Origin of the sequence: Flavobacterium sp., from assembly GCF_043760115.1 — a bacterium.
In the GTDB taxonomy this organism is placed as follows: domain Bacteria; phylum Bacteroidota; class Bacteroidia; order Flavobacteriales; family Flavobacteriaceae; genus Flavobacterium.
In genome coordinates, this window is sequence record NZ_JAYUPK010000088.1 from 1 (window position 1) to 49,538 (window position 49,538).

The following is a 49,538-nucleotide window of genomic DNA, read 5'->3' on the forward strand; positions in this document are numbered from 1 at the left end:
GATACATGGAATACAGAATTCGTTGCTGCATTGTCAAATGAAAATTTTGCTTTTACTAATTTCAATTTTTATCCAAATCCTGTAAAAGATAATTTAAAAATTTCTAATAATTCTGTTATTGATTCAGTAGAAATTTTGTCGTTATTAGGACAAAAAATGATTGCTAAAAATGTAAATTCTTTAGAAACAGAAATTAGTTTATCGGAACTTTCTAGTGGAATTTATTTTGTGAAGGTTTCTTCTTTAGGGTTGGAGAAAGTTTTAAAAATTGTTAAAGAATAAACATTTTCTTCTAAAATATAACTTCCAAGTTTCAAGTTTTTTGAGATTTGGAAGTTTTTTAATTTTAAAATCTATTGTTTTCTTAACGAATAAAAAGAAATTACAGTTGCAACAAACATTAATATTCCACCCAAAATAAATGGTGCTCCAGGAAATTGAAAAGGTGCTTCTTTATGAGTAAAATAATAAAAAATCATAGACATTAATGGTGGACCAATTATGGATGATGCACTCATTAAACTAGTTAAAGTACCCTGAATTTCTCCTTGTTCTGATGGCGAAACTTCTTGGGAAACTACTGCTTGCAACGCCGGACCAGCAATTCCGCCAAGACAATACGGAATTAAAAACACAAACATCATCCAACTTTGCGAGGCAAAAGCAAACAGAAACATTCCTAAAGTGTATAAAGCCATTCCTATATAAATACTTTTTTCGTTGCCTAGTTTTGGATTTATGTATCGAATTAAAACACCTTGTACCAATCCAACTAAAAGTCCAACAATTCCAAGTGAAATTCCCACCATTTTTTCATCCCAATTAAATCTGTAAATAGTATAAAAACTCCAATTGCTTTGCACTGCATGTGATGCAACATAAAGAATGAAAATTGCAATTATTAATCCGATAAGGTTTGGATATTTTTTTAAATTTAATAATGCTCCAACAGGATTGGCTCTTTTCCAACTAAATTCTCTTCTATTTTCTTTAGATAATGATTCTGGTAAAACAAAATATCCGTATAAAAAGTTAACCATACACAAAATTGCTGCTGCATAAAACGGAACTCTAGCACCATATTGACCCAATAATCCTCCAATTACTGGTCCGATTATAAATCCTAATCCAAAAGCTGCGCCAATTAATCCAAAATTTTTAGTTCTGTTTTCGTTTGTACTAACATCGGCAATGTAAGCAGAAGCTGTTGTAATACTTGCTCCTGTTACTCCTGCAATAATTCTTCCCACAAAAAGCCAAGTAATTGTTGGTGCTAACGATAGAAATAAATAATCTAATGAAAAGCCAAAAAGCGAAATTAAAATTATTGGTCTACGACCATATTTATCACTTAAACTTCCTATTAATGGCGCAAAAATAAACTGAGTTATAGCATAAGCAAAAGTTAACCAACCACCATATTTGGCAGCTTCGCTAATATCGCCGTTAATTAATTCTTTAATTAAGGTTGGAATAACAGGAATAATTATTCCCAAACCAGTAATATCAATTAACATGGTAATAAATATGAAACCTATTGCTGCTTGTTTTTTGCTTGTTGCCATACTGATTTTAAATGTTTAAAAAACAAATCCCAAATTCCAAGAGTAGAATTTGGAATTTGGGATAAGATTCTTCCTTTGTCAGAATGACAAATTAGATTTATAATTCTAATGCTTTTTTAGCATCGTTATTCAGCAATAATTCTAACGGATTTTCTAAAGCTTCTTTTACAGCGACTAAAAACCCAACCGACTCACGACCATCAATAATTCTATGATCATACGAAAGTGCTACATACATCATTGGGTGAATTTCCACTTTACCATTTACAGCAATTGGGCGTTCAATTATATTGTGCATTCCAAGAATTCCTGATTGTGGCGGATTGATGATTGGTGTAGATAACATACTTCCAAAAACACCACCATTGGTAATTGTAAAAGTTCCGCCAGTCATATCATCAACGGTAATTTGTCCGTCGCGAGATTTAATTGCCAATCTTTTAATTTCAGATTCTATTCCTCTAAACGATAAATTCTCTGCATTTCTAACTACTGGAACCATTAAACCTTTTGGTCCAGAAACTGCAATTGATATATCACAGAAGTTGTAAGCGGTTTTAAAATCGCCATCAATCATAGAATTTACATCTGGAAATAATGCTAATGCACGAGTTACAGCTTTGGTAAAAAACGACATATAGCCAAGACCTAATCCACCATGTTTGGCTTTAAAGTCTTCTTTATATTGATTTCTAATTACATTTATTGGAGTCATATTAACTTCATTAAACGTTGTTAACATTGCAGTTTCATTTTTTGCAGCAACCAATCTTTCGGCAACTTTACGACGTAACATTGATAATTTAGAACGTTCAGAACCACGATTTCCACCAGTTGGCGTTCCCATTGATGGTGTTGCATTTACTGCATCATCTTTAGTAATTCTTCCTTCTTTTCCTGTTCCAACAACATCACTTGGTTGAATGTTTTTTTCGTCTAATATTTTTCTTGCTGCTGGCGATGGTGTACTTTCTGCATACGATTTTTCAGTAACTGGAGCAACTTTTACCGCTTCTACTTTAACTTCAGCTTTTGGAGTTTCTGCTTTTTTCTCTTCAACTTTAGGAGTTTCTGCTGCAACTGAACCAGATGGTTTTGCTGCGCTTGTGTCTATTAAACAAACTACAGCTCCAACTGCAACTGCATCTCCTTCTTCTGCTTTTAACGTAATTATTCCGCTAGCTTCTGCTGGTAATTCTAAAGTTGCTTTGTCAGAATCTACCTCAGCAATGGCTTGGTCTTTTTCTACATAATCGCCATCTTTTACAAGCCAAGTTGCAATTTCTACTTCTTTTATCGATTCGCCTGGTGAAGGCACTTTCATTTCTAAAATCATAATTCTTTGTTTAAAGTTTCAGGTTTAAAAGTTTAAAAGTTTAAAAGTTTAATCTGAAAAATATATAATTATTTGTTATTGTCTTCGTTTATTATTTGTTCTATTTGGAATTTTAATTCTGGAATTTCTTCTTTCGCAGTTTTAAATACTAACTTGTAATCAACTCCCATATATTCATGAATTAATTTATCTCGCATTCCTGCCATAAATTTCCATGGAATATTAGGATATTTATTTCTAAATTCAAAATCTAAATTTTTTGTTGCTTCGCCAATAATTTCAAATGCTCTAGTAACGGCTCTTTTCAATAATTCATCTTTATAAAAACTATCAGCATCAATACTTTGAGTAGTTTTTAAAATGAATTTAACTTCATCATAGATATGTCCAATAAATTCTAGTTCGTCAGATTGAGACATAATTTACACTTTTTAAAATATGTGGGCCAATAAATTCACTTAATCCATTTTTTGTAACTATCTCAACTTTATAGTTTTGAAATAAATTTTCTAAATATTCGCAAAACAAAAAATATTTTTTAAAATTAATTTCTTCTAGATTATAATCAACCAATATATCAATATCACTAGTTGAAGTTTGTTCATCACGAGAATAAGAACCAAACAAACCTATTTGGGTAACACCGAAACTTTTTATTGTTTCTTTGTTATCTTGAATGGTTTTAAAAATATCTTGTTTATTTAACATTTAGTTTTTATTTTCAAATTTACTTTTTTTAGCCCTGATAGAAGTGAAAATCCTTTTTAAATTTAAATGGAGCTTTTGCGGAATTTAAATTTAAAAAGATTGTAACGTATAGCAGGATTAGCTTCTAAAAAAATTACCTAAACAATTCTTTATCAAACACCATTCTTATTGCATCTGCATGACGTCTTCTATCTCTTGTACTGCTTCCTGCTGCTGGTGCTGCATATGCTTTTAATGATGCTAATCTCCATTTTACTAAATCGAAATTCATTAACATAAAACTATAAGCGCCCATATTTTTTGGCTCTTCTTGCGCCCAAACATAATCATCCGCATTAGGATATTTAGCAATAATTTCTTTTAATTGATCTACTGGTAACGGAAATAATTGCTCAATTCTAACCAAAGCTACATCATTTCTTCCATTATTTTCTCTTTCTGCAAGTAAATCATAATAGAATTTTCCCGTACAAAAAACCAATGATTTTACTTTAGATTTATCAACTTTTACATCATCAATTGTTTCTTGAAAGCTTCCATTTGCCAATTCGTCTTGCGTAGATACACAAAGTGGATGACGCAACAAACTTTTTGGCGAAAATACAACCAATGGTTTGCGGAATTTAGTTTTCATTTGACGACGCAACAAGTGATAGAAATTCGCAGGTGTTGTACAATCGGCAACGTACATATTATGTCGCGCACAAAGTTGTAAATAACGTTCCATTCTTGCCGATGAATGTTCTGCACCTTGACCTTCATAACCGTGAGGTAACAAAAGAACTATTCCGTTTTGGTTGTTCCATTTGTCTTCTCCACACGAAATATATTGGTCAATCATTATCTGACAACCATTAGAAAAATCTCCAAATTGTGCTTCCCATATGGTTAACGAATTCGGATTTGTAAGTGCATAACCATAATCAAAACCAAGAACTGCATATTCTGAGAGCAATGAATTGTATATTTGAAAAGTACCTTTTGCATCTTTTAAAGTATCTAAAAGAATTACTTCTTCTTCGCTATCTTCTACTTTAACCACTGCGTGACGGTGAGAAAATGTTCCTCTTTCTACGTCTTGTCCAGAAACTCTAACGTTGTAACCTTCTGTTAAAAGTGTTGCGTAGGCAAGTGTTTCTGCTGTTCCCCAATCGATAACATTGTTGTCATACATTGTTTTTCTATCGGTAACAATTTTAGAAATTTTATTTATAAATTTTTTATCTGATGGCAAGGTTGAAACTACTTTTATAATTTCGTCAAGGTATTTTTTATCAAATGTTGTGTCTACTTTTTTAAGCATTTCGTCATCAGAAACTTGCTCAAAACCATTCCATTCGTCTTGTAAAAATGGCTTGATAATAGTTAACGTTTTTTTGCGAGATTCTTCTAAATCTTTATCTAAATTACCTTTATAATCACTTTCTAATTTATTAATGTAGTCTTGATTTACAATGCCATCAATAATTAATTTTTCTGCATAAATATCTCTTGGATTTCTATGTTTAGCAATAATTTTATACAAAACTGGTTGTGTAAATCGTGGCTCATCACCTTCGTTATGACCGTATTTTCTATAACCCAAAAGGTCAATAAATACATCGCTTCCAAAAGTCATTCTAAAATCTAAAGCAAAAAGCATTGCATGAACAACTGCTTCTGCATCATCAGCATTTACGTGAAGTACTGGCGATAAAGTAACTTTAGCTACATCGGTACAATAAGTTGACGAACGTGCGTCTTGATAATTGGTAGTAAAACCAACTTGATTATTTATAACTAAATGTATTGTTCCGCCAGTTTTATAGCCATCAAGTTGTGCCATTTGAATAATTTCATACACAATTCCTTGTCCGGCAACCGCAGCATCACCGTGAACAGCAATTGGCAATACTTTAGAAAAATCGTTTGGAAAATATTTATCTTGTTTGGCACGAGCAATTCCTTCAATTACTGCTCCAACGGTTTCAAGATGCGAAGGATTGGGCGCCAAATTAATATTTATTTTTTTTCCAGTACGAGTTGTTTTTTCTGATGTTAATCCTAAATGGTATTTTACATCGCCATCAAAATATTCTTTATCGTAATCTTTTCCGTCAAATTCTGAGAAAATATCTTGAACTGGTTTGTGAAAAATATTGGCTAAAATATTTAATCTTCCTCTGTGAGCCATTCCCATTACAAAATGCTCTACTCCTTTTTCTGCTGCAGCTTCAATTAATGCATCAAGTGCTGGAATTATTGATTCTCCACCTTCAAGTGAGAAACGTTTTTGACCAACATATTTAGTATGTAAAAAGTTTTCAAACGAAACAGCTTCGTTTAGTTTACTTAAAATATTTTTCTTCTGATCAACATTAAAGTTGGGCAAATTATCATTTATATTAAGCTTATTTTGAATCCATTGCACCACTTCTGGTTTTCTAATGTACATATATTCTACACCAATAGATTGGCAATATACGTTATCAAGATGTGTAATAATTTCTTTTAAAGTAGATGGTTTGTGACCAATAATTTTAGCCGCATCGAAAACAGTTTCTAAATCTGAAAATGTTAATCCAAAATTTTCTATGGCTAACGTTGGTGTATAAATTCTTCTATCGCGAACCGGATTGGTTTTTGTAAACAAATGACCACGAGTTCTATACCCATCAATAAGTTTTAAAACATTAAATTCTTTTTGTAATTTTGTTGATGCTTGACCATTATCTATTGTTTGCGAAGCATAATTGGCAAGTTGTTGGCCAGCATTTTCTTCATTGTATGTTGCCATTCCAAAATCGAAACCTTGAAAAAAAGCTCTCCAAGAAGGTTCAACAGCGTCTGGATTTAAAAGATATTGATCGTATGTTTGGGCAAAAAATTCAGTGTGTGCAGCGTTTAAAAAGGAAAACCTATCCATATAATGTATTGAAAAATCGTTGTGTTAAAAAAATTTATACAAAAGTAAAATATTTACAACAATGTTATGCTGTTTTTTATACTTTTATCGCATAAAAATATTAAACCAACCAATATGAAAATTAATACTTTTAAGAATTTAAGAAATTTAATAGCATTATTTATATTTTTGATAAATAGTAATAGCATTAATGCACAAGACACAACTACTCCAAAACCAGAAAATAATTTTTGGAATAAAGTTCAATTTGGTGGCGGTTTAGGATTAGGAATAGGAAGTGGTTACACAGATATTACTGTTGCTCCAAGTGCAATTTACAATTTTAATGAACTTTTTTCTCTTGGAACAGGATTGCAAGGAAGCTTTATTTCTCAGAAAGATTTTTTTAAATCTACAGTTGTCGGAGTCAATGTTATTGGACTTTTTAATCCAATAGAAGAAATACAACTTTCTCTAGAAGTTGAAGAAGTAAATGTGAGTACCAAATTTCAATCTGTTGGAAATACAACTGTTAAAAACAATTTTTGGAATACAGGATTGTTTATTGGCGCAGGTTATAGAACAAACAATGTTACTATTGGCGCTAGATATAATTTACTTTTTGACAAGGACAAAAGCGTTTACAGCGATGCTTTAATGCCATTTGTTAGAGTTTACTTTTAATTATTATAAAACCATTTTATGAAAAACACTTATACATACACACTATTATTTCTTTTATTTACTCAATTGTTATCGTCTCAAATTGTTAAAGATTCTGTTGCATCAAAAAATACAGATTCTATTTTTAAATCTAATAACTTAGTTGTAATTGATACTTTAAAAAAGCAAAGTAAAATTAAATTTGGATGCGGATTTGGACTTAACTTTGTTGGTGGAACAAGTATTAACGTTGCTCCCAATTTAACATACAAAGTATCTAATAAAATTTCTTTTGGTGCTGGTCTTCAAGGAAGTTATAATTCTATTAAAAATTTACAAAACACAACAACATTTGGAGCAAACTTGTTAGGATTTTACAATCCAAGTAAAACAATACAAACTATATTAGAATTTGTAGAACTAAATGTAAATAGTGAAACTGAAATTAACAACGTAAAAACATCTAAAAGTTTTTGGGATACAGCTTTATTTATTGGAGCAGGAATTAATGTTACCAAGAAAATTATTATTGGCGCAAAATATAACTTATTGTACAAGGAAGAAAAAAGTGCTTACACAAGTGCAATTGTTCCTTTTGTAAATATTGGTTTTTAATTAAAAAATGAAACCTATAAAGTTTCTTTATTTTATTCTATTTTTTATTTTTTTTACCATTGTAGGAACCATTTCTCACGAATATGGACACATTTTAGTTGCTAAATATTATGGTTTTGAAACGCAACTTCATTATGGAAGTATGAATTATAAAAATAAAGATGAAGATAAACAAATTGAAATATACAATAGAAATAAAGAAGCAATAAAAGAAAGTGGAAATTATTCTGAAAAAGAAATTTATGAAAATTTGTCTAGCAATATTGCTTTAAAAGACTTGTATGTATTTATTGGCGGACCTTTTCAAACTATTTTAACTGGAACTCTAGGTTTTATAATTTTGCTTTACAGAAGAAACAAAATTAAAAAGTTTGGTTTTAAAAATCTTGATTGGTTCTTTGTTTTTTTAACTTTATTCTGGTTAAGAGAAGTTTTTAATTTAGTTATGTCTGTTTTTAGAGCTATTGTAAATAATTCAAATAAATATTTTAGCGGTGATGAAAAAAATATTGCATTGCTTTTAGAAATTCATAAAGGTTCAATTGCAATTCCATTAGCAATAATTGGTTTAATTGTTTCCATTTATGTTATTTTTAAAATTATTCCAAAAACAGAAAGATTACATTTCATAACATCTGGATTTCTTGGAGGAATTGCAGGATTTATAATATGGATGAATGTTTTAGGTCCAAAAATCTTACCTTAAAATTAACATTTATTACACTAAAAGTGTAATCTCAAAAGAAAATTAACATTTGATACACTAAAAGTGTAATTTTATAATTGTAACATTCTTTACACTAAAAGTGTAACCTCAAAAGAAAATTAACATTTGTTACACTAAAAGTGTAATTTTAAAGTTTTAACATTCTTTACACTAAAAGTGTAATATCAAAAGAAAATTAACATTTATTACACTAAAAGTGTAATTTTATAGTTTTAACATTCTTTACACTAAAAGTGTAACCTAAAAAGAAAATTAACATTTGATACACTAAAAGGGTAATTTTATAATTTTAACATTCTTTACACTAAAAGTGTAATCTTAAAAGAAAATTAACATTTGATACACTTAAAGGGTAATTTTATAATTTTAACATTCTTTACACTAAAAGTGTAATCTTAAAAGAAAATTAACATTTGATACACTAAAAGTGTAATTCTATAATTTTAACATTCTTTACACCAAAAGTGTAATCTTAAAAGAAAATTAACATTTGATACACTAAAAGTGTAATTCTATAATTTTAACATTCTTTACACTAAAAGTGTAATTCTATAATTTTAACATTCTTTACACTAAAAGTGTAACCTCAAAAGAAAATTAACATTTAATACACTAAAAGTGTAATTACAAAATACTTTTAACATTTATTACACTTAAAGTGTAATTAATATCTGTTTCTAAACCACACTTTCATCCATTCTCGTTTTAAAATTAAGAAAGCTACTTGACCAGAAAGTTCTGAAATATCTGAACCATCAAGTTTTTTTATTTGATCTTCTGGAACATCAATTATGTATAGCAAGTTTAAATATTCGGCAAATTTATATTGAATTAACCTATAAATTTTTTCGTGCAATTGAATTTTTAATTCTGCTGGTTTTGTGCTTATGTGAAAATCTATTGCTTCGTTTGCCAAATTAAAATCTTTATTAATTTGCTCTATAAGTTTTAGGTATAAGTTTTCCTTTTCTGCTTGAGAAAGTAAATTATCAATAGAAATGGGCGCTATGAAATTCATTTTTGAAATTTAATTTATGATTGAAGGTTAATAAATTTTGATTGAAGATTGAAGATTAACGATTTTTGATTGCAGATTTAAAATAGACGATTTTAAAATAAACATTAATTGAAGACTAACGATTTTTGATTGCTGATTTAAAGTAGACTATTTTGAAAATATATTTTATTTGAAAATCAAAAATCGTTAATCAAAAATCTGAAATCTGAAATCTACACTTTTCGTCCCATTAAATTCTCGCCAAACGAACGTAAAATATCTTTTCTTTCGTTATCAATACTCACATTTCTAAGTGTTTCAAATGCTTTAAAAGTGTAGTCTTGAATGGCTTTTTGAGTAGCATTAGATGCTCCAGAAGTATTGAAAATATTTTTTACAGATTCAATTTTATCCGAACTATCTTCTGGTTGAATAGAAAATAAATGCATCAATTGTTTTTTATCTTCATCAGATGAAAATTCTATCGCTTTAAGATACAAATAGGTTTTTTTATTTTCAATAATGTCGCCACCAACTTGTTTTCCAAACGTTTCTGGATTTCCAAAAGCATCAAGATAATCATCTTGCAATTGAAATGCTAAACCTAAATTCAGTCCAAAATCATAAATTAATTCCGCATTTTCTTTAGAAGTTTCAGCAACAATTGCTCCCATTTTCATCGCAGCAGCAACCAAAACTGCTGTTTTATATTCAATCATTTTTAAATATTCTGGAATAGTAACGTCTTCACGAGTTTCAAAATCTACATCCCATTGTTGACCTTCGCAAACTTCTAAAGCTGTTTTACTAAACAATTTTGCCAATTCTCTAAAAACTTCGGTGTTGTATTTTTCAAAATATTGATACGCCAATATCAACATGGCATCGCCAGAAAGAATTGCTGTGTTTATATTCCATTTTTCGTGAACTGTTTCGTTTCCTCTTCTAAGTGGCGCATCATCCATAATATCATCGTGAACTAACGAAAAATTATGAAAAACCTCAACTGCCAATGCTGCTGGAAGTGCTAATTTATAATCGGCATCAAACAATTCTGCACTCATTAAAGTCAATACTGGTCGCATTCTTTTTCCGCCAAGACCTAATATATAATGAATTGGTTCATATAAATTACGTGGTTCTTTGGTTTCGTATTGCGATTGTAAATAGTCTGAAATAAATTCTTGATATTGATAAATGGAATGCATAGATTTTTTGTTGTGGGTTTTGAGTTATGGGTTTTGAGTAACATTATGCCATAATTTCATAATAATATACAAATGTAGAATAAAAAATTTTACAGTTATCAGTTGTAAGTTATGTGTTTTAATTTTATCTAAAAAATCTATCAACATAAACAGTTACAATTAACTCAAAACCCATAACTCAAAACTCACAACCAAAGTTAATGTTAAATTTATGTAAATACTTTGGAAACTATTTTGGTGTTAAAAGTTTCCGACTTACATTTGCATTTAATTTAATAGAAATCTTAAATAATAGATTTTAAAAATAAACAAATGATAAATCCAACTGCTTTAATATCTGGTGCTTCTAACGGAATTGGATTAGAATTGGCATATGAGCACGCAAATTGTGGTGGAAATTTAATTTTGGTTGCTAGAAATACTAAAAAACTTGAAGAAATCAAATTAGAAATTGAAACTAAATTTAAAGTTAAAGTTAACATAATTTCTAAAGATTTATCACTTAAAGATGCGGCTCAAGACATTTATAACGAAGTAAAAAAACATAATCTACAGGTAGATTACTTAATAAATAATGCAGGTTTTGGCGATTTCGGAATGTTTGTTTCTACAGATTGGAACAAAGAAGAAGAAATGATTAACTTAAATATAACAGCTTTATCTCAGTTTACAAAATTGTTTATTAAAGATATGGTTGCCAGAAAAAATGGTAAAATTTTAAATTTAGCATCAACAGCATCTTTTCAACCTGGACCAACAATGGCAGTATATTTTGCTACAAAAGCTTATGTTTTAAGTTTTTCTGAAGCTGTTGCAAATGAAGTAAAAGAATTTGGAGTTACCGTTACAGCATTGTGTCCTGGACCAACAGAAAGCGGATTTCAAACTGCTGCTTCAATGGATAATGCAAAATTATTTAAAGATAAAAAATTACCATCTTCAAGTGAAGTTGCAAAATACGGTTATGATGCTATGTTGAAAGGAAAAACTGTAGCAATTCACGGAACATTAAACTACATTTTGGCAAATTCTATTAGATTATTACCTAGAAATTTAGTAACTAAAATTATAAGAAGCGTTCAAGAATAATGAAAGATAAAATTATAAAAAAAGCTACTGATATGTTCTTGAAATTAGGTTTCAAGAGTGTAACTATGGACGACATTGCTTGTGAAATGTGTATTTCTAAAAAAACAATTTATAAATATTTTGTAAACAAAGAAATACTTATTGAAGAAGGCACAAGAGAAGTTCATAAAGAAATTCACGATACAATAAATTTAATTATTGCCAAAAAACACAACGCAATTACTGAGAATTTCGAGATTAGAAAAATGTTTAAAGAAATGTTTAAATCTACAGATACTTCGCCTGCATATCAATTAAAAAAACATTATCCTCAAATTTATGAATCGGTATTGGTTAGAGAAATTGACGAATGTAAATCGGTTTTTAAACAAAATATTGAAAAAGGAATTGCCGAAGGATTTTATAGAGAAAGTATAAATGTAGAAGCGTTTGTTAGATTTTATTATACATTAATTTTTAATATAAACGAAACGATAAAATCTGAAAAAGAAGCATTTGAACTTGAATTATTTGCATTGGAATACCACACAAGAGCAATTGCTACAACAAAAGGAATTTTAGAATTAGAAAAACATCTCTCACAAACAAATATATAATTCATGAAAAAAACAACAATACTTGCACTTTTTCTTTTTGCATTATTTTCAAATGCTCAAGAAAATACTAAAAAAAGTTATTCTTTTAGTTTGCAACAAGCCATAGATCACGCTATTCAAAACAATTATCAAGCAATAAATGCTGGAAGAGATATTGAAATTGCTCAACAAAAAAAATGGGAAACTACTTCAATGGGTTTGCCACAGGTTAATGGAAACATTAGTTATCAAAATAATTTTAAAATACAAACTTCTTTAATTCCTGCAGAGATTTTTGGTGGAACACCAGGTGAATTTGCCGAAGTAACCTTTGGAACTAAACACAATGCCAATGCAAGTTTAGCATTAACACAATTGTTATTTGATGGTTCTTATATTGTTGCACTTCAAGCATCTAAAACGTATCTAGAATTCTATAAAAATTATAAAAGAAAAACAGATACTGAAGTTAAAGAAATGATTATCAACTCTTATGGAAGTGTTCTTTTAGCAAATGAAAATGCTCAAATTCTTGTAAAAAATAAAACAATTCTAGAAAAAACACTTTTTGACACTAATGAAACTTATAAAAATGGTTTAATTGAAGAAGAAAATGTAGAGCAATTAAAGATTACATTATCTAGTGTAAATAGTAATTTAAATTACATAAATAGACTGAAAGAAATTAGTTTAAAAATGTTAAAAATTAATTTAGGAATCAATCTTGACGATGAATTAATTATAACTGATAAACTAGATAATTTAGCTGTTAGCAATATGGATATGTCATTTTCAAGTTCAGATTTTGACGTAAAAAACAACATCAATTATATTATTTCTGAAAATTTTGTTTCTCAAAGAAATTTAGAATTAAAACTTCAAAAAAGTAAAGCATTGCCTACTCTTGCTGCTGGTGTAAATTTTGGATATAATGCATTTGGCGATACTTTTACACTGTTAAATACTGACAATAAATGGTTTAATTATTCCAACTTAGGATTGAATTTAAATGTTCCAATATTTAGTAGTTTTGGAAGAAGTGCTAAAACGCAACAAGCTAAAATTGAATTAGATAAAGCTAAAACACAACTAACACAATCTGAACAACAACTTAAATTACAATATCAAAATGCTAAAAGCGATTACGAGTTTAGTGTAGAACAATACAACAGTTCTAAAGAAAGTTTAAAACTAGCAGAACGCATTGAAAACAAGCAACAAATAAAATTTAAAGAAGGACTTTCTAGTAGTTTCGATTTTACCGAAGCACAACGACAATTGTATACTTCGCAACAAAATTTCTTGCAAACAATGGTTGATGTAATCAATAAAAAAGCATCATTAGAAAAAATAACTTCAAAATAAAATTAACACAATCTATATAATATGAAAAAAATAATAACACTTTTAACCGTATCTATTTTACTTTTTTCTTGTGGTAAAAAAGAAAATAATCAATCTATAGATTCTTTAATATCTGCCAAAAATATAAAAGAATTACAAGCCAAAAAAGCACTTTTACAAGCTGATATTACCAAAATTGATGGCGCTTTGGCAACATTGGATGTAAAAAAAGAAGAAGCATTAGTAGAAGTTACCAATGTAAAAGATACCATTTTTAATCATTATTTAGAAATTCAAGGAAATGTTGATACTAAAGAAAATATTTTAATACAACCAGAAATTCCTGGAACATTAACTTCATTAAATGTAAAAGCTGGACAACGCGTATCTAAAGGTCAAGTTCTTGGTAGAGTTGATGATGGTGGAATGAGTCAGCAATTGGCAGGAATTGAAAGTCAATATGCATTAGCAAAAACTACATTTGAACGTCAAAAAAATCTTTGGAATCAAAAAATTGGATCTGAAATTCAATATTTACAAGCCCAAACGCAAATGATTTCTGCTCAAAAACAAGTATCACAAATGAGAGCACAATTATCTAAAACTTTAATTCGTGCACCATTTACAGGAACAATTGACGAAGTTTTTGTAGAAAGAGGACAAGTTGTAGCTGCAAGTCAAGAAGGATTGATGCGAATTGTAAATTTAAATAATATGTATGTTTCTACAAATGTTCCTGAAACTTATATTGGAAAATTAAAAGTTGGAACCGAAGTTGAAGTTTTCTTAGCATCGTTAGGAAAAACTTATAAAGGTAGAGTGCGTCAAGTTGGAAATTTTATAAATCCTAATAATAGAAGTTTTGGTATAGAAGTTTCTGTTCCTAATCCTGATAATTTATTGCGTCCAAACCAAGTTGCCAAACTTAAAATTATAGATTACGTTAATAAAGAAGCAGTTGTTGTTCCTTCTAATGTTATTCAAACTGATGGAGAAGGAAATAAATTTGTATTTGTAGCAAATAATGTAGTTGGAAAAACTGGAATTGCACAAAAAACAATTGTACAAACTGGTCAATCATCTGATAGTGTTACCGAAATTTTAAGCGGATTATCATCTGACGATATTATAATTACCGAAGGTGTAAATGTAATTTCTGATGGAATGAAAATTAATTTTTAAAAATAGTTTTGGGTTTATTGTTTCTAGTTTTTAGTTAACAATAAACCCTAAACAAAAAACTATAAACAGAAGAATATGGAACATAAAAACCACGAATTCGGCATATCGAGTTGGGCTGTAGATAATAGAATTACCGTTTACATCTTAACCTTAATTATAATTGTAATGGGAACAATGGCATACATAAATATGCCAAGAGAAGATTTTCCAGAAATTTTAGAAAATAAAATATTTGTATCATCAATATTTCCAGGAAATTCATCAGAAGATGTTGAAAAATTGGTTGTAAAACCACTTGAAGATCAGTTTAAAAATATTTCTGGTGTAGAAAAAGTAACATCTAGTTCGTTTCAAGATTATGGAATGATTGTAATAGAATTTGATCAAAAAATTACTATTGAAGAAGCCAAAGTTAAAATAAAAGACAAAGTAGATCAAACTAAAGCCAAAACCGATTGGCCAAATTTAGATAATGGTAGCAAGGTTGAACCTAATGTTTTCAACATCAATATATCTGAAGAAGTTCCTATTTTAAACATCAATCTTAAAGGAAATTATACCACGCAACAACTTAAAAAATATGGCGAATATTTAAAAGATGAAATAGAAAATGTTCCAGAAGTAAAAATTGTAGACATTCTAGGTGTTGATGATAAAGAAGTAGAAATTGCAGTTGACGTTTTTAAAATGAATGCAGCGCAAGTAAGCTTTGACGACATTCAAAATGCCGTGAAATATGAAAATATGACACTTTCTGGCGGAAATTTAGTGTCTCAAGGTTCTAGAAATAATATTAGAATTGTTGGAGAAATATCCAATCCAGAGCAATTAAATAATGTAATTGTAAAATCCTTTAACGGTACAGTTTACCTTAAAGACATTGCAGCTGTAAGTTTTAAAGAAAAAGAAAAAACAACTTATGCTCGTGAAAGCGGAAAAGAAGTTGTAATGCTAAATGTAAAAAAACGATCGGGTCAAAATATGATTTCTGCAATTGATCAAATAAAAGAAATTATAAAAAAAGCACAAGAAACTGTTCTTCCTAAAAACTTGAGTTTAGAACTTACTAACGACCAATCATCTAGTGTAGAACATCAAGTTAACGAACTTTCTAACCATATTATTTTCGGAATTATTCTAGTAATGATTGTGTTAATGTTTACAATGGGATTACGAAATTCGTTGTTTGTTGGTGCGGCAATACCGCTTTCAATGTTAATGGCATTTGCAATATTATCAGCATTTGGATTTACATTAAATACAATGGTTCTGTTTGGTTTAGTTATGGGATTAGGACTTCTTGTAGATGACGGAATTGTAGTTGTAGACAACGTTTTTGCAAATATGCGAAAAGGAATGAGTAGAATTGATGCGTCTAAAATTGGTATTGGCGAAATTGCTTGGCCAGTAATTTCATCAACAGCAACAACACTTGCAGCATTTATTCCATTAGCATTATGGCCAGGAACAGTTGGAAAATTTATGGTTTATTTTCCAATTACATTATCGTGTGTACTTGGCGCATCATTATTTGTTGCAATGGTTATAAACGCAGCAATGACTGGCGGATTTATGGATATTGAAGATAAAAATATTTCTAAGAAAGCATTAAAAAAATATTCTATAATTTTTATTGCATCTGGTTTATTATTTCTTGTTCCTGGATATGTATCTGATACAACTTGGATGCGAGCAATTGGACACTTATTACTAATTTCATTAGGATTAATGTGGTTGTATTATATTAAATTATACCAATGGACACAAGATTTTCAACACAGTTTTTTCCCAAAGCTAGAATCTAAATACCAAGTTTTCTTGGGTAAAATTCTAACAGGAAAACGTGCTGTAATTGCATTAGTTTCAATCATAGTTCTTTTATTTTTCTCTTTTGTTTTACTTGGAATTTTTCCTAGAAACGTATTGTTTTTTCCTAATAATGTTCCTAAACAAAACATTGTTTACATTGAATATCCACAAGGAACAGATATTTCTAAAACCAATAAAGCAACTTTATTTGTAGAAAAACAAGTTATAGAAGTTTTAAAGAAATATGTTGATGAAAACACTAAAGAAAATTATTTGGCAGAAAGTATTGTTTCTCAAGTTGGAATGGGCGCAGGAAATCCAAATGTAGATTCTGGAAATCAATCGGAAACTCCATACAAAGGAAAAGTAACTGTAAACTTTTCGGAATTTAATTTACGAAGAGATGTAGATACTAATAAAATTCTTGAAGAAATTCGTGATAAAGTAAAAGGTATTGCTGGCGCAAAAATTACTGTAGAAAAAGATGCTGCTGGTCCACCTTCTGGTTATCCAATTTCTTTACAATTATCTGGAACAAATTATGATGAAATGCTTATTGAAGCCAATAAAGTAATCGAATTTATAAATTCTAAAAATATTACAGGTATTGAAAAATTAAATATTGATGTAAATAAAGAATCGCCAGAACTAGAAATGAAAATTGATAGAGTTGGTGTAGGAAGTCTTGGTGCAACTACAGGACAAGTAGGTTTTACAATGCGTAGAGCAATTTATGGTCAAGAAATTTCTAAATATAAAGAAGGAAAAGACGATTATGATATTACAATGCGATTGCAAGAAGACCAACGTAAAAATGAAAGTGTATTGTTCAATCAACCAGTAACTTTTAGAAATCAAAATAACGGACAAATTATTCAAGTTCCTATTTCTTCTATATCTACAACAGAGAAAAAATTTACTTTTAATCAAATAAAACGTAAAAATTCTAAACGTGTAATGACCATTTATTCTAATGTTTTAACAGGCGCCAATGGTGACGGAATTACTAAAGAAATAGAATCAGCATTAGTTACTGCCAATTATAAAATGGCTGGCGATATTACTTATTCGTTTTCTGGCGAACAAGAACAACAGAAAAAAGATTCCAGTTTCTTGTTTGGCGCACTACTTTTAGCATTAGCAAGTATTACCATAATTATTGTGTTGCAGTTTAATTCTATTTCTAAAACACTAGTAATAATGTTTACCGTTTTACTAAGTTTTTCTGGCGTATTTTATGGCTATGTTATTGCAGGAATGGACTTTGTAATTCTTATGACAATGATGGGAATTATAGCATTATCTGGAATTGTAGTTAAAAACGGAATAGTACTTATGGATTTCTTTGTCTTATTACTTGACGAAAAAGTACGAGTTAACAAACTAGAATCACACGATGATTTATCAATTGAAGAAATAAAAGAAGTAATTATAGTTTCTGGAAAATCTAGATTAAGACCAGTTTTATTAACTGCATTAACTGCAATTTTAGGATTAATTCCGTTAGCAATAGGTTTAAATTTTGACTTTTTTGGATTAATAACCGATTTAAATCCACATTTATATATGGGTGGAGATAATGTAATATTTTGGGCACCACTTGCTTGGACAATTATTTTCGGATTAACCTATGCTACTGTTTTAACACTAGTTATGGTTCCAGTTATGTTTTATTTAGTAAAAAGAATAAAATATTGGTTAAGAAACAGACGTGAAAAAAGACAAAAATTTGCTTTAGAGAATTAAAATTTTAAATTAATTTACAAAAAGTTCCTCAAGATTCGTTTTGAGGAACTTTTTTGGTTATATTTTGTAGAAAGAAACCTACTTAAAGTACTATTTGTAAAGATTTTAACGCATTTTTGCAAAATATATAAATGAAATTAAAATGTTTACTTACTTATTTCAAAAATGGGAAGATGGTTTAAAGATAGGAAGATCTAAAGAGCATCATTATCTTGACTCACAACGAATTCAATTATTAAACGCATTTGCAATTATTTCTATAATTACAGGTTTATTAATATTTACACTTTATTCTATTTTAGAATTCAGTAATAAATACATGTCGTTGCTTTTAATTCCTATAAGTATTTTAATTTTATTTTTAAATAAAAATTTTAAATCTAAAATTTCTAAAGATGTAGCGTTTTATGGATTTTACTTTTTAATATTATTTTGGAGTTTACACACTAGAAGAACAGGTACAATTCTTTTACTAATGATAATTTGTTGTAGTGCTGCATTTATATATAAGAAAAAAAGCACTATCTATTTTCGAATTATTCTTTGTGCATTAGGATTTGTATTTTACGTTTTATATGATTTAAATACTCCTTTTTATTTAGATTCTACAATTAATTACACTGTTATTACAACTCTAATTACAATAATAACATGTGGTGTATTGTTGTTTATAATAATGTTGAGTGTAGATTTAATTAAACACAGTTCTAATTCATTATCCAATTCTATTGAGGAGTTAAATTTTGTAAATGAGAATCTAAAAAATAAAGAAAATCTATTAGTTACTAAAAATGAGGAACTCGTAATTTTTAATACAATGTTAGATACAATGGTTAAAAATTCTACTAAAGAATTACAATCTTATCAAAAAGCAATTGATGATAATTTATATTCTGTTGTAACTGACTTAGAAGGAAGAATTTTAAAAATTAACGAACCTTATTTAAAAATAATAAAATACACTGAACAAGAATTAATTGGAGAAAAATTTTCTGTTTTAAATTCAGATTTTCATCCTAAAAGTTATTATGAAGAAATTAAAGATACTATTTTTTCAGGAAAAGTTTGGCGTGGCGAAACTAAAAACAAAGCCAAAGATGGAACTCATTTTTGGATAGTATCATCAATACTTCCAATAATAGATGAAAATGGAGAAATTAGTAAGTTCTTTACGTTATCTACAAATATAAGCGACAAAAAAAAGGCAGAAGAAGAACAAAAAACGGCTTTCGAAAATTCATTAAAAACCAATAAAAGATTAAATTTAGTTTTAGACAATCAATCAGATCTTGTTGTAATTACTAATAAATTCGCTGTAAGAAAGTATGTAAACATTGCTTATTGCAATTTTTACGGAAAAGAAAAACAACATTTTATAGGTACAAGTTATAAAACTTTAGATCCAGAAAAAACTTCGCCATCTTACACTGCTTTATTTGAATCTTTAAGTCGTACTAATCCAAAAATTACCTATTTAGATGTTCAAGAAAATTCTTTGGGTAAAAAAAGATGGATTGTTTGGAACGAATTAGCTGTATTTAATTCTAAAGATGAAATAACCGAAGTTTTTTCGTTTGGTCACGACATTACAGAATTAAAAGAAATTGAATTTCAAAACGCCAATTATATTGCACAATTTGAAGAAATGGCATTTAAAACCTCTCACATATTTCGTGGTCCATTAACCAATATTATTGGATTAATGACATTATTAGAAGAAGATGCAATTCAAGAAGACGAAGTAAAACAAGTTGGTGTGTTTATGAAAAGTGCAGTAAGTAAACTAGATTTTGCATCTAGAGATTTGGTTTCTTTTATAGACAAATACAATACCGAAAAAACTAATAATATAAAAAAACATTATATGGTTGATTTTACTTTGGCTAAAACAAAACATCTAAAATGGAAATATAAAATTAGAAATTTTCTTGATGGTGATGGTAGTTTAACTTTGCAACAAGCAGTTTCTCACTTAGATTGTGACTTGGGTAAATGGTATTACAGTGAAGGAAAAACTAAATATGGTCATATAGAATCCATGCAAAATTTTGAAATTGAACACATACAACTTCATAAATTAGTAAAAGAAATTTTAGACTTAAAAACCAATAATGAAATTGAAAAATCAGAATTAAAATATATTGAACTCATTGATGCATCAGATAAAATAATACTATTGTTAGATGAGTCTGAAAGTATAATAAATAAAAACTAAAGAACATAAAAAAAGGTTTTTCATTATTATGAAAAACCTTTTTAAGTTAGTTTTGTTTAGTTTAATATTTTAATTTTTGTCAGCAATTGTTTCTTTATTCCATACTTTAACTGATGCAACAGCACTGTTAGAATAATCTACTTCAGATAAAGATTGCTCATTCCAAAAAAACCATTTTCCAGTTTTTTCTCCATTAGTGTATTCTGCAATAGCAACTTTGTTTCCACTTTCATTATAAGAAATCCATTTTCCGTCAAGTTTTCCTTCTTTAAAGAAACCTTCTTGTTGAATTTGTCCATTATCAAAATAATAAGTAGCTTTTACTAAACCATTTACTTCTTCTAGTTTTGGAGATTTATCTTGTGCAAATGTTAGTGTAGATACTAAAAAAAGCGCTATAATTGTTATATTTTTCATGTTTTTAGATTTTAGGAGTTCATAATAACATAACAAAAGTAACAATTAATTTACAATACACAAACTTTTACTTAACAATTTGGTAACATTGAATGAAAATTTAACATTAGAACAAAAAAAATCCAGCTTTCTTAAACATAGAAAGCTGGATTTTAAATTATTTGTCTTGTTTTCTAATTCAATAACTTGTCCAATTGTGCAACAAGCTTTGCATCAGATGGTCTATCAGCGTCAGCACTAACCACTTTTCCTTCTGGATCTAAAAGTATAAATCTTGGAATAGAATTTATTCCATACGATTTAATAAAATCTGACAACCAGTTTTTATCTGCAAACAATTGAATGCCTCCAAGTTGTTTCTCTGTAACAAATTTTACCCATTTAGCATGATCTTTATCTTCGTCTACAGAAATACTTACAAATTCTATTTTCTTACCTTCATATTTGGCTTCAACTTTTTTCAAAAATGGAATTTCTGCTCTGCATGGTCCACACCAAGTTGCCCAAACATCAATATAAACATATTTTCCACGTAAATCTTCAAGCTTAGTTTTTCCTCCAGCATGATTTTCATACTCAAATCCGTTAGAAACCTTACCAGTAATTTCTTTTTTTATTTGATTTTCTTTGTAAGCCATTTGTAAACCATAGAAATCTTGAGTTAAATTTCTTCTAACTTTAGTTTTAAAAGCTTCATCAAAATTTCCTTTTTCTAATTTTTCTATATCAGATTTCTTTTTTGATTCAAAAGCTATCGCAAAATCTTCTTTGTTTTTATCAAAATTTGCTGCTTCAAATGTTTCTAAACCAATTGTATTTTGCGCCAGTAAATTATTTTCAACTTCACCTTTTCCTTTAAAAACTATTGATTCGTCAAACATTTTTGCATCCATAGTTAATTGTAAATCAAAACCATCTTTTAAATATAAAGAAGCAAATTCTACACCATCATACATTTGATAAAAACCGTCTTTAACTTCAAATGAATCTTTAAAAAATCCTAACGGATTAATTTTAATCTCTTTAACAATTTTATTCATATTGTCTTTAATATAAATAACATCTCCATTTTTATTAGTAATATTTGCCTGAAAAGTTACTTTTCCTTGAGCAAAACCAAATGATGAGATAAAAATTAATGATAAAAAATAAACTAGTTTTTTCATAAAATAATGTTTTAAATTTTTTTGAAATCAAATATACCTAATTTATTTATTGACTTTATAAGATTAACAAAAAATTTGATGTTTATTATCAACTTAAGTTTTTTACTTTTGCAAAAAATAAATTACAATGTACAGAAGTCATTCTTGTGGCGAATTAAACGCTACACATATTAATACAGAAGTTACTCTTGCTGGTTGGGTTCAAAAAAGTCGCGATAAAGGTTTTATGAATTGGGTAGATTTACGCGATCGTTATGGAATTACACAATTAATATTTGACGAAAGTCGTACCAATAAAACTGTTTTTGAACTAGCAAAAACACTTGGAAGAGAGTTTGTAATTCAAATAAAAGGTACAGTTATAGAACGTGAATCTAAAAACAAAAATATTCCAACAGGTGAAATTGAAATTTTAGTTACTCAAATGACAATTTTAAATTCGTCGTTAACGCCACCTTTTACAATTGAAGATGAAACCGATGGTGGTGAAGACATTAGAATGAAATACAGATATCTTGATATTCGAAGAAATCCTGTAAAAAACTCGTTACTTTTTCGTCATAAAGTGGCAATGGAAGTACGTAAATATTTATCAGATTTAGATTTTTGCGAAGTAGAAACGCCTTATTTAATTAAGTCAACTCCAGAAGGCGCAAGAGATTTTGTAGTGCCAAGTAGAATGAATGCAGGTCAATTTTATGCGTTGCCACAATCACCACAAACATTCAAACAATTATTGATGGTTGGTGGAATGGATAAGTATTTTCAAATAGTAAAATGTTTTCGTGATGAAGATTTGCGTGCAGACAGGCAACCAGAGTTTACTCAGATTGATTGCGAAATGGCATTTGTAGAACAAGAAGATATTTTAAATGTTTTTGAAGGATTGACTCGTCATTTATTAAAAGAAATTAAAGGAATTGATGTAGCTGAATTTCCAAGAATTACTTATGATTATGCGATGAAAACGTATGGAAATGACAAGCCAGACATTCGTTTCGATATGAAATTTGGTGAGTTAAATGAAGTTGCGCAACACAAAGATTTTCCAGTTTTTAACTCCGCAGAATTGGTTGTTGGAATTGCAGTTCCAAATTGCGCAACCTACACAAGAAAAGAAATTGATAATTTAATAGATTGGGTAAAACGTCCTCAAGTTGGCGCCAATGGAATGGTTTATGTAAAATATGAATTGGACGGAAGTTTAAAATCATCTGTAGATAAATTTTACGACCAAGAAGATTTAAAAAAATGGGCGGCAATTACTAATGCAAAACCTGGTGATTTAATTCTTGTTTTATCAGGAAATGCTAACAAAACTAGAACGCAACTTTCAGCTTTAAGAATGGAATTGGCAACACGATTGGGTTTAAGAAATCCAGAAGTTTTTGCACCATTATGGGTTGTAGATTTTCCTTTATTAGAATGGGATGAAGAAACGTCTCGTTACCACGCAATGCATCATCCGTTTACATCGCCAAAGCCAGAAGACATGAAACTTATTGAAACAGAACCAGGAAAAGTTCGTGCCAATGCCTATGATATGGTATTAAACGGAAACGAAATTGGTGGTGGTTCTATTAGAATTCACAATAAAGAATTACAAAGTAGAATGTTTTCTTTATTAGGATTTTCAGCAGAACAAGCCCAAGATCAATTTGGATTTTTAATGAATGCTTTTCAATTTGGTGCGCCACCACACGGTGGATTGGCTTTTGGATTAGACAGATTGGTAGCAATTCTTGGCGGACAAGAAACTATTAGAGATTTTATTGCCTTCCCAAAAAACAATTCTGGTCGTGATGTTATGATTGATGCGCCATCAACTATTGATGAAGCGCAATTGAATGAATTGTTTATAAAAGTAAATTTAAAGTAAAATTATAAAAATAAAAATTATGAAAACAAAATTATTTTTAACGATGATGTTACTATTCATCATCAATTTAACAAATGCTCAAGTTTCTGGAGATTTAGATACTACTTTTGGTACAAATGGAAAAGTAAATACCAATTTTGGTCAAGCCGATTTTATCATAAATAGCCAAGTAATTCAATCTGATGGTAAAATAATTTTATGTGGATCAATTCAAAATTATAGTGTTTCATACGGATTTGTTATTCGCTTAAACGCAGATGGAAGTTTAGATTCAAGTTTTAATACTAATGGAAAAACAATAAATGAAACTATTGACAGCTTTGATAAAATTTTAATTCAAACTGATGGTAAAATTATAGTTGGAGGAAGTAAAAGTGAAGATGTAGCTTTAGCTAGATACAATTCTAACGGTACATTAGATACCAGCTTTGATATAGATGGTATGATTTTTAATATAAACAATGCATTCAATAACAGGAGATTCGTTGATTTAGATTTACAAACAGATGGAAAAATTGTAGTTTTATCAGAATTCAACAGCGGAAGTCAAGATTTTAGAATTTTAAGATATTTAACAAACGGTTCTATAGATACCACTTTTGGCAACAATGGAAGTGTAACTACAGATATTGGAAATGTTGAATTTCCAAAGTCTATAATTGTTCAATCTGATTCTAAAATTTTAGTTGGTGGTACTACTTACAATTCGTCTGCTTCAACAGATAACCCTTTTATAGCTAGGTATACTTCTACAGGATTGTTAGATAACACCTTTAACTCTAATGGAAAAAGAATTTACAGTTTTACAGGCGCATCATACAATAAAATTTCTAATTTGGTAGTTCAAACCGATGGAAAAATAGTATTTTACAGTAAAACATTTATAAGTTCTTCACCAAAAATTCTTTTAGTTCGTTTAAATTCTAATAGTAGTTATGATACCACTTTTGATACTGATGGAATTGCCATTGCAACTTCACCTAATAATTTTGAAGGAGAAAACGCAAAGCTAAGAATACAATCCAACGGAAAGTATACTTTATTTACAACAATACAACCAATTGTAAACAACGTTTCTAATAATGATATTTTAGGGTTGCGTTTCAATACCAATGGAACATTAGATTCAACATTTGATAGTGATGGAATTTTAATAATATCCTATTTTTCTTTAAATGATAATTTTGGAGATTTTAGTTGTGTTGGCAATTCTATAATTATTTCAGGAAATACAGAAGAATCATTAATTACAGGTAAAATTGCTGTTGCGAAATTAACTCAAACAGCTAGTTTTGATACCACTTTTGATACCGATGGAAAACTATTTTTTACATTTCCATATGGTAGTTCAGATGAAACTTTTGCATCTGAAATTCAACCAGATGGAAAAATACTAGTTGCTGGTTTTAGCTATTTTAATAACAAAGACTTCTACACTATTACAAGATATAATTCTAATGGTTCAATTGATACCAATTTTGGCACTAATGGATTAGTAGTCATAAATAATACTCGTTTTGGAACTCCAAACGATATAGCAATTGATACTAATGGTAAAATAATTATTGTTGGTAGAAATTATAAAGCATTAATAGTAAGACTCAATAGCAATGGAAGTTTAGATACCACTTTTGGAACTAATGGTTTTGCTAATTTTTCGACATCTGATTATTCAAGTGTAAATGATTTAAAAATTTTAAGTAATGGTAAAATTTTAATTGCTGGTTATGAAGCTTATACAATTGGCACAACATTTTCGGGTAATTTTATGTTGGCAAGATTAAATGCTAATGGCACAACAGACACAACTTTTGGCACAAACGGAATTTCAAATCTAGGTTCAACATTTGCTGATCAAGAAGTTTTAGATAAAATTGAAGTTCAATCGGATGGTAAAATTGTAGCTGCTGGAACAATTAATAATGGTTCAGATCTTGATATAGTAATTTTTAGATACAACTCAAACGGAACTTTTGACACTACTTTTAATGGAAACGGAAGTACAACATTTGCAAGTAGTGGTTCTGACAGACCAAATGGTTTAGCAATACAAAATGATGGTAAAATTATTATTCTAGGTCAATTAAATAGTCTTGTTAAAATTGCACGTTTTACTTCGAGCGGAGCAATTGATTTGAGTTTTGATTCAGATGGAATTATTGATGTAAATTCTAATGATATGGACTATAGTAACGCATTAAGATTAACTCAAGATCAAAAAATATTTATAATTGGATCAACTACATTAAGTGAAATTAACGTTGATTTTTCTACATTAAAATTCAATTCTAATGGTAGTTTAGATACCACTTTTGCAAACTCTGGAAAACTTACAACCGATTTCTTTTCAGATTATGATGAAGCAACATCAATTTTAATTACTAATGATAATAAATTAATTTTATGTGGTATTGTATTTGCTCCAAACAATAATTCTATAGATTTTGGACTTGCAAAATATTATTTAGATTCTAATTTGTCAAATAATGAAACTCAAATTTCTAAATCGAATTTATTTTATCCAAATCCAGCAGAAAATACTATTTATCTAAATGAAACTGTAAAAACTGTAAAACTATTTACAATACAAGGAAAAGAAATTGTAATTGATATAAAAAACAACTCTGTTGATACATCTAATTTAAATGCTGGAATTTATTTACTACAATTAGAATTAGAAAATAATAAAGTAATAAATACCAAATTAATTAAGAATTAATAGTTAGAAAATACTGAAAATCAATATTTTTCAACAAATTTTTAACAAAAATAATTTTCGTATCGTATTAAAGTTTACATTTGCCATTATTAATTATTTTATATTACACACAATGCGCACAGGAACAGTTAAATTTTTCAATGAATCTAAAGGTTACGGATTTATTACAGACGATGAAAACGGAAAAGACATTTTCGTTCACGCTACAGGTTTAAGAGCTGAATCACTAAACGAAGGTGATAAAGTTTCTTACGAAGAAGAAGAAGGAAGAAAAGGTAAAGTAGCTGCACAAGTAGCAGTTATCGAAGACTAATATATATTATTTTTTGATTACCTCTTACAGCTTAAACGTCTCAATTTATACTTGAGACGTTTTTTTATGATTACTATTTAAATTATTTAGAATTGGTTTAAATAGTCGTTTTTTCATAATAATAACTAAACGTTTAACATCTGTATATTGTGAATTAAATATTGCAATGTATATTTGTAACTATTTTAGTTTAAATTAAAATTTTACAAAATGCAATCAACACAAATGGACTATTTTCCAATACTAATGCAAGCACTTCTTGCCGTTGGATTTGTAGTTGGAATGATATTTATATCTAGTAAACTTGGACCTAAAAGAAGTTCTGTAAATAAAGATAAAAATTTTGAGTGCGGAATAGAATCTCAAGGAAATGCGCGTATCCCTTTTTCTGTAAAATATTTTCTAGTTGCAATACTTTTTGTACTGTTCGATGTTGAAGTAATTTTCTTATATCCTTGGGCAATCAATTTTAAAGAATTAGGCATAGAGGGAATGATAAAAATGGTAATTTTTATGATGTTGCTTTTAGTTGGTTTCTTTTACATTATCAAGAAAAAAGCATTAGACTGGGAATAAATAATTTAAAATTTTAGATTTCAAATAGTAAATAAATTTGACTTTTATTATCATATAAAAAATGAGCGATTCAAAAACAACAATGGTTGCGCCACCAGAAGGCGTTACAGGCGAAGGATTTTTTGCAACCAAACTTAACGATGTTGTTGGTATGGCAAGAGCAAATTCCCTTTGGCCATTACCATTTGCAACTTCTTGTTGCGGAATAGAATTTATGGCAACAATGGCATCTCATTACGATTTGGCTCGTTTTGGATCTGAAAGAGTTAGTTTTTCACCAAGACAAGCAGATATGTTAATGGTTATGGGAACAATTTCTAAAAAAATGGCGCCAATTTTACGTCAAGTTTACGAACAAATGAGCGAACCACGTTGGGTAATTGCAGTTGGTGCTTGTGCAAGTTCAGGAGGAATTTTCGATACCTATTCTGTTCTTCAAGGAATTGACAAAGTTATTCCTGTAGACGTTTACGTTCCAGGTTGTCCGCCAAGACCAGAACAAATTGTTGATGGCGTAATGCAATTGCAAGAATTGGTAAGAAATGAATCTGTAAGAAGAAGAAGTTCGCCAGAATATATAGAATTATTAGCTTCCTACAACCTATAATATGGCTTTAGAAACTACAAACATACAAGAAAAAGTTACACAAGAATTTGGTGATAAAGCATTTGCTTTTACAATGCAAAAAGACATTTTTACATTTGAAGTTTATCCAAATTCTATTCGAGAAGTAATTACATTTATTAAAGAAAATCAAGATTTAAATTTTCATTTTTTAACCGATTTATGTGGAATTCATTATCCAGACAACGATGATAATCATCAGTTTGCAGTAGTGTATCATTTACATAATTGGATAGAAAACACTCGAATTAGAGTAAAAGCGTATTTAAACGGAACACCAGAAATTGATACTATATCTGATATTTTTCTTTCTTCCAATTGGATGGAAAGAGAGGCTTGGGATTTTTATGGAATTAATTTTAAAAATCATCCACAATTGAAACGTATTTTAAATATGGATGAAATGATTTCCTTTCCTATGCGAAAAGAATTTCCAATGGAAGATTCTGGAAGAACAGATAAGGACGATAGATTCTTTGGAAGAACAACGACAAATAATTAAATGAAAATAATAGATGAAAATAAAGCAGAAATAAATCAACTTTGCATTAATCATAATGTAAAGCAACTATTTTTGTTTGGATCTATTTTAACAGAACGATTTAACGAAAAAAGTGATATTGACATGTTAATTCAATTTTCAACTATAGATTTAAAAGATTATTTTGATAATTATATGGATTTAAAAGAAAAGCTAGAATTACTTTTTAATAGACAAATTGATCTGGTAGAAAATCAAGCAATTAAAAATCCAATATTTAGAAAAGTTGTAGACCGAGAAAAGAAATTAATTTATGGATGAAAAAATTTTAAAATCTTTATACGATATAAAATTAGCCATAGAAGAAATAGATAGTTTTTTTATTAAAGAAGACAAAATGTTTTCAAATTATGAGAAAAATATTTTACTAAAAAGAGCAATTGAAAGAAATTTAGAAATTATTGGCGAAGCAGTGAATAGAATTCTAAAAGTAAATTCCGAATTTAGTATTACAAATGCAAGAAGAATTAGTGGTTTGAGAAACCAAATCATTCACGCCTACGACAGCGTTTCTGATGAAAATATTTGGAGTATTGTTATAAATAAACTTCCAAGTCTCAAAATAGAAATTGAAGAAAAAATACATAATTCAACATTATAAATGTCAGACTTATTATTAACACCAGAGCATCGATATGCTAAAAGAATAGAAGAGCAACTAAACGACGATGGAAGCGAACTTTCTATTTTAAATTTAGGACCAACACATCCAGCAACTCACGGTATTTTTCAAAACATTCTGTTGATGGATGGTGAACGTATTATTGAAGCCGAACCAACAATTGGCTACATACATCGTGCCTTTGAAAAAATTGCAGAAAATCGTCCATTTTACCAAATTACACCATTAACAGACAGAATGAATTATTGCTCATCGCCAATAAATAATATGGCTTGGTGGATGACAATGGAAAAATTATTAGACATTGAAGTTCCTAAACGTGCTCAATATCTTAGAGTAATTGTAATGGAATTGGCACGAATTACAGATCATATTATTTGTAATTCCATTCTTGGTGTAGATACAGGCGCATACACTGGTTTCTTGTATGTATTTCAATTTAGAGAAAAAATATACGAAATCTACGAAGAAATTTGTGGTGCTCGTTTAACAACAAATATGGGAAGAATTGGTGGTTTCGAAAGAGATTGGTCACCAGAAGCTTTCCGCAAATTAGATGTGTTTTTAGAAGAATTTCCAGTTTGTTGGAAAGAATTTGAAAACCTTTTTGAAAGAAACAGAATTTTTATAGATAGAACAGTAAATGTTGGGCCAATAACCGCCGAAAAAGCTATGGCTTATGGATTTACAGGTCCAAATCTTCGTGCAGCAGGAGTTGATTATGATGTTAGAGTTTCTGAACCGTATTCTTCTTATGAAGATTTTGATTTTATAGTTCCAGTTGGAAAATCTGGCGATACTTACGATAGATTTTGTGTTCGTAATGCCGAAGTTTGGGAAAGTTTGAGCATAATCCGCCAAGCATTAGACAAAATGCCAGCAGGAAATGAATACCACGCACAAGTTCCAGATTATTATTTGCCACCAAAAGAAGATGTCTATAATAATATGGAATCGCTAATTTATCATTTCAAAATTATAATGGGAGAAGTTCCTGTTCCAGTTGCCGAAATTTATCACGCTGTAGAAGGTGGAAACGGAGAATTAGGATTTTATCTCGTAACCGATGGAAGTAGAACACCATATCGTTTAAAATTTAGAAGACCTTGTTTTATTTATTATCAAGCGTATCCAGAAATGATTAAAGGTGCATTATTATCAGATGCAATCGTAATATTATCAAGTTTAAATGTAATTGCAGGAGAACTTGATGCATAAAAAAAGTATAATGTATATTGAAAAAAATGTATAATGACAAAAGTATAATGTAAGTACTGTATACAATTTACATTATACAATATACAGTTAAAAAAAATGGAAAGAACACAATACAAACAAGAGATAAACATAACAGAAGCATTAATGACTCGCATTAATGAGTTAATCAGTCACTATCCAGCAGATAAAAGTAAATCAGCACTACTACCAATTTTGCACGAAGTTCAAGATGCACATAACGATTGGTTAAGTTTTGAATTACAAGACAAAGTTGCCGAAATATTAAATTTAAAACCAATTGAAGTTTACGAAGTTGTATCCTTTTACACAATGTATAACCAACGACCAATTGGTAAATATATGTTTGAATTTTGCCAAACTGGACCATGTTGTCTAAATGGAGTAGAAAATTTAATGGATTACACCTGCAATAAATTAGGTGTAAAAGTTGGTGAACCAACACCAGACGGACTATTTGAAGTTCGTGGAGTAGAATGTCTTGGCGCTTGCGGTTACGCACCAATGATGCAACTTGGAGATTTTTATCAAGAGCATTTAAACGAAGAAAAAATAGATCAGTTAATTGCTGATTGTAGAGATGATAAAATCAACTTATTAGAAAAATAAGAAAATGTTTAAAAATTTCCCAAATATAATTGAAGCAAAACCATTAGATAATTTTAAATTATTTTTAAAATTTGATGATGGTATTAAGGGTGAAATTGAATTGGCAAATTTAAAAGATAAAGGAGTTTTTAAATATTGGAATGATGAAGATAATTTTAAAAATTTTAAAGTTTTAGATAATATTATTGTTTGGAATGATACATTAGATATGGATACAAATGCTTTTTATCTGAAAATTATTAATAAAACTTTTGAAGAATATGCCAGAGATTAGTAGATTTTATGGAATAATAATATATATGTATTTACAAGATCATAATCCACCACATTTTCACGCAAAGTATAATGATTTTCAAATTATGATTTCTATCGATAATTTCGCAGTTTTAAATGGTAAATTTCCGTCAAAAGCATTAGCATTAACAATAGAATGGGCTTCATTACATCAAGAAGAACTAATAGAAAATTGGAAGAATTTATCAAATTCTGAAAATGGAACATTTAATAAAATAGAACCTTTGAATTAGATCAAAATAAGATGTCAAAAAAAATATTATTAGACAAAATTAACGTTCCAGGAATTAAATCTTACGAAGTATATCGTCGAGAAGGCGGATATGCATCTGTAGAAAAAGCGTTAAAAACTTTAACCCCAGATGAAGTTGTAGAAGAAGTAAAAACTTCTGGACTTCGTGGTCGTGGTGGCGCAGGATTTCCAGCCGGAATGAAATGGAGTTTTATCGATAAAAAATCAGGTAAACCTCGTCATTTAGTTTGCAATGCAGACGAATCTGAACCAGGAACTTTCAAAGACAGGTATATAATGGAATTTATTCCTCACCTATTAATTGAAGGAATGATAACCTCAAGTTACGCACTTGGAGCAAATCTTTCATATATCTACATTCGTGGAGAATATATGTGGATTTACAAAATTCTAGAACGCGCCATTGCCGAAGCTAAAGCCGCAGGTTTCCTAGGAAAAAACATTTTAGGATCTGGTTTCGATTTAGAACTTTATGTACAAATTGGTGCTGGAGCATATATTTGTGGCGAAGAAACAGCACTTATAGAAAGCTTAGAAGGCAATCGAGGAAACCCAAGAATAAAACCACCATTTCCAGCAGTATCTGGACTTTGGGCAAATCCAACCGTAGTAAATAATGTAGAAACAATTGCTGCTGTACCTTGGATTGTAAATAATTCTGGTGCCGATTATGCTGCAATAGGAATTGGTCGTTCTACTGGAACCAAATTAATTTCTGCCTCAGGACACATTAAAAATCCTGGCGTTTACGAAATTGAGATGGGAATGACAGTTTACGAATTTATGAATTCCGACGAATATCTTGGCGGAATGTCATCAGACAGACCTTTAAAAGCATTTGTCCCTGGAGGAAGTTCTGTACCCATTTTACCAGCCAATTTAATATATAAAACTGCAGCTGGCGAAGATAGATTAATGTCATACGAATCACTATCAGATGGCGGTTTTGCAACAGGATCAATGTTAGGTTCTGGCGGATTTATAGTTTATAATGATACCGCTTGCATCGTTAGAAATACTTGGAATTTTTCAAGATTTTACCACCACGAAAGCTGCGGACAATGCTCGCCTTGCCGTGAAGGAACTGGTTGGTTAGAAAAAGTATTACACAGAATAGAAAACGGTTACGGTCGTGAAGAAGATATAGATTTACTTTGGAGCATTCAAAGTAAAATTGAAGGAAACACAATTTGTCCGCTTGGCGATGCTGCGGCATGGCCAGTTGCAGCTGCAATTCGTCATTTTAAAGACGAGTTTGAGTACCACATTCGTTTTCCAGAAAAAGTGAAAAATAGAGATCATTTTGTAGCAGAACCATTTGAAAAAGTGAAACATTTAGTTGGAAATCAATTAGTATAAAGTGTCTTTCTGAGCTTGTCGAAGGATGAAGCAAATGGCTTGGGCATTTTTAACGAACCATTATCCAGCTTTCATTACATAAAAATTGTAAAAAAAACAATTTGTTATTCCATTCAATCTGGGCTAGTTAATAAAGGTGATTACATAAAATAAAGAATAAAAAATCATAATTGGAAAAAATTAAAAACATAGAGATTACTAACTTTAAATCCATCAAACATTTAAAAATTGATGGTTGTAATAAAATCAATGTTTTTATTGGTCAACCAAATGCTGGCAAAAGTAATATTTTGGAGGCTTTGGGATTGTTTGGCTCACTAAATGAAGGATTATCTCCATTTATAAGATATAATAAAAATGATGAATTATTCTTTGAAGGAGATATTTTAACAGATATAAAAATTAAATTAGATAATGTAGTTTTAAATATAATTGATAAAAACAATAAAACTGATAATAGTAATTTTAATCAATATAAAGATATAATGATTCCGACATTGGGTTTTGATGAAAATTTATTTTTTGGTTATTATGTCATTAAAAATGATAAAAAATCAATTTTTGACGAGGAACAATTATCAATTCGATATGATAAAAAAGATTGTAGAGATATTAAGTATTATAATTTTAATAAACAATTTGAGTTAAAAGAAACTTTTAATCAAATAGATGAGAAACATGTTTCTGGTTATGATAAACTAGGATATTTATTAAGTAGAGAATCCAAATTAAGAGAAGAAATTAAAAAAATATTTGATAAAAATAATTTAAAATTTCTTGTAGAAAAAAATACAGAAGAAATAAAAATTTTTAAAGAATATCAGGATGGAACCGTTTTTATACTTCCATATAATATGATTGCAGACACATTACAACGTCTAATCTTTTATAAAGCCGCAATTATGAGTAATAGTAATTCTACTTTATTATTTGAAGAACCAGAAGCACATTGTTTTGAGCCTTACATTTTAGAATTTACAAATAGCGTGAAATATGATGAAAATGACAATCAATTTTTTATAGTTACACATAGCGAATTTATAATTCAAGAATTTTTAAGAGATGAAGAAAGTAAGGAGAATACCAATATTTATTTAGTTAATAATGTTGATGGAGAAACAAAGGTTAAATTATTAGATAAAAAAAATAATGATGATGTTTATGAATTTGGGATGAATCCTTTTTTTAATTTCGAAAATCTTTGGGATAATAACTAGATGAAAAATATTGTATGCGTAGAATGTTGGGCGGATAGGTATTTTTTTGGAAGATTACTTAATGATTTTGATTTAATCAGAAAAGAAAAAAATAAAAATCAAGTAATAAAAGCTTTTGGAAATTTAAAAATAAAAGATAAATTTTTAATTGGGATTGTAGATGAAGATAAAGAAGATATTTTGATTAATCCAAATCTTAAAGAATTTGAAATATTAAAAACTAACATAAACATTAAAATATACAAGCATAAAATTAATTTTCATTTTATCTTTGCACTTTCGCCAATAGCATTTGAAAGTTGGCTTTTAGAATATATAAATTTACAAAATCAAACATTAGAAGATTTCGATTATAGTGATTTTGATAGTTTTTTACAAGAAACTAAAAATGAATCAATACATAAAGTTGATAGGTTTAAAAATGTTATAAATTATGTTATGCAAAATTATAATATGACTGATAATCATATTAATTACACTAAAATACATTTAGATTATTTAATCGAAAAAAAATATCAATTTAATATTGATGAATTTTTAGAAATTTAAAAAAATAAATTCCGCAGGAATTATATATTGGTATTATGAAAGTAACAATAGACGGACAGTCAATAGAAGTAGAACCAGGAACAACCATTTTGCAAGCCGCAAGAATGATTGGTGGCGAAGTTGTTCCACCAGCAATGTGTTATTATTCTAAGTTAAAAGGTAGCGGCGGAAAATGCCGTTGTTGTTTAGTAGAAGTTGCCAAAGGTAGTGAAGCAGATCCAAGACCAATGCCAAAGTTAATGGCATCTTGCGTAACTGGTTGTATGGACGGAATGGAAGTAAACAGCAAATCGTCTGACAGAGTTCAAGAAGCTAGAAAATCGGTAACCGAATTTTTATTAATAAATCATCCTTTAGATTGCCCAGTTTGTGATCAAGCTGGCGAATGTGATTTACAAAATTTAAGTTTTGAACACGGAAAATCTGAAACTAGATTTATAGAAGAAAAACGTACTTTTGAGCCAGAAAATATTGGCGAGAATATTCAGTTGCACATGAACCGTTGTATCTTGTGTTACCGTTGTGTAATGGTTGCAGATCAACTTACAGACAATAGAGTTCACGGAGTAATGGATAGAGGAGATCATTCTAACATTTCAACTTGTATTTCTAAAGCGGTAGATAATGAATTTTCTGGAAATATGATAGACGTTTGTCCTGTTGGTGCACTAACAGACAAAACATTTAGATTTAAACAACGTGTTTGGTTCAATAAACCATTCAACGCACACAGAAATTGCGATAAATGTTGTGGAAAAACAACTGTTTGGATGTTTGGAAACGAAATTCAAAGAGTTACAGGAAGAAAAGACGAATACCATGAAGTAGAAGAATTTATATGTAATACTTGTCGTTTTGACAAAAAAGAGGTTACCGATTGGACAATTGAAGGTCCAAGAAGATTTGAAAAAGACTCGGTAATTAATCAAAATAATTACACACGAAAATTAGAAAAAGTTGAAATTGATACCGAAAATGGAATTCTAAACGGTAGAAATCAAGACAGAAAAAAAATAAGTATGGCCGATTTTCCATTAAATAATAATTCTAAATCTTAAAAATGGATAGTGCATTTATTATAGAAAAAAGTGTTGTTATTGTCGCAGTTTTTGCATTAACTATGCTAATGGCAATGTACTCTACTTGGGCAGAACGTAAAGTTGCTGCTTTCTTACAAGACAGAGTTGGTCCAAATCGTGCAGGTTGGGGTGGATTATTGCAACCACTTGCCGACGGAATGAAATTGTTCTCTAAAGAAGAATTTGAACCCAACACACCCAACAAATTTTTATTTATGGTTGGTCCAGCAATTGCAATGAGTACTGCATTAATGACTAGCGCTGTAATTCCTTGGGGCGATAAAGTACATTTTTTTGGTAGAGATATACAATTACAAGCAACAGATATTGATGTTTCACTACTATATATTTTTGGAGTTGTTTCTGTTGGAGTTTACGGAATTATGATTGGTGGTTGGGCTTCTAACAATAAGTTTTCGTTAATTGGTGCTGTTCGTGCTGCTTCGCAAATGGTTTCTTATGAAGTTGCAATGGGATTATCAATGATTGCATTATTGATGATGACAGGAACAATGAGTTTAAAAGAAATTTCAGTGCAACAAGCCGGAATGAATTGGAATGTTTTTTACCAACCTTTATCGTTTTTAATATTTTTAATTTGCGCTTTTGCAGAAACCAATAGAACACCATTTGACTTAGCAGAATGTGAAACCGAATTAATTGGTGGTTATCACACAGAATATTCGTCAATGAAAATGGGATTTTATTTATTTGCAGAATATGCTAATATGTTCATTTCTTCTACTATTTTAGCCGTTTTATTTTTTGGTGGTTACAACTATCCTGGAATGAGTTGGGTTGTAGAAAATTGGAGTTTAAATATTGCTAATCTTATTGGGTTTTTAGCATTGTTTATTAAAATATGTGGATTTATATTTTTCTACATGTGGGTAAGATGGACAATTCCAAGATTTAGATACGATCAATTAATGCATTTGGGATGGAAAATTTTAATTCCGCTTTCTATTATAAATATTATTGTTACCGGAATTGTTTTATTGAGAAGTGAAATTGCTGTGTTTTTGGGAATATAAATTATATAAAAATCTAAAATACAGATAATTAATTAAGCTTATATAAACAAAAATTAAAGGTATCGCAAAATGCGACACCATTGAAAATCAATAAGATGGAAAAAAGATTACTGATTATTTCAGAGAACATTGATCTTTGTTGCAGATGAAACTGATTTGAGATTGGAATTATAAATAGAATTCTAAGGAGCCAATTTGGCACCATAAGTTTAAAAAATAAGCAAGTCGCAATTTGTGACAACCTAATATAAATGTAATATATGAGTGACGAATTACTTATTACTGAACATATTATAATGAGTAAAATTTTACTTATTAGAGATCAAAAAGTAATAATTGATTCCGATTTATCGCTTTTATATGGTGTTGAAAATAAACAATTAAAAAGACAAGTTCGTAGAAATTTAGAAAGATTTCCAGAAGATTTTATGTTTGAATTGACTGAAGTTGAAAGTGAAATCTTGAGGAGCCAAATTGGCACCTCAAGTTGGGGTGGAAACAGATATAAACCATTAGCATTCACAGAACAAGGAGTTGCAATGTTATCGAGTGTTTTAAATAGTTCAACTGCCATTAAAGTCAACATTGAAATTATTCGAGTTTTTACAAAAATACGTCAAGCGATTTCTGAAAACTTAAATGTAAGGTTAGAAATTGAAAAAATAAAAAAGAAATTAATTAATCAAGATAAAAATATAGAATTGGTTTTTAGTTATTTGGATGAGTTAATTGACAAACAAGACAATAAAGAAGAACGAACCAAAATAGGTTACAAACACTAAAGACTACAAGTAGGTTTAGCCATGATAGTAGTGAATCCCGATGTAAAATCGGGAGAAACGGATAGCAGGATTAGCTTCAGAAAAAAATAAAGAATGAACATAGAAACAATATCGTTATCGGGTAGAAAAAAACAGGTTTCTCATAAAGAAATGACTTTTTGGGAAAGATTATACCTTGTTGCTATCGTGAAAGGTTTGATTATTACTATCAAACATTTATTTACTAGAAAAGTTACTATTCAATATCCTGAGCAGGTTAGAGAATTTAGTCCTGTTTATCGTGGTCAACACATGTTAATGCGCGATGATCAAGGTAGAGAAAACTGTACTGCTTGCGGATTGTGCGCACTTTCGTGTCCGGCAGAAGCCATTACAATGAAAGCTGCCGAGAGAAAACCAAACGAAATGCACTTGTATCGTGAGGAAAAATATGCAGAAATTTATGAAATAAATATGTTGCGTTGTATTTTTTGTGGCTTGTGCGAAGAAGCATGTCCAAAAGATGCAATTTACTTAACAACTTCTAAAAAATTGGTTCCATCGAGCTATGAAAGAGAAGATTTTATTTTTGGAAAAGATAAATTAGTAATGCCTTTGGATGTTGCTATGAAAAATGCTCAAATCAAAAACGCTAACTAGGATGTCGCCAATTTTAATTTTATTTTACATTTTATCAGCAATTACATTAGCAACTGCTTTTTTAACTATTTTTAGTAGAAATCCTATTCACTCTGCCATTTATTTGGTTATTTGTTTTTTCTCTATTGCTGGTCATTACTTATTATTTAATGCGCAGTTTCTTGCTGTGGTTCATATTATTGTATATTCTGGAGCCATTATGGTTTTATTTTTATTTACCATAATGTTGATGAATTTAAACAAAGAAAACGAGGTACACAAACCAAGAATTACCAGACTTGGTGCTGTTGTAGTAATATGTTTAATGTGTTTAACTTTTATTGCAATTTTTACAAATTCTAAAACTATTGTGGCTTATGATACTGATGTAAAAGATTTTCAATCTATAAAAACATTGGGTAAAGTATTGCTAAACGAATTTATGGTTCCGTTTGAATTTGCATCAGTTTTATTATTAGTAGCAATGATTGGAGCAGTTTTATTGTCTAAAAAAGAAAAATTAGAAAAGTAATATGAATAGTATTTTAACCGAAATAGGAATAGAAAACTACCTTTTTTTATCTGCAATATTATTTAGTATTGGAGTATTTGGAGTTTTATACAGACGAAATGCTATAATTGTATTTATGTCTATCGAAATTATGTTGAATGCGGTAAACCTATTATTTGTAGCATTTTCATCGTATCATAATGATGCCGAAGGACAAGTATTTGTATTTTTCTCAATGGCTGTTGCTGCAGCAGAAGTTGCTGTAGGTTTGGCCATCTTGGTTTCTGTATTTAGAAACTTAGGTTCTATTGATATTGCTAATTTAAAAAACCTAAAAGGATAATCTCGAATGGAGAAGAATTTAGTTTTACTATTGTTGTTAACCCCATTTGTAGGGTTTTTATTTAATGTTTTCTTCGGAAAAAAAGCAGGAAAAACAATTTCTGGCGCTATTGGAACACTTACTGTAGTGGTTTCATTTATTGCTAGTGTTTATTTTTTCATTCAAATAAATCAAACGAAACAACCTATTCAAGTTTCGCTTTTTGATTGGATTGAAGTAAGTAATTTCAAACTTAAATTCGGATTTTTATTGGATCAATTGTCAATACTTTGGTTATTATTTGTAACAGGTATTGGTTCGTTAATACATTTATATTCTATAAGTTATATGCACGATGATGAAAATATGCACAAGTTTTTTGCCTATTTAAATCTGTTCATCTTCTTTATGATTACACTTGTAATTGGAAGTAATTTATTAATAATGTTTATAGGTTGGGAAGGCGTTGGTCTTTGTTCTTATTTACTTATTGGATTTTGGTATAAAAATCAATCGTATAATGATGCTGCAAAAAAAGCATTTATTATGAATAGAATTGGCGATTTAGGATATTTAATTGGGATATTTATAATTGGTGGATTATTTTCTACATTAGATTTTATGGAATTGAAAGAAGCCATTCTTGGCGGAACGCAAAACGGAAATGTGTTTTGGCTTGGTGCTGCAACTTTATGTCTATTTATTGGCGCAACAGGAAAATCGGCACAATTACCACTTTACACTTGGTTGCCAGATGCAATGGCTGGACCAACACCTGTTTCGGCATTAATTCACGCTGCAACAATGGTAACTGCAGGAATTTTTATGATTACTCGTATGAATTTCTTATTTGATTCAACACCACAAATTTTAAATATAATTGCAATTATTGGCGCAGTTACAGCTTTGGTTGCAGCATCAATTGGATTGGTTCAAAACGATATTAAAAAGGTTCTTGCCTACTCTACTGTTTCTCAATTGGGTTTAATGTTTTTGGCAATTGGTCTTGGCGCTTACAATATTGCAGTTTTTCACGTAATAACGCACGCTTTCTTTAAAGCTTGTTTATTTTTAGGTTCAGGTTCTGTAATTCACGCAATGCATGGCGAACAAGACATGCGCAACATGGGAAGTTTAAAGAAATTTATGCCAATTACTTTTGCAACAATGTTAATTGCAACACTAGCAATTTCTGGAATTCCACCATTTTCTGGATTCTTTTCTAAAGATGAAATATTAATGACGGCTTACCATAATAATATTCCACTTTGGATTTTAGCTTCTGTAGCATCAATTATGACTGCCTTTTATATGTTTAGATTGATGTATTTAACCTTCTTTAAAAGTTTTAGAGGAACACAAGAACAAAAATATCATTTACACGAAAGTCCAAGTTTAATTACTATTCCGCTTATAGTTTTAGGGATTTTATCTCTAGTTGGAGGATTAATCAGTTTGCCTGGAAACAGTTGGTTAAATCATTATTTAGAACCCATTTTTAATAATGCATCTCATGCAGAACACGCTTTTGGTAACACCGAATATATCCTAATGGCAATTGCCGTTGCTGGTGGATTAATTGGTATTGGATTGGCTTATGCAAAATATATTAAACAAAATTCAGTTCCTGCACAAGACAGTGAAATAACTGGATTTTCTAAAGTACTATATAATAAATATTATGTTGATGAATTTTATACTTTCATAATTATAAAACCATTAAATTCTCTTTCTAATTTCTTTAGAACAACAGTTGAACCAGCAGCTTCTAATTTAGTTTTTGGATTTGGAAAAGTTGCAAATGGTTTATCAATGCAAGGAAAAAAATTACAAACTGGTAGCGTTGGATTGTATCTATTTGCTTTTGTAATTGGCGTTTGCGCACTATTAATTTATTTATTTATAGCTCAATAATTTTTACATAATGGATGTAACTACCATATTATTATTACTTTTAGTTGGCGCAATTGCAACTTATATTTCTGGAGATAAACTTGCTTCCAAAGTTGCTTTATTGTTTAGTTTAGCAGCTCTTGGTGTTTCAATTTATCTTTTATCACTTTTAAATAAAGGCGAACAAATATCTTTTTTAGCAGATTGGATTTCAATTCCTAAAGTATATTTATCATTTCAAGGCGATGGTTTATCAATGGCAATGGTTTTATTAACAACAGCTCTAACACCATTAATTATTTTTTCATCGTTTGGAAATCAATTTTCTAATAGTAAAAGTTTTTACACTTTAGTATTATTTATGTCTTTCGCGATGGTTGGAACTTTTCTTGCTGCAGATGGACTTTTATATTACATTTTTTGGGAATTAGCGTTAATTCCTATTTACTTTATAGCTTTACTTTGGGGAAATGGCGATGCAGACGAAAGAAGAAAAGCAGTAGTGAAATTCTTTATTTACACTTTGGGTGGATCTTTATTTATGTTAATTGCTTTTGCCTATTTATATCAAAAAGCAGGATCGTTTTTAATTGGAGATTTATATAATTTAAAATTAAATTCAACGGAACAGTTCTGGATATTTTTAGCGTTTTTTGCAGCTTATGCTATTAAAATTCCATTAATCCCTTTTCATACTTGGCAAGCTAAAGTGTATCAAAAAGCACCAACAGTTGGTACAATGTTACTTTCTGGAATTATGTTAAAAATGGGATTGTACAGCGTAATTCGTTGGCAATTACCAATTGCGCCAATGGCAGCAAGACAATATATGTATTTGTTTATAGGACTTGGAATTGCTGGTGTAATTTATGGTTCAATAGTAGCTTTACGTCAAAAAGATTTAAAAAAATTACTCGCATATTCTTCACTTGCTCACGTTGGATTAATTGCTGCAGGTTGTTACACACTAACACTTGACGGATTAAGTGGCGCAGTTTCTCAAATGATTGCTCACGGATTTGTAATTGTTGGATTGTTCTTTGCCGCAGAAATTATATACAGAAGATTTGAAACGAGAAAAATATCTGAAATGGGTGGAATTCGTTCGCAAGCACCAAAATTTACATCCATGTTTATGATTTTGGTTTTAGCATCGGTTGCTTTGCCTGGAACATTTAATTTTGTTGGTGAATTTACAGTTTTATACAGTTTGGCTCAAACGAATATTTGGTTTGTAATTCTAGGAGGAACAACAATTATTCTTGGCGCTTATTATATGTTAAAGATGTTTCAAAATGTAATGTTGGGAGAAACAAATGAAAAAGTTTTTGCAGATATCACATTAAACGAAGGAATAGTTATGGTAGTAATTCTTGGATTTTTATTGTTCTTTGGGTTGTATCCAAAACCAATAGTAGATTTTGTTACACCAAGTTTAAAGGAAATTTTACTCGTAATAAATAAATCCTAAATCCTAATTAAAAAAATCCTAATTAAGAAATGAATACATTATTAGCAATAGTAGGTTTAGGCATATTTACATTGATAGCCGAAATTTTTAATTTTAGAAAAGCAATTGTTCCAATTATTATTATTGGACTTTTAGCCATTCTTGGACTTACGATATCAGAATTTAATTCGCCAGCAAGTTTCTACAATAATATGATTGTTGTAGACAAATTTTCTGTTGCATTTTCTAGTCTATTTATCATCTTAACTATATTTTTAGTAGTTTTAAGTCACGATGTTTATAAAAATCATCAAACAAAAATATCAGATTATATCGCCATTAAAATTTTCTTGCTTTCTGGTGCAGTTGCAATGGTTTCGTTTGGAAATTTATCAATGTTTTTCTTAGGAATTGAAGTGTTATCCATTTCATTGTACATCTTAGCGGCAAGCAACAGATTGAATATTAAAAGTAACGAAGCTGGAATGAAATATTTTTTAATGGGTTCGTTTGCTTCTGGAATTTTGCTTTTTGGAATCTGTTTAATTTATGGAGCAATTGGTAGTTTTGATGTTATAGAAATTAAAGAATTATCACAAGGAATGACTTTACCAGTTTGGTATGGAATAGGAATTGCAATGTTATTAATAGGAATGTTATTTAAAATTGCTGCAGCACCATTTCATTTTTGGGCACCAGATGTTTATGAAGGTTCGCCAGCAATAACAACTGCAACAATGAGTACTTTGGCTAAAGTTGTAGCAATGGCAACACTTTACAAATTGTTAAGTTCACTAAATTTTGGACTATCCTATAAATTTGAAATTGTAATTTTAGTAGTTTCTATATTGTCTATGACGGTTGGAAATATAATGGCATTACGTCAAAATAACGTAAAACGTATGCTAGCGTTTTCTGGAATTTCTCACGCCGGATTTATGTTAATGGCACTTTTAAGTTTATCAACGGCTGCAAATACTTTACTTTATTACACTGCAGCTTATGCTTTGGCAGGAATTGCATCATTTGCAGTAATTATATTTGTTTGCAAAGACAAAGACAACGAAGACATTATAAACTTTAACGGATTAGGAAAAAGCAATCCTTTATTGGCAGCGGTTTTAACAGCATCGTTATTATCAATGGCTGGAATTCCTATTTTTTCTGGATTTTTTGCTAAGTTTATGTTGTTCACACAAACCATTCAATCTGGTTATTTAGTATTAGTAATTGTTGGTGTAATAAATTCTATTATAAGTGTTGGCTATTATTTTAAATTAATTCTAGCAATGTACACCAAAGAACCAACTGAAAAAAAACAACCAACACCATTTGTATATTATGCAGTTGCAGTCGTTGCCATACTTTTAAATCTTATCATCGGAATTTATCCTTCTTTACTTACTAATGTGTTGAGTTAAGTGATTATATTTTAATAAAATACCAAACCATCTAAAGCGATTTTGGTGGTTTTTTTATTGGTATTAAAATAATTTGTAAATTTGTATAATAAAGAAGATAAAAATGTATACAACTTATCATTTAGCATCGGCAAATGAAATTTCATCTGATATAATTGATGCTATTAAATTAGCTTTTAAAGACAAATCAATTGTGCTTACAATTGAAGAAGAAATTGATACTACAAGTTATTTATTGTCAAGCAAAAAAAATAAAGATTCCATACAAAAATCTTTATTACAAGATAAAAACAATGATCATATAAAAGTAAAATTACAAGATTTGTAATGAGAGATTTACTTTTTACTCCTGTAGCGTTTGAACAATATAATGATTGGCAATTAGAGAATAAACAAGTTTTTAATAAATTAAAAAAGTTAATTAAAGAAACTGCTAAAACTCCATTTGAAGGAACAGGAAAACCAGAAGCATTGAAATATGATTTTAAAGGTTATTGGTCAAGACGAATAACTGATGAACATAGATTAGTCTATAAAGTTGAAACCGATTTTTTAAGAATTATTTCCTGTAAATTTCATTACGATTAATAAAACATAGAACCATCAAAAGCGATTTTGGTGGTTTTTTAGTTATCAACAATTGCAAACTTTAACTTTCGTGTAATTGACTATTGAGTAACTTTACAAGATGTATGCTTTAGTTGATTGTAATAATTTTTATGCTTCGTGCGAACGTGTTTTTCAACCTCAATATATTGGAAAACCAGTTGTTATTTTGTCTAATAACGACGGTTGCATCATTTCTAGAAGTGACGAAGCCAAGAAATTGGGCATAGCAATGGGAGCACCAGAATTTAAAGTTAGACAAGAATTATTTGATAAAAATGTAAAAGTTTTTTCTTCTAATTATGCACTTTATGGCGATTTAAGCAATCGTGTGATGAAAATTCTAGAACAGTTTTCACCCAATACAGAAATTTATAGCATAGACGAAAGTTTTCTAAATTTTGACGGAATGAATATTGCAGATTATCACAGTTATGGTTTGCAAATGAAAAAACGCGTGCAAAAATGGGTTGGAATTCCAGTATGTGTTGGCTTTGCTCCTACCAAAGCATTGTCTAAAGTTGCCAACAGAATTGCCAAAAAATATCAAGAGAGAACACAAGGAATTTATGTAATTGATGATGATGAAAAACGAATTAAAGCATTAAAATGGACTAAAATAGAAGACGTTTGGGGAATTGGTTCACGATTGAAAAAGAAAATGCAAGCACAAAATATTCTAACAGCTTTTGATTTTACATTGCCGCAAAACGAAAATTTCATCAAGAAAGAAATGGGAGTTGTTGGCATCAGATTAAAATATGAACTTGAAGGAAAATCGGTTTTAGAACTTGAAGAACCAACAGATAAGAAAAATATTGCAACCACAAGAAGCTTTGAAGGAAACATTACAACTTTTAACGAAATGAAAGAACGCGTTTCAACCTTTGCAACCGTTTGTGCAGAGAAATTACGCAAACAAAATTCGTGTTGCTATGGTGTAATTTTATACGTTCGAAAAGACAAATACAAAGTAGATTTACAAAAGTATAATTTCTACAAAATGGAAACCTTGCCTTATGCTTCCAATTCTAGTTTAACCATAAGTAACTTAGCTGTAAAAATGCTAAAAGAACTATTTGAAGAAGGTGAAATTTATAAAAAAGCAGGAATAATAGTTACACAGATTATTCCGCAAGATCAAAAGCAATTTCATTTATTTGAAGAAGAAAATCCAAAACATTTAAAGTTAATGCAAGTTATAGATGCACATCAAAAGAAAACTGGCGAACGCAAAATACGCTTTGGAAATCAAGATTTGCAACGCACTTGGAAAATGAAACAAAACAATTTATCGCCAAAATATACTACCGATTTTAAAGATATTATGAAGGTAAAATGTATATAATTTAAACCAATATATATAACTACTTTTTAATCTACTATTTTTTATAAATAGTTACGATTAGTTTATTAAAATGTTTATTTTAAAGGTCTTCGACAAGCTCAGACTGACATTATGCATTTAATTATATTTAATATTTAGTTTAAAAAAGAGAATATTAACACATTTTGATTAATTACACCCAACGATAATTAATCTAAAAAATATATGAAAAAAAACAACCTAACTTTCTTCTTACCAGATTTAGAAAATCCTATAGAATTACCATTTATTGAAGCTGGAATAAAAGCAGGATTTCCTTCGCCAGCAGCCGATTTTGACGAAGCTAAAATATCATTAGACAATGTTCTAGTAAAAAATAGAGAAGCCACATTTTATGCCAAAGCAAGCGGAACATCTATGATTGGCGCAGGAATTGACGATGGAGATATTCTAGTAATTGATAGAAGTGTAGAACCACAAAATAATAAAATTGCAATATGTTTTATTGATGGCGAATTTACTGTAAAACGAATTCTTGTAGAAAAAGATTGTGTGTATTTAATGCCCGAAAATAAAGCATTTCAACCCATTAAAGTAACAGATGAAAACGAACTAATCATATGGGGAATTGTTACTTATGTTATTAAAAATGTATAAAATATGAAACCGCAATCTTATAATAATCACATACGTTTTTACACGCCACACCATTTTGTATATTATCCAATTTTGATTGCTTTTTTAACAGCAAGTATTTATTTCTGTTTTACTAAGCCAGAAAAATTAGTTTGGATATTTATTAGTGTAGTGTTTGTATTTTTATTTTGTTTGGCGTTTATGTTGCGCCAACATTATGCATTGGTATTACAAAACCGAATTATACGACTAGAAATAAGATACAATTATTTCACACTAACAGGAAATAGATTTGAAGAAATAGAATATCAATTTAATGACAGTCAATTGTATGCTTTACGATTTGCATCGGATGATGAACTTGTTTCGCTAGTAGAAAAAAGTATTAAAGAAAAATTATCTAGCGATGAAATAAAAAAAGCAATTAAAAATTGGAAACCAGACCACGAAAGGGTTTAGAAAAAAATAATACACGCTTTTATATTTATGTTTCTATAATTATAAAATGAAAAAAGGAAGTTCTCAAATGAGAACTTCCTTTTTATGTACCCGAAGCCGGAGTCGAACCGGCACGGTTTCCCACAGGTGTTTGAGACCAGCGCGTCTACCAATTCCGCCATTCGGGCATTAGCAGACAGAAATGACAACAGTCACTTCATCACATTAAAAACATTTGAATAAACATCTGTCTTTTTAACACGATGCAAATGTAAATAAATTTTAATCACATTTTAAAGAAATAAGTTAAAAATATCCTTTCAGAGTCCGATTTTATTTCTAAATTTGCACCTCGTTAAAACGACACACAACTAAGTAACTACAAAACAACACAATACAATGCCGCATCAAGAACCAGAAGCAAAGATATTTGCGTGTTCGCAAAGCGTCTATTTAGCTGAAAAGATTGCTGAAAAGTATGGAATTCCGCTAGGTAAAGTTACGTTCTCTAAATATAGTGATGGTGAATTTCAGCCTTCTTACGAAGAGTCAATTCGAGGTTTACGCGTTTTTATTGTATGTTCTACATTTCCAAGTGCCGATAACTTGATGGAATTATTACTTATGATTGACGCTGCAAAAAGAGCTTCGGCAAGACACGTAACCGCTGTAATTCCGTATTTTGGTTGGGCAAGACAAGATAGAAAAGACAAGCCAAGAGTTCCAATTGGAGCAAAACTGGTAGCCAATCTTCTGGATGCTGCTGGCGCAACAAGAGTAATGACGATGGATTTACACGCAGATCAAATACAAGGTTTTTTTGAAAAACCAGTAGATCATTTGTTTGCATCAACAATCTTTTTGCCTTATGTAAAGAGTTTAAATTTAGACAATTTAACAATTGCATCGCCAGATATGGGAGGAAGTAAAAGAGCTTACGCCTACTCTAAATTTTTAGAATCTGACGTAGTAATATGTTACAAACAACGAAAAGCAGCCAATGAAATTAGTTCAATGGAATTAATTGGAGAAGTAAAAGGAAGAAACGTAATTCTTGTAGACGATATGATTGATACAGGAGGAACATTAGCCAAAGCTGCCGATCTAATGATAGAAAAAGGTGCATTAAGTGTTAGAGCAATTTGCACACATCCAATTTTATCAGGAGAAGCATACGAAAAAATAGAGAATTCTAAATTATTAGAATTAATTGTTACCGATTCTATTCCGTTAAAGAAAGAATCCAATAAAATAAAAGTAGTAAGTTGTGCACCACTATTTGCAGAAGTAATGCATATGGTACAACACAACAACTCTATAAGTGGAAAGTTCTTGATGTAACCCATCCAACCTTCCCAAAGAGAAGACTTTAAATAGAATTTTTATAATTATTAACTATATATTTTACAATGAAATCAATTTCAATTAAAGGATCAGAAAGAGAAAGCGTAGGCAAGGTAGCAACCAAAGCGGTACGTAATGCTGGAATGGTTCCTTGCGTTATTTACGGAGGAAGTCAGCCAGTACATTTTACAGCAGAAATTAAAGCTTTCAAAAGCTTAGTTTACACTCCAAATGCGCACACAGTTGCAATTGATTTGGCTGGAAAAACTTACAATGCAATTTTACAAGACATTCAATTTCACCCAGTAAGTGATGCAATTTTACACATTGACTTTTTTCAATTAAGTGACGACAAAGAAATCGTTATGGAAGTGCCAGTAAAAGTTACAGGAACTTCTCCAGGTGTACTTCTTGGTGGTGTTTTAAACTTAAATCAAAGAAGATTAAAAGTAAAAGCATTACCTAAAAATCTTCCAGATTTTGTTGAAGCAAGCATTTCAGAACTTCAAATGGGTAATAAATTGTATGTTACAAAATTAGAAACTAAGAATTTCAAATTAATGCACCCAGACAATACTGTTGTTGCACAAGTTAAGATTTCTCGTGCTGCAATGAAAGCTGCTCAAGAAGCTGCAAAAGCAGAAAAAGGTGGAGCAAAAAAGAAAAAATAATTTCTTTATACTCATTATATCAAAGCATCTTGCCAACGCAAGGTGCTTTTTTTATTTAATCTGAACTTGTTTCAGATTCTGTGAACTTGTTTCAGATTCTGTGAACTTGTTTCAGATTCTGTGAACTTGTTTCAGATTCTATGAACTTGTTTCAGATTCTATGAACTTGTTTCAGATTCTCATGAACTTGTTTCAGATTCTATGAACTTGTTTCAGATTCTATGAACTTGTTTCAGATTCTATGAACTTGTTTCAGATTCTAATATATTATTTAAGATTCTTAATAATTAGAAACGAAACTTTTGGCATTTTCAACTATCGTTATTCCTGCTATCCATTTCAATCTTTGGTTGCGGTTTTCGCTACGC

50 protein-coding genes and 1 tRNA gene are annotated in these 49,538 nt (G+C 29.6%); 41 read left to right on the forward strand and 10 right to left on the reverse strand.

The window, feature by feature from the left end:
- A partial coding sequence (locus ACH2BC_RS07805) for a T9SS type A sorting domain-containing protein (RefSeq protein ID WP_395053434.1) occupies nt 1–282 on the forward strand: 282 nt, incomplete at its 5' end.
- 71 nt (nt 283–353) lie between these two features.
- Here ACH2BC_RS07805 and ACH2BC_RS07810 read toward each other — a convergent pair.
- The 5 genes from ACH2BC_RS07810 to ACH2BC_RS07830 form a co-directional block, all read right to left on the reverse strand.
- On the reverse strand, nt 354–1,565 hold the full coding sequence (locus tag ACH2BC_RS07810; RefSeq protein WP_395053435.1) for a TCR/Tet family MFS transporter: 1,212 nt from the start codon (nt 1,563–1,565) through the stop codon (nt 354–356).
- Between the two features lie 97 nt (nt 1,566–1,662).
- A complete protein-coding gene (gene odhB / locus ACH2BC_RS07815; RefSeq protein ID WP_395053436.1) occupies nt 1,663–2,901 on the reverse strand; it encodes a 2-oxoglutarate dehydrogenase complex dihydrolipoyllysine-residue succinyltransferase in 1,239 nt (412 codons plus the stop codon).
- A gap of 68 nt (nt 2,902–2,969) precedes the next feature.
- Nucleotides 2,970–3,320, reverse strand: a complete 351-nt coding sequence (locus ACH2BC_RS07820) for a DUF86 domain-containing protein (protein WP_395053437.1) — start codon at nt 3,318–3,320, stop codon at nt 2,970–2,972.
- Nucleotides 3,307–3,609 carry a nucleotidyltransferase family protein gene (locus ACH2BC_RS07825; RefSeq protein ID WP_395053438.1) on the reverse strand — a complete coding sequence of 101 codons (303 nt, stop codon included), beginning with the start codon at nt 3,607–3,609 and terminating at the stop codon, nt 3,307–3,309. The genes ACH2BC_RS07820 and ACH2BC_RS07825 overlap by 14 nt, the downstream gene beginning before the upstream one ends.
- Before the next feature lie 133 nt (nt 3,610–3,742).
- On the reverse strand, nt 3,743–6,514 hold the full coding sequence (locus tag ACH2BC_RS07830; RefSeq protein ID WP_395053439.1) for a 2-oxoglutarate dehydrogenase E1 component: 2,772 nt from the start codon (nt 6,512–6,514) through the stop codon (nt 3,743–3,745).
- A gap of 114 nt (nt 6,515–6,628) precedes the next feature.
- On the opposite strand from ACH2BC_RS07830, the gene ACH2BC_RS07835 reads away from it, so the two are divergent.
- Genes ACH2BC_RS07835 through ACH2BC_RS07845 form a run of 3 tightly spaced genes read left to right on the forward strand, consistent with a single transcriptional unit; the run spans nt 6,629 to nt 8,477 of the window.
- Nucleotides 6,629–7,177, forward strand: coding sequence for a hypothetical protein (locus ACH2BC_RS07835; protein ID WP_395053440.1), 549 nt, complete (start codon nt 6,629–6,631; stop codon nt 7,175–7,177).
- 18 nt (nt 7,178–7,195) lie between these two features.
- Nucleotides 7,196–7,771 (forward strand): hypothetical protein, encoded by a 576-nt coding sequence (locus tag ACH2BC_RS07840; protein ID WP_395053441.1) that lies wholly within the window; start codon nt 7,196–7,198, stop codon nt 7,769–7,771.
- 7 nt (nt 7,772–7,778) lie between these two features.
- Nucleotides 7,779–8,477: a hypothetical protein gene (locus ACH2BC_RS07845; protein ID WP_395053442.1), complete on the forward strand. Its 699-nt coding sequence runs from the start codon at nt 7,779–7,781 to the stop codon at nt 8,475–8,477.
- Nucleotides 8,478–9,162: 685 nt separating this feature from the next.
- Here the strand turns inward: ACH2BC_RS07845 and ACH2BC_RS07850 are convergent.
- Nucleotides 9,163–9,516, reverse strand: a complete 354-nt coding sequence (locus ACH2BC_RS07850; protein ID WP_395053443.1) for a hypothetical protein — start codon at nt 9,514–9,516, stop codon at nt 9,163–9,165.
- 212 nt (nt 9,517–9,728) lie between these two features.
- On the reverse strand, nt 9,729–10,703 hold the full coding sequence (locus tag ACH2BC_RS07855) for a polyprenyl synthetase family protein (RefSeq protein WP_395053444.1): 975 nt from the start codon (nt 10,701–10,703) through the stop codon (nt 9,729–9,731).
- Between the two features lie 312 nt (nt 10,704–11,015).
- Here ACH2BC_RS07855 and ACH2BC_RS07860 point away from each other — a divergent pair, with 312 nt between their 5' ends.
- From ACH2BC_RS07860 to ACH2BC_RS07885, 6 genes are all read left to right on the forward strand, one after another.
- Nucleotides 11,016–11,792 (forward strand): SDR family NAD(P)-dependent oxidoreductase, encoded by a 777-nt coding sequence (locus ACH2BC_RS07860; protein ID WP_395053445.1) that lies wholly within the window; start codon nt 11,016–11,018, stop codon nt 11,790–11,792.
- Complete coding sequence (locus tag ACH2BC_RS07865; protein WP_395053446.1) at nt 11,792–12,388, forward strand: TetR/AcrR family transcriptional regulator; 597 nt, start codon at nt 11,792–11,794, stop codon at nt 12,386–12,388. Before ACH2BC_RS07860 ends, ACH2BC_RS07865 begins: the two co-directional genes overlap by 1 nt.
- Nucleotides 12,389–12,391: 3 nt before the next feature.
- Nucleotides 12,392–13,732 carry a TolC family protein gene (locus ACH2BC_RS07870; protein ID WP_395053447.1) on the forward strand — a complete coding sequence of 447 codons (1,341 nt, stop codon included), beginning with the start codon at nt 12,392–12,394 and terminating at the stop codon, nt 13,730–13,732.
- A 21-nt stretch (nt 13,733–13,753) separates the two neighbouring features.
- A complete protein-coding gene (locus tag ACH2BC_RS07875; RefSeq protein ID WP_395053448.1) occupies nt 13,754–14,893 on the forward strand; it encodes an efflux RND transporter periplasmic adaptor subunit in 1,140 nt (379 codons plus the stop codon).
- Between the two features lie 75 nt (nt 14,894–14,968).
- Nucleotides 14,969–18,448 (forward strand): efflux RND transporter permease subunit, encoded by a 3,480-nt coding sequence (locus ACH2BC_RS07880; protein ID WP_395053449.1) that lies wholly within the window; start codon nt 14,969–14,971, stop codon nt 18,446–18,448.
- A gap of 142 nt (nt 18,449–18,590) precedes the next feature.
- Nucleotides 18,591–20,663, forward strand: coding sequence for a PAS domain S-box protein (locus ACH2BC_RS07885; RefSeq protein WP_395053450.1), 2,073 nt, complete (start codon nt 18,591–18,593; stop codon nt 20,661–20,663).
- 69 nt (nt 20,664–20,732) lie between these two features.
- Here the strand turns inward: ACH2BC_RS07885 and ACH2BC_RS07890 are convergent, their stop codons facing one another.
- Both ACH2BC_RS07890 and ACH2BC_RS07895 read right to left on the reverse strand, forming a co-directional pair.
- The gene (locus ACH2BC_RS07890) at nt 20,733–21,080 is read right to left on the reverse strand and encodes a toxin-antitoxin system YwqK family antitoxin (protein ID WP_395053451.1); all 348 of its coding nucleotides are present in this window, start codon (nt 21,078–21,080) and stop codon (nt 20,733–20,735) included.
- A gap of 173 nt (nt 21,081–21,253) precedes the next feature.
- Nucleotides 21,254–22,246, reverse strand: coding sequence for a TlpA family protein disulfide reductase (locus tag ACH2BC_RS07895; RefSeq protein ID WP_395053452.1), 993 nt, complete (start codon nt 22,244–22,246; stop codon nt 21,254–21,256).
- Nucleotides 22,247–22,373: 127 nt separating this feature from the next.
- On the opposite strand from ACH2BC_RS07895, the gene aspS reads away from it, so the two are divergent.
- The 29 genes from aspS to ACH2BC_RS08040 all read left to right on the forward strand — a co-directional run bounded on the left by aspS (nt 22,374) and on the right by ACH2BC_RS08040 (nt 47,176).
- A complete protein-coding gene (gene aspS, locus ACH2BC_RS07900) occupies nt 22,374–24,125 on the forward strand; it encodes an aspartate--tRNA ligase (protein WP_395053453.1) in 1,752 nt (583 codons plus the stop codon).
- A 19-nt stretch (nt 24,126–24,144) separates the two neighbouring features.
- A complete protein-coding gene (locus tag ACH2BC_RS07905) occupies nt 24,145–26,844 on the forward strand; it encodes a T9SS type A sorting domain-containing protein (RefSeq protein WP_395053454.1) in 2,700 nt (899 codons plus the stop codon).
- Nucleotides 26,845–26,956: 112 nt separating this feature from the next.
- Nucleotides 26,957–27,157 carry a cold-shock protein gene (locus tag ACH2BC_RS07910; RefSeq protein ID WP_395053455.1) on the forward strand — a complete coding sequence of 67 codons (201 nt, stop codon included), beginning with the start codon at nt 26,957–26,959 and terminating at the stop codon, nt 27,155–27,157.
- A 210-nt stretch (nt 27,158–27,367) separates the two neighbouring features.
- Nucleotides 27,368–27,733 (forward strand): NADH-quinone oxidoreductase subunit A, encoded by a 366-nt coding sequence (locus ACH2BC_RS07915; RefSeq protein WP_395053456.1) that lies wholly within the window; start codon nt 27,368–27,370, stop codon nt 27,731–27,733.
- Between the two features lie 61 nt (nt 27,734–27,794).
- Nucleotides 27,795–28,340, forward strand: coding sequence for an NADH-quinone oxidoreductase subunit B (locus ACH2BC_RS07920; RefSeq protein WP_395053457.1), 546 nt, complete (start codon nt 27,795–27,797; stop codon nt 28,338–28,340).
- Nucleotide 28,341: 1 nt separating this feature from the next.
- Complete coding sequence (locus tag ACH2BC_RS07925; RefSeq protein WP_395053458.1) at nt 28,342–28,860, forward strand: NADH-quinone oxidoreductase subunit C; 519 nt, start codon at nt 28,342–28,344, stop codon at nt 28,858–28,860.
- The gene (locus tag ACH2BC_RS07930) at nt 28,861–29,160 is read left to right on the forward strand and encodes a nucleotidyltransferase family protein (protein WP_395053459.1); all 300 of its coding nucleotides are present in this window, start codon (nt 28,861–28,863) and stop codon (nt 29,158–29,160) included.
- Nucleotides 29,153–29,500 carry a DUF86 domain-containing protein gene (locus tag ACH2BC_RS07935; protein ID WP_395053460.1) on the forward strand — a complete coding sequence of 116 codons (348 nt, stop codon included), beginning with the start codon at nt 29,153–29,155 and terminating at the stop codon, nt 29,498–29,500. The genes ACH2BC_RS07930 and ACH2BC_RS07935 overlap by 8 nt, the downstream gene beginning before the upstream one ends.
- Nucleotides 29,501–30,739, forward strand: a complete 1,239-nt coding sequence (locus ACH2BC_RS07940; protein WP_395053461.1) for an NADH-quinone oxidoreductase subunit D — start codon at nt 29,501–29,503, stop codon at nt 30,737–30,739.
- A 96-nt stretch (nt 30,740–30,835) separates the two neighbouring features.
- Nucleotides 30,836–31,366 (forward strand): complex I 24 kDa subunit family protein, encoded by a 531-nt coding sequence (locus ACH2BC_RS07945; protein WP_395053462.1) that lies wholly within the window; start codon nt 30,836–30,838, stop codon nt 31,364–31,366.
- A gap of 4 nt (nt 31,367–31,370) precedes the next feature.
- The gene (locus tag ACH2BC_RS07950; RefSeq protein ID WP_395053463.1) at nt 31,371–31,640 is read left to right on the forward strand and encodes a DUF2442 domain-containing protein; all 270 of its coding nucleotides are present in this window, start codon (nt 31,371–31,373) and stop codon (nt 31,638–31,640) included.
- The gene (locus ACH2BC_RS07955) at nt 31,627–31,893 is read left to right on the forward strand and encodes a DUF4160 domain-containing protein (protein WP_395053464.1); all 267 of its coding nucleotides are present in this window, start codon (nt 31,627–31,629) and stop codon (nt 31,891–31,893) included. The genes ACH2BC_RS07950 and ACH2BC_RS07955 overlap by 14 nt, the downstream gene beginning before the upstream one ends.
- Before the next feature lie 11 nt (nt 31,894–31,904).
- Nucleotides 31,905–33,272: an NADH-quinone oxidoreductase subunit NuoF gene (gene nuoF, locus ACH2BC_RS07960; protein ID WP_395053465.1), complete on the forward strand. Its 1,368-nt coding sequence runs from the start codon at nt 31,905–31,907 to the stop codon at nt 33,270–33,272.
- A 170-nt stretch (nt 33,273–33,442) separates the two neighbouring features.
- Nucleotides 33,443–34,489, forward strand: a complete 1,047-nt coding sequence (locus ACH2BC_RS07965) for an AAA family ATPase (protein ID WP_395053466.1) — start codon at nt 33,443–33,445, stop codon at nt 34,487–34,489.
- Nucleotides 34,490–35,038 (forward strand): hypothetical protein, encoded by a 549-nt coding sequence (locus tag ACH2BC_RS07970; RefSeq protein ID WP_395053467.1) that lies wholly within the window; start codon nt 34,490–34,492, stop codon nt 35,036–35,038.
- A 35-nt stretch (nt 35,039–35,073) separates the two neighbouring features.
- Nucleotides 35,074–36,096, forward strand: coding sequence for a 2Fe-2S iron-sulfur cluster-binding protein (locus tag ACH2BC_RS07975; protein WP_395053468.1), 1,023 nt, complete (start codon nt 35,074–35,076; stop codon nt 36,094–36,096).
- A 2-nt stretch (nt 36,097–36,098) separates the two neighbouring features.
- Complete coding sequence (gene nuoH / locus ACH2BC_RS07980) at nt 36,099–37,151, forward strand: NADH-quinone oxidoreductase subunit NuoH (protein WP_395053469.1); 1,053 nt, start codon at nt 36,099–36,101, stop codon at nt 37,149–37,151.
- A 260-nt stretch (nt 37,152–37,411) separates the two neighbouring features.
- Nucleotides 37,412–37,933: an ORF6N domain-containing protein gene (locus ACH2BC_RS07985; RefSeq protein ID WP_395053470.1), complete on the forward strand. Its 522-nt coding sequence runs from the start codon at nt 37,412–37,414 to the stop codon at nt 37,931–37,933.
- Nucleotides 37,934–38,026: 93 nt separating this feature from the next.
- Nucleotides 38,027–38,572 carry a NuoI/complex I 23 kDa subunit family protein gene (locus tag ACH2BC_RS07990; RefSeq protein ID WP_395053471.1) on the forward strand — a complete coding sequence of 182 codons (546 nt, stop codon included), beginning with the start codon at nt 38,027–38,029 and terminating at the stop codon, nt 38,570–38,572.
- A gap of 1 nt (nt 38,573) precedes the next feature.
- Nucleotides 38,574–39,083 carry an NADH-quinone oxidoreductase subunit J gene (locus ACH2BC_RS07995; protein WP_395053472.1) on the forward strand — a complete coding sequence of 170 codons (510 nt, stop codon included), beginning with the start codon at nt 38,574–38,576 and terminating at the stop codon, nt 39,081–39,083.
- A gap of 1 nt (nt 39,084) precedes the next feature.
- Nucleotides 39,085–39,405 carry an NADH-quinone oxidoreductase subunit NuoK gene (gene nuoK / locus ACH2BC_RS08000; protein ID WP_395053473.1) on the forward strand — a complete coding sequence of 107 codons (321 nt, stop codon included), beginning with the start codon at nt 39,085–39,087 and terminating at the stop codon, nt 39,403–39,405.
- Nucleotides 39,406–39,411: 6 nt separating this feature from the next.
- Nucleotides 39,412–41,298: an NADH-quinone oxidoreductase subunit L gene (nuoL, locus tag ACH2BC_RS08005; protein ID WP_395053474.1), complete on the forward strand. Its 1,887-nt coding sequence runs from the start codon at nt 39,412–39,414 to the stop codon at nt 41,296–41,298.
- Between the two features lie 10 nt (nt 41,299–41,308).
- Nucleotides 41,309–42,748 carry a NuoM family protein gene (locus tag ACH2BC_RS08010; protein WP_395053475.1) on the forward strand — a complete coding sequence of 480 codons (1,440 nt, stop codon included), beginning with the start codon at nt 41,309–41,311 and terminating at the stop codon, nt 42,746–42,748.
- A 29-nt stretch (nt 42,749–42,777) separates the two neighbouring features.
- Nucleotides 42,778–44,148: an NADH-quinone oxidoreductase subunit N gene (locus ACH2BC_RS08015; RefSeq protein ID WP_395053476.1), complete on the forward strand. Its 1,371-nt coding sequence runs from the start codon at nt 42,778–42,780 to the stop codon at nt 44,146–44,148.
- Between the two features lie 103 nt (nt 44,149–44,251).
- Nucleotides 44,252–44,476: a hypothetical protein gene (locus ACH2BC_RS08020; RefSeq protein WP_395053477.1), complete on the forward strand. Its 225-nt coding sequence runs from the start codon at nt 44,252–44,254 to the stop codon at nt 44,474–44,476.
- Nucleotides 44,476–44,736 (forward strand): Txe/YoeB family addiction module toxin, encoded by a 261-nt coding sequence (locus ACH2BC_RS08025; RefSeq protein WP_395053478.1) that lies wholly within the window; start codon nt 44,476–44,478, stop codon nt 44,734–44,736. The genes ACH2BC_RS08020 and ACH2BC_RS08025 overlap by 1 nt, the downstream gene beginning before the upstream one ends.
- Nucleotides 44,737–44,836: 100 nt before the next feature.
- Nucleotides 44,837–46,102: a Y-family DNA polymerase gene (locus ACH2BC_RS08030; protein WP_395053479.1), complete on the forward strand. Its 1,266-nt coding sequence runs from the start codon at nt 44,837–44,839 to the stop codon at nt 46,100–46,102.
- Nucleotides 46,103–46,306: 204 nt separating this feature from the next.
- Complete coding sequence (locus ACH2BC_RS08035; RefSeq protein WP_395053480.1) at nt 46,307–46,738, forward strand: LexA family protein; 432 nt, start codon at nt 46,307–46,309, stop codon at nt 46,736–46,738.
- 3 nt (nt 46,739–46,741) lie between these two features.
- On the forward strand, nt 46,742–47,176 hold the full coding sequence (locus tag ACH2BC_RS08040) for a DUF6526 family protein (RefSeq protein ID WP_395053481.1): 435 nt from the start codon (nt 46,742–46,744) through the stop codon (nt 47,174–47,176).
- Between the two features lie 87 nt (nt 47,177–47,263).
- On the opposite strand, the gene ACH2BC_RS08045 is transcribed toward ACH2BC_RS08040, so the two are convergent.
- Nucleotides 47,264–47,343, reverse strand: a tRNA-Leu gene (locus tag ACH2BC_RS08045).
- A gap of 211 nt (nt 47,344–47,554) precedes the next feature.
- On the opposite strand from ACH2BC_RS08045, the gene ACH2BC_RS08050 reads away from it, so the two are divergent.
- Together ACH2BC_RS08050 and ACH2BC_RS08055 are read left to right on the forward strand one after the other, a co-directional pair.
- Nucleotides 47,555–48,496 (forward strand): ribose-phosphate pyrophosphokinase, encoded by a 942-nt coding sequence (locus ACH2BC_RS08050; RefSeq protein ID WP_395053482.1) that lies wholly within the window; start codon nt 47,555–47,557, stop codon nt 48,494–48,496.
- A 68-nt stretch (nt 48,497–48,564) separates the two neighbouring features.
- Entirely contained in the window at nt 48,565–49,170 is a 606-nt protein-coding gene (locus tag ACH2BC_RS08055) for a 50S ribosomal protein L25/general stress protein Ctc (RefSeq protein ID WP_395053483.1), read from the forward strand.
- The last annotated feature ends 368 nt before the right edge of the window (nt 49,171–49,538 follow it).

What these genes read in the sequence shown, in the direction of transcription:
- ACH2BC_RS07865 (WP_395053446.1), top strand. Translation starts at nt 11,792, where the DNA reads ATGAAAGATAAAATTATAAAAAAAGCTACTGATATGTTCTTGAAATTA.
- nuoH (WP_395053469.1), top strand. Translation starts at nt 36,099, where the DNA reads ATGGATAGTGCATTTATTATAGAAAAAAGTGTTGTTATTGTCGCAGTT.
- ACH2BC_RS07845 (WP_395053442.1), top strand. Translation starts at nt 7,779, where the DNA reads ATGAAACCTATAAAGTTTCTTTATTTTATTCTATTTTTTATTTTTTTT.
- ACH2BC_RS07940 (WP_395053461.1), top strand. Translation starts at nt 29,501, where the DNA reads ATGTCAGACTTATTATTAACACCAGAGCATCGATATGCTAAAAGAATA.
- nuoK (WP_395053473.1), top strand. Translation starts at nt 39,085, where the DNA reads ATGAATAGTATTTTAACCGAAATAGGAATAGAAAACTACCTTTTTTTA.
- ACH2BC_RS07890 (WP_395053451.1), bottom strand. Translation starts at nt 21,080, where the DNA reads ATGAAAAATATAACAATTATAGCGCTTTTTTTAGTATCTACACTAACA.
- ACH2BC_RS07830 (WP_395053439.1), bottom strand. Translation starts at nt 6,514, where the DNA reads ATGGATAGGTTTTCCTTTTTAAACGCTGCACACACTGAATTTTTTGCC.
- odhB (WP_395053436.1), bottom strand. Translation starts at nt 2,901, where the DNA reads ATGATTTTAGAAATGAAAGTGCCTTCACCAGGCGAATCGATAAAAGAA.
- ACH2BC_RS08020 (WP_395053477.1), top strand. Translation starts at nt 44,252, where the DNA reads ATGTATACAACTTATCATTTAGCATCGGCAAATGAAATTTCATCTGAT.
- ACH2BC_RS08025 (WP_395053478.1), top strand. Translation starts at nt 44,476, where the DNA reads ATGAGAGATTTACTTTTTACTCCTGTAGCGTTTGAACAATATAATGAT.
- ACH2BC_RS08050 (WP_395053482.1), top strand. Translation starts at nt 47,555, where the DNA reads ATGCCGCATCAAGAACCAGAAGCAAAGATATTTGCGTGTTCGCAAAGC.
- ACH2BC_RS07880 (WP_395053449.1), top strand. Translation starts at nt 14,969, where the DNA reads ATGGAACATAAAAACCACGAATTCGGCATATCGAGTTGGGCTGTAGAT.
- ACH2BC_RS08040 (WP_395053481.1), top strand. Translation starts at nt 46,742, where the DNA reads ATGAAACCGCAATCTTATAATAATCACATACGTTTTTACACGCCACAC.
- ACH2BC_RS07835 (WP_395053440.1), top strand. Translation starts at nt 6,629, where the DNA reads ATGAAAATTAATACTTTTAAGAATTTAAGAAATTTAATAGCATTATTT.
- ACH2BC_RS07970 (WP_395053467.1), top strand. Translation starts at nt 34,490, where the DNA reads ATGAAAAATATTGTATGCGTAGAATGTTGGGCGGATAGGTATTTTTTT.
- ACH2BC_RS07860 (WP_395053445.1), top strand. Translation starts at nt 11,016, where the DNA reads ATGATAAATCCAACTGCTTTAATATCTGGTGCTTCTAACGGAATTGGA.
- ACH2BC_RS07985 (WP_395053470.1), top strand. Translation starts at nt 37,412, where the DNA reads ATGAGTGACGAATTACTTATTACTGAACATATTATAATGAGTAAAATT.
- ACH2BC_RS07820 (WP_395053437.1), bottom strand. Translation starts at nt 3,320, where the DNA reads ATGTCTCAATCTGACGAACTAGAATTTATTGGACATATCTATGATGAA.
- ACH2BC_RS07920 (WP_395053457.1), top strand. Translation starts at nt 27,795, where the DNA reads ATGAGCGATTCAAAAACAACAATGGTTGCGCCACCAGAAGGCGTTACA.
- ACH2BC_RS07885 (WP_395053450.1), top strand. Translation starts at nt 18,591, where the DNA reads ATGTTTACTTACTTATTTCAAAAATGGGAAGATGGTTTAAAGATAGGA.
- ACH2BC_RS07905 (WP_395053454.1), top strand. Translation starts at nt 24,145, where the DNA reads ATGAAAACAAAATTATTTTTAACGATGATGTTACTATTCATCATCAAT.
- ACH2BC_RS07895 (WP_395053452.1), bottom strand. Translation starts at nt 22,246, where the DNA reads ATGAAAAAACTAGTTTATTTTTTATCATTAATTTTTATCTCATCATTT.
- ACH2BC_RS08035 (WP_395053480.1), top strand. Translation starts at nt 46,307, where the DNA reads ATGAAAAAAAACAACCTAACTTTCTTCTTACCAGATTTAGAAAATCCT.
- ACH2BC_RS07915 (WP_395053456.1), top strand. Translation starts at nt 27,368, where the DNA reads ATGCAATCAACACAAATGGACTATTTTCCAATACTAATGCAAGCACTT.
- ACH2BC_RS08010 (WP_395053475.1), top strand. Translation starts at nt 41,309, where the DNA reads ATGGATGTAACTACCATATTATTATTACTTTTAGTTGGCGCAATTGCA.
- aspS (WP_395053453.1), top strand. Translation starts at nt 22,374, where the DNA reads ATGTACAGAAGTCATTCTTGTGGCGAATTAAACGCTACACATATTAAT.
- ACH2BC_RS07955 (WP_395053464.1), top strand. Translation starts at nt 31,627, where the DNA reads ATGCCAGAGATTAGTAGATTTTATGGAATAATAATATATATGTATTTA.
- ACH2BC_RS07950 (WP_395053463.1), top strand. Translation starts at nt 31,371, where the DNA reads ATGTTTAAAAATTTCCCAAATATAATTGAAGCAAAACCATTAGATAAT.
- ACH2BC_RS07945 (WP_395053462.1), top strand. Translation starts at nt 30,836, where the DNA reads ATGGAAAGAACACAATACAAACAAGAGATAAACATAACAGAAGCATTA.
- ACH2BC_RS07870 (WP_395053447.1), top strand. Translation starts at nt 12,392, where the DNA reads ATGAAAAAAACAACAATACTTGCACTTTTTCTTTTTGCATTATTTTCA.
- ACH2BC_RS07810 (WP_395053435.1), bottom strand. Translation starts at nt 1,565, where the DNA reads ATGGCAACAAGCAAAAAACAAGCAGCAATAGGTTTCATATTTATTACC.
- ACH2BC_RS07825 (WP_395053438.1), bottom strand. Translation starts at nt 3,609, where the DNA reads ATGTTAAATAAACAAGATATTTTTAAAACCATTCAAGATAACAAAGAA.
- ACH2BC_RS07925 (WP_395053458.1), top strand. Translation starts at nt 28,342, where the DNA reads ATGGCTTTAGAAACTACAAACATACAAGAAAAAGTTACACAAGAATTT.
- ACH2BC_RS08030 (WP_395053479.1), top strand. Translation starts at nt 44,837, where the DNA reads ATGTATGCTTTAGTTGATTGTAATAATTTTTATGCTTCGTGCGAACGT.
- ACH2BC_RS07840 (WP_395053441.1), top strand. Translation starts at nt 7,196, where the DNA reads ATGAAAAACACTTATACATACACACTATTATTTCTTTTATTTACTCAA.
- ACH2BC_RS07875 (WP_395053448.1), top strand. Translation starts at nt 13,754, where the DNA reads ATGAAAAAAATAATAACACTTTTAACCGTATCTATTTTACTTTTTTCT.
- ACH2BC_RS07930 (WP_395053459.1), top strand. Translation starts at nt 28,861, where the DNA reads ATGAAAATAATAGATGAAAATAAAGCAGAAATAAATCAACTTTGCATT.
- ACH2BC_RS07995 (WP_395053472.1), top strand. Translation starts at nt 38,574, where the DNA reads ATGTCGCCAATTTTAATTTTATTTTACATTTTATCAGCAATTACATTA.
- ACH2BC_RS07850 (WP_395053443.1), bottom strand. Translation starts at nt 9,516, where the DNA reads ATGAATTTCATAGCGCCCATTTCTATTGATAATTTACTTTCTCAAGCA.
- ACH2BC_RS08015 (WP_395053476.1), top strand. Translation starts at nt 42,778, where the DNA reads ATGAATACATTATTAGCAATAGTAGGTTTAGGCATATTTACATTGATA.
- nuoF (WP_395053465.1), top strand. Translation starts at nt 31,905, where the DNA reads ATGTCAAAAAAAATATTATTAGACAAAATTAACGTTCCAGGAATTAAA.
- ACH2BC_RS07935 (WP_395053460.1), top strand. Translation starts at nt 29,153, where the DNA reads ATGGATGAAAAAATTTTAAAATCTTTATACGATATAAAATTAGCCATA.
- ACH2BC_RS07855 (WP_395053444.1), bottom strand. Translation starts at nt 10,703, where the DNA reads ATGCATTCCATTTATCAATATCAAGAATTTATTTCAGACTATTTACAA.
- ACH2BC_RS07975 (WP_395053468.1), top strand. Translation starts at nt 35,074, where the DNA reads ATGAAAGTAACAATAGACGGACAGTCAATAGAAGTAGAACCAGGAACA.
- nuoL (WP_395053474.1), top strand. Translation starts at nt 39,412, where the DNA reads ATGGAGAAGAATTTAGTTTTACTATTGTTGTTAACCCCATTTGTAGGG.
- ACH2BC_RS08055 (WP_395053483.1), top strand. Translation starts at nt 48,565, where the DNA reads ATGAAATCAATTTCAATTAAAGGATCAGAAAGAGAAAGCGTAGGCAAG.
- ACH2BC_RS07910 (WP_395053455.1), top strand. Translation starts at nt 26,957, where the DNA reads ATGCGCACAGGAACAGTTAAATTTTTCAATGAATCTAAAGGTTACGGA.
- ACH2BC_RS07990 (WP_395053471.1), top strand. Translation starts at nt 38,027, where the DNA reads ATGAACATAGAAACAATATCGTTATCGGGTAGAAAAAAACAGGTTTCT.